The sequence below is a fragment of the Microcoleus sp. S13C4 genome (assembly GCF_036700865.1).
GTDB lineage: Bacteria > Cyanobacteriota > Cyanobacteriia > Cyanobacteriales > Microcoleaceae > Microcoleus.
The window spans coordinates 1-57,671 of the sequence record NZ_JAUBPS010000038.1 but is presented as its reverse complement, the minus strand read 5'-3'; the positions used below and the strand labels follow the sequence as shown (position 1 = coordinate 57,671).

Below are 57,671 nucleotides of genomic sequence, written 5' to 3'. Positions count from 1 at the left end.
GTCATTAGTTGAAAGGTGCCTCTGTTGTGAGATTGTTGGTTTGTATCGAAAATAATAGTAGCTGACGCACCCTACTTCATTATGGTAGGGTGCGTCCGGTTTTACATTCTCAATTTACACGAAAAGTCTAGTTCTAATGCACCATTGATCGGAAGCTGCTGTAAGCTAGATTTCTCGATCGCCCTATGAAAAATTAGAACATAGCCCTATGAAAACAAAACGCATCCTTAACTTCATTGTAGTAGCCGTCGTAGCAATGACACTACTAATTACTTGGAACTTGTTTAAAAGCATTCCTCCAGTCATAGCACAGCAGCAAACCTCCTTAACAGTATCCGCCGCTATCAGCCTCTCACAAGCTTTACAAGAACTCAAAACAGTTTATCAGACCAGCAATCCCAAAGTTAAGATTACTTATAATTTCGGTGCTTCCGGCGCTCTGGCACAGCAAATTCAGCAAGGAGCGCCAGTAGATGTATTTCTCAGCGCCGCTACAAAACAAATGAACGATTTGCAGCAATCTAACCTGTTAATTAACGACACGCGCCGCAATTTGCTAACAAATCGTCTGGTTTTGATTACTCCTAAAAATGGCGTTGCTTCGAGCGATTTTAAAGAGTTGACAGATGCCAGAATAAAGAAAATTGCGATCGGAGAACCGAAAAGCGTACCTGTGGGTCAATATGCTCAGGAAATGCTAAATAAACTTGGATTGTGGCAGCAACTCCAGCCAAAGTTAGTGCTAGGAAATAACGTCCGCCAAGTGCTGACATTTGTCGAAAGCGGTAACGTTGATGCTGGTATAGTTTACACGACTGATGCCAAAGCATCGGACAAAGTAACTGTGCGACTAACGGCTGCTGAAAATTTGCACTCGCCCATTGTTTATCCGCTGGCAGTTATTAGAAACAGCCGCAATCCGGCTGTTGCGAAAGCGTTTGTTGACTTTTTGGCGGGCGATCGGGCTAAAATAGTATTTCAGAAATATGGATTTGGCATAGTTCGATAACTAACTAATTATGGATTTTTTACCGCTGATTAACGCGGATTTCTTTATAAATGGAATTTGATATTTCTCCGCTTTGGATATCTCTAAAATCCTCCGCTATTGCGACATTTATCACCTTTTTTCTGGGAATAGCCGCCGCCCGGTGGATGCTTTCAACTCGCATCAGAGGTAAAGCTTTGATTGAAGGGGTTTTAATTTCTCCCTTAGTTTTGCCGCCGACAGTAGTGGGATTTTTGCTGCTGCTGCTGTTTGGGAGAAATGGGGCGATCGGGCAATTTTTGCTACAATTCGACTTAACTATAATTTTCACTTGGCAAGCCGCCGCCATTACTGCCACAGTTGTATCATTTCCCCTCATGTATAAAACTGCTTTGGCAGCTTTTGAGCAAATTGATGCCAATCTTCTCAATGCAGCCCGCACTTTGGGAGCATCGGAGTGGCAAGTTTTTTGGCGGATTATGTTGCCGCTAGCATGGCCGGGAATTTTAGCAGGAACTATTCTTGCCTTTGCTCGCGCTTTGGGTGAATTCGGCGCGACGTTGATGTTAGCGGGGAATATTCCCGGACAAACTCAAACTATCCCGATGGCAATTTATTTTGCTGTGGAAGCAGGGGATATGAGGCAAGCTGCTATTTGGGTTTTGATTATTCTGAGTATTTCTTTGAGCGTGCTAACTGCTGTTAATTTTTGGACTGATTTACAAAGGAAATCGCCCAAACCGAATTCGAGCCAAAGACTGCAATCAAATCTTCCTAAATTCGCGTCTAGTTTTACCACCCAATCTCAAAAACAACAACCGAAAAGCGGACTTTATTTAAGCATTTTTAAACCTCTCTCTAGTTTGGCCTTGGATGTCGGTTTCGATATTGGCCCGGAAGTGCTGGGAATTTTGGGCGCGTCGGGTTCCGGCAAAAGCATGACTCTGCGCTGTATCGCTGGTTTAGAAACTCCAAGGAGCGGTCAAATTTCAGTCAATGGTAGGGTTTTATTTGACTCAGCACAGGGCATTAATGTAGCTTCTAAAGACCGCCGCATCGGTTTTTTGTTTCAAAACTATGCTTTATTTCCTCACTTGACTGTGGCTCAAAATATTGCCTTTGGCTTGCAGCATTTATCTGAAAGCGAGCAAAAACTTCGAGTAAAAGAACAACTAATTGCGGTGCAAATGTCGGGACTGGAAAACCGCTACCCGCACGAACTTTCGGGGGGCCAACAGCAGCGGGTGGCTTTGGCGAGGGCGATCGCCCCTTCTCCCGAGTTGCTGCTGTTAGACGAACCGTTTTCTGCTTTAGACACTCACTTACGCAGTCAACTGGAACGCGAGTTAATGCTGACTCTGGGTAATTATCGGGGAATTACTTTGTTTGTCAGCCACAATTTAGAGGAAATTTACCGGGTGTGCAAAAATCTGTTGGTATTGGCCGAGGGAAGGCCGATCGCCTTTGATACCAAAGAGAACATTTTCGATCGCCCTGGCAACTTCACTGTCGCCCAGTTGACTGGCTGTAAGAACTTCTGTGCAGCTAAACCGATCGCAGAAACTCTCGTCGAGGCGATCGACTGGGGCTGTACTCTGACTGTAGTCGAACCAATTCCCAAATCTCTAGTTTTTGTGGGAATTCGGGCTCATCAACTGACTTTTGTTAGCGGGTGCGATCGTGAAAATACTTTTGCTTGTTGGATCGCTTCGACTGTGGAAACTCCGCACCGGGTGACATTATATCTCAAATTGCACTCGCCTCCCAATGATTCCCAAGATTATCACTTGCAAGCCGAAGTTTTCAAGGAAAAGTGGAGGGCTATTAAGGACAATTCTTTTCCCTGGTATGTTCATTTGGAGCCAATTAGGTTAATATTAATGGAAGCCTGAGTTAACTAGGAATATACAGTTAACCGTCAACACTCAACAGTTAACCGTCAACACTCAACAGCTAAATACCTCTTAACTAAACATCAAATCATGACTGAAAAAGTTCAAAAAACCGACGCAGAATGGCAACAGCAACTAACGCCAGAACAGTTTAAAGTCGCCCGTAAAAAGGGAACAGAAAGAGCTTTTAGCGGCGAGTATCACGACAACAAAAAGCCCGGAATTTATAATTGCATTTGCTGCGGTACGGAGCTATTTAAATCAGAAACAAAGTTCGATTCCGGTACCGGTTGGCCGAGTTTCTACGCTCCAGTTAGCGAAGAAAATGTCAAGTGCGAGTCGGATAACACCTTGTTCATGCGCCGAACAGAGGTACTGTGCGCTGTTTGCGACGCTCATCTCGGTCACGTATTTAACGACGGGCCGAAACCTACCGGTCAGCGTTACTGCATGAATTCTGCTGCTCTTAATTTCGTCCCCAAGGATTAATTCAGTCCACAGCCAACACTCAGCAATCAACGGTTCTCAGAAAAATTGTTCTGGAACAAGCTCAAAAGCCTGTTCCAGACAATTGATGTTCAAAATGCACCCGTACTGCTATCTTATGGTGGAGGCAAAAAGAGTAAAAAAATAGTGGCGGCATGGGGATGGTATATCAGCGAGTTTTGCTGAAGCTCAGCGGTGAAGCGCTGATGGGCAGCTTGGGCTACGGCATCGATCCGGTAGTCGTTCAGTCGATCGCCCAGGAAGTGGCCAAAGTCGTGTCCCAAGGCATTCAAATCGCGATAGTTGTCGGTGGTGGCAACATTTTTCGCGGGGTGAAAGCTGCTTCGGCAGGGATGGATCGGGCAACGGCTGATTATGTGGGCATGATTGCTACGGTGATGAATGCTATCACTTTGCAGGATGCCCTTGAACAAGCAGGAGTGCCAACGAGGGTGCAATCGGCGATCGCTATGCAAGAAGTAGCTGAACCCTACATCCGGCGGCGGGCGATTCGCCACCTAGAAAAAAAACGAGTAGTGATTTTTGGTGCCGGTTCTGGCAACCCTTTTTTTACTACTGATACTACAGCCGCTTTGCGGGCGGCTGAAATTGATGCAGAGGTGATTTTTAAAGCTACTAAGGTAGATGGGGTGTACGATTCCGACCCCCACCTCAACCCCAACGCGCGCAGGTATCAAACCCTCACCTATGCCCACGTCTTGAATCAAGATTTGCGGGTGATGGACAGTACCGCGATCGCCCTTTGCAAAGAAAATAATATTCCTATTATGGTATTTGACCTCTCGGTGTCGGGCAACATCTACCGAGCTGTAATGGGAGAATCTATTGGAACTCTTGTCGGAGGTTTGTGTGAAGTTAGCTGAAGCAGAAGATCATATGCAAAAGGCAGTTGAGGCTACTCAACGGTCTTTTAATACTATTAGGACGGGACGCGCCAACGCCTCCCTCCTCGATCGAGTCATGGTAGATTATTACGGAGCTCCAACTCCGATCAAATCCCTTGCCAACATCGGCACGCCGGATGCGACTACGATCAACATTCAACCGTTCGATCGCACAGCACTCACCTCGATCGAAAAAGCGATTTCCCTGTCGGATGTAGGACTCGTTCCCAACAACGACGGTTCAGTTATTCGCTTGAACATTCCGCCCCTGACGAGCGACAGACGCCAAGAATTTGTCAAAATGGCCGCGAAGTTTGCCGAAGAAGGTAAAGTTGCAATTCGCAATATCCGCCGCGATGCCGTTGACTCGATTCGCAAGCAGGAAAAAAGCAGCGATATCTCTAAAGATGAATCCCGCGACTTGCAAGATAAAATTCAAAAGCTGACGGACAAGTACGTTGCCAAAATAGAAGAAGTTCTGGCAGCGAAAGAGAAAGATATCACGACTGTTTAGGGAATGGGAAATTGGGCAGGGGGAATAGGAATAGTTTTGAAATTGCCGAGATCCGGCAGCGAACAACGAGCAGACACTTAATGATTTGTGAGTTGTGAGTTAAAAACTCAAGATTTAACACTCATTAACTTACCAATTCCTCCTGCCCCATGACCAATCACCCATTACCAGTTACCCATTACCCAAAATGTTTGATTGCATTATTGTCGGTGCGGGTCCGGCAGGCAGCACAGCAGCTTATCACCTGGCAAAGCAGGGACGTTCTGTTTTGGTAGTAGAAAAAGCATCTTTGCCCCGCAATAAACCTTGTGGCGGCGGCGTAACTCCTGCGATCGCCCAATGGCTCGATTTTGACCTGACGCCAGCTATTTCTCTGAAAGCTAACAAAATTAGCTACACCTGGAAAATGGGAGACCCGGTGGAAGTGGAGATACGTTCGCCAATGTGGATGGTACAGCGAGATGTATTTGACGATTTTTTAATTAAACAAGCTCAAAAAACTGGTGCGGAACTTAGACACTCTACACAAGTTAAAGGAATTGAGTTTAAAAATTCTGTTTGGGAAGTTAAAACAAACTCAGAACCTGTTTCTGGCCGCTATTTGATTGCTGCTGACGGTGCCGGCGGGCCGATGACTAAGTGGCTAGGATTGAAAGAACCAAAACTTTGTTTGAGCGCAAGTTTAGAAACTCGCTCAATCAAGGGTAACGCCATCAATTTCGATTTTGGTACTATAAAAAAAGGTTTTATCTGGAGCTTTCCTAAAGCTGACGGCTACTCTTTGAGTATTGCTGCGATGCGTGGTGACAAACCAAAAGATATCAAGAAAATTTTGGCCGACTACGCAACTAAGTGCGGTGCGGATGTTAGTGTCAGCAACGTGCGGGAACACGCCATGAGTCTGTGGAATGGCGATCGTAAATTGCACTCGCAAAATGCCCTACTCGCAGGAGACGCAGCCTGTCTCGCCGACCCCCTGTCCGGTGAGGGAATTCGACCTGCAATATTTAGCGGATTTAAGGCCGCTAAGGCGATCGATCGAGCTCTTGAAGGTGCCGACGACGCCCTAGAGCAGTACACTCAATCGATCGCCCAAGAATGGGGAACTGATATGGTTTGGGCCGAGCGCTTGGCTAGGGCATTCTATCAGTTTACAGGAGTTGCTTATAGAGCGGGCGTCAAATTGCCGATGACTACTCAGTTGATGAGCAAAATTTTGTGTGGCGAACTGCGTTATGCCGATATCGCTAACCGCGCTTTTAACAAGCTGATGCCGTTTTAGAAGGAAGTCCGAGGGAATAACGCATATTGTTAAATCCCCATTGCTTATTCTTCATTTCCAATTCTTAATCGTTAATTTAAAAATAGGAATTACCCATTATTCCTCATAAAGCCAGGTGATTCCTAGATTTTTCCTTGCCCAACCCCCTGTTTTCCAATAAACTAGGTTTAAAAGCGTAACTGCTATTTTAAATAAAGTCTATGCGAGGATTTTTTAATACAAGCCCCGCGCTGCTTATACGATAAATCTCAAATACTCCTGGAGGCAAAAAGTGGTTTGACACGTTACTAAGAGCGCGGTAAGGCGCTTCAGGGGCAGCTTAAATAATTACATTCTACCTAGATCCTGTAAAATATAAAATCTCAAATCTAATGATAATTTATTTTTATAAAGTAGAGGAGCCTTACGGCTGTTTTTCTAATTTTTCACTACACGACATTAGCCTGCACGGTCAAGATTGGTTGACGGTGGAACATTACTATCAAGCCCAGAAATTTGTCAGCGCTGATGAAAGATTAGTGGCGGCGATTCGATCTGTAGCAACTCCCCAGGAAGCCGCCAAATTAGGCCGCGATCCGAACCACCGGATTCGCGCTGATTGGGAAGCCGTGAAAATTCCCATTATGCGCGAAGCAGTTTTAACTAAGTTTCTCACTCATACAGACATTCAAGCGATTCTCCTCACCACAGGGGATCGAGTGATTGTCGAGGATTCGCCAACGGATTACTACTGGGGGTGTGGCTGCGATCGCACCGGTCAAAATCATTTGGGTAAAATTCTGATGAGCGTGCGCCAAGAAATTAGTCAACGCTTTGCGCGCTGATAGAAACTCAAATTCTTTCGTTAATTATCATTATATGAAGTTATACAACAAATGTCAAGTTATCCTAACAATAAATAATTTTCATAGTAAGAGTTTAATATTGCGAGAAATTTATAAGAGCATTAAAATAATAATTATTATTTGCTTAAGTCGCTCTGTCTGTTGAAGGCAAGGATTCAATCGGCGCGATCGCAGATTTTCCTGACCCCTGTGTCCCCGAGGCGATACACCGTCGTCTCTCAAGAGTGCGCCCCCGCTAAATTGTACAGATCGGTTGAGTCAAAAAGTCAGGCTGATACATTTGAGTTTGATTGCTCCAACAGCCAATCAAAACTTCTTATTATCATTATATAATTACCAAAGGAGATGTATGCAAGTTACTGAAAATACCCAAGCATTACATTATAAACTAGAGAGAGAAGTTTTGGTACGGCGGATAACTGAACGCATCCGTCAATCTCTAGAATTAGATGATATTTTAACCAGTACGGTAGGAGAAGTGCGGTCTTTTTTGAAAACAGATCGCATTATGATTTACAGGTTTAGTGCCGACGGAAGTGGAGAAGTTGTGGCTGAGTCAATTAATAACAACTGTCTCCCTTCCTTGAAAGGACTGCACTTTCCCGCAGACGACATTCCCGCGAGCGCCCGGGAGATGTATGTCACTTTGCGCCAGCGGACAATAATAGATGTTAACTCCGGCACGATCGTCCTAAGTCCCCTCGATGCGGCAGACACTGGTCAACCTTTAGTAAAGGAAGAGATGCACTACCGAGCGCTCGATCCTTGCCACACCGCTTACCTGATGGCAATGGGAGTGCAATCTTCCTTAGTCGTGCCGATTTTGCACCGCAGGATCGCGTCGGAAAACAGCAAAACAGATATCTGCGAGGCGGCAACGTGTCTGACTCGATACGAACCAGGAAATAATCAAAAAATTCACATCGAACTGTGGGGACTTTTAGTGTCTCACCACTGTACCCCCCTCAATATTTCACCAGCAGATTTAGAAGTAGTTCAGCTCGTATCAGATCAATTGTCTAGCGCCATAGCCCACGCACTCCTCCTGCAGCAAACCCGCTCTCAAGCCGCCCGGGAAGCCACCGTGAGTCGCATAGCAGCCCTGTTGTACGGTCACGTCAACATTCAACTGCAAGAGGGCTTAGAAGCCACCGTCACCGCTTTGGGTGGCAGCGGCGGCAGACTCTATCTCAACCCGCCGAAAATCAACGGTGAGAAGTTATCTGCTCCCAAGATTGAAGGAGGATTGTCAATCGCCCCGGCTCACAGTGATGCTACCTTTGAACTGTTCACCACAGGAGAACAACCGACACTTCCGAACTGGGAAAAAATTAAGGCGATCGAAGCTCATCCCCTCTGGCAGGAATGGCTAACCAAAGGATTCAAAAATACCAAAGAAATTCCCACATTACCAATTCTTAATAATTCTCAATTCCCAGTTTGGATAATTACAGACTTATACAAAGAACCTCTATTTAGAGTTTTAGTTCCTGGTTTCCAAGCTACTAAAATTAGGGGTTTGCTCGTAATTCCCCTCCACTACCAACACCAAGTAGTCGGCTGTTTGACCATTTTCCGCAATGAAATTGATACCGAAAAAATGTGGGCTGGGCGCTTTGACAGCAGCGCTGCACAAACCCTTCCCAGACAATCTTTTGAAATCTGGCGAGAAATAAAAAAAGGTCAGTCGCCAGAGTGGAAGTGGGAGGAGATCGAGCAAGCTTTAGCTATAGGCAGCCAATTTTGTTCGGCAATTGGGCAGTACGTTCTTCATAAAGAAGTGCAAACCCTGAATGCCAACTTGGAGCGCCAAGTTCAAGAACGCACGGCCCAGTTGCAACAATCCTTGGACTTTGCCAAAGTATTGACGCGAGTTAGAGACCAGATTTGCAGCACCTTAGATTTAAAAATCATACTGCAAACTATTGTGCGAGAAGTGAGAGTTTTGTTGGATACCGATCGCACGGTAATCTACCAATTTGCAGCCGACAAACAGGGCGAGGTAGTTGTCGAAGCTGTTTGCGGCCAGTGGCCGTCCATTTTAGGTATCACAGCTCCAGAAGGATGCTTTCCCGAAGGCTCAGACTGCTTTTATCGAGCCGGACGGGTGCGAGCAATTAATGATATTTATACTGAGGAATTAACACCCTGTCACCGCGATTTTTTGGAAGAGTTGCAGGTGAGAGGAAGTTTAATTGTGCCCATGAGAGGCAAAGATTCCCAATTGTGGGGGTTGCTGATTGCCCATGAGTGTTCGGGGCCAAGAGTTTGGCAAACAGCAGAACAGGAATTGGTGCAACATTTAGCGGCTCAAGCTGCGATCGCCATTCACCAAGCAGAACTTTATCAAGAAAGTCTCAATGCAGCAACTGCCGATCGATTAAAAGCCGAACAGCTAGCTAAAACCGTCACAGAACTGCACAATACCCAAGCCCAACTGATTCAAACCGAAAAAATGTCCAGTCTCGGACAACTGCTGGCCGGAGTCGCCCACGAAATCAATAACCCCGTTAACTTTATCTACGGCAATCTGTCCCACGCCAGCGAATACACCAAAGATTTGCTCTGCTTGGTGGAACTCTACCGCCAGCACTACCCCAATCCCAACCCACAAATTAACGAGTGTTCCGAAGCAATCGACATCGAATTTCTTGCCGAAGATTTGCCAAAAATTTTGGGTTCCATGACAGTCGGAGTTGAGCGCATCCGCCAGTTAGTTGTATCTTTGCGTAATTTTTCCAGAAGCGATCAAGCCGAGAAAAAAGCCGTTAACATTCACGAGGGCATCGACAGTACCCTGTTGATTTTGCAGCACCGGATCAAAGCCAATTCTGATCACAACACCGTAGAAATCATTAAAGAATATGGCAATTTGCCCTTAGTAGAATGCTATGCCAGCTCGCTCAATCAGGTATTTATGAATCTGATCGGTAATGCCCTTGACGCTCTAGAAATGGGAAAAAAAGACGGAGTTATGAATCTTCCCTTTAAGGCGGCAAGTGCAGAGGCGACACATTTAAGCTCCCAAAAACTGGCTATCGAGTCAGGAGATATAAATGCCACCACCGAGTGTTTGATTCCTGATTTCCCATCCCCTTGCATTCGGATTCGCACCCAATTAATCGATGAAAAAACGGTAGGAATTAGCATTGCAGACAATGGTCACGGCATCCCCAAAGAGTTAATTTCTCACATATTTAATCCGTTTTTTACTACTAAACCCGTCGGTCGGGGCACGGGTTTAGGACTGTCTATCAGTTACCAAATTGTAGTTGAGAAACACCAAGGCGTACTTAAGTGTGTTTCTGTACCCGGTCATGGTACAGAGTTCTGGATCGAGATTCCCCTGAATTAGGCAACCGTCAAGGCAAGATTAGCTTCACCAGCACAGAACCTATCGATCCCAGAAGACTCATAAAGTCGCCGCGGCTGGAAGTGCGGGGCTCCGTAGGCTTTTGACGTGCAACAATGGCTTCGGCTAACTGCTTTGACAACTCCTGACCTTGGGGGTTTCCTTGAGCGACAAATAGTTGGTTTGCTCTGGCCGCGTCTTGAGCCGCACCGCTGAAGTCTCCCAAGTCAGCGCGAGACATACTGCGGGCAAAATAAACGGCTGCTAAATCGGATTTCAGATTCAGGGCTTGATTGTAATAATCAATGGCGTTTCTGTAGTTTCCTGCTTGAGCTTCCAGCACTCCCAACCGGTAGAAGTCTTCAGCGGTGCCGATATTGGTTGGCATTCCTCTAACTCCGAGCAGTTGCGCGTTAGTTAAATTGGCGTTGAGCAAATTGGCGTCGCTGAGATAGGCACTTCTCAAGTCAGCACCGCTGAGGTTGGCACCCGTGAGGTTGGCCCCTGTCAGGTTGACGCCAAACAGGCTAGTGCCGCTGAGGTTGGCACCGCTGAGGTCAGCCCCGGTGAGGTTGGCTCGACTGAGGTTAGCCAACCTCAAGTCAGCACCTTTGAGATTGGCTCCGGTTAAGTTGGCTAAAACCAAGCCCGCACTGCTGAGGTCGCAGTTGGGACACTCTCGGGTGGCTAGTAATTGTTGCGTGTGTTGGATGTTCTCGGCGGGTGCAGGAGCGATCGGGGCGATCGCGCTCAGCAGCGTTACAGCAGCGAGGATTCTGAGTTTCATTTTAACCGTCCAAAATCCAAAATATTAAATCTAAAATAGCTTTTATCCAAGCAATTGAAAATCACCATAACACAAGTTCACCCAACAAATCTTTTGACTTGTCGTATGTAGGAGTTCTGCGCGCCATCAGCACCCTAAATTGAAGTTATCCGCCTTACCTGAGTGTCAAATAAACACTTAGCTGCCAATAAATTAGGGTAATGAAAACCTCATTACCCTTTAGCCGCTGTTCTCGGCAACCATAAAAATTAACAAATAAATTAGTCGTGAATCGTGCCGTCGGGCATCGTTGTACCCTTAAGATATACTCCGCTCAGGTTAACTTTTGTAAGGTTTGCTCCCAACAGGTTTGCTCCGCTTAAGTCTGACGCACTTAAAATCGCGTCAGTCAAGTCTGCCCTAATTAGACTCGCCCCCATTAAGTCTGCTCCGCTAAGGTCTACTTTGCTCAAGTTTGCGCCAATTAAATCGCATTCTGTGAGCACCGCCCTACGCAAGTTTACTCCGTAAAGATTTACTCCGTGCAAGTCTGCACGGCTGAGTGTTGCCCGAGATAAGTTGGCTCCAATTAAAGTTGCTTGGATCAGAGAAGCTCCGCTCAAGTCTGCTTTGCTGAGGTTCGCTCCCATCAACTCAGCTCGATGCAGGTTAGCTTCAACTAAAAGTGCTGCTGTAAGGTCGGCTCCACCTAAATCTGCTTTGCTCAAATTAATCTTGCACAAATTGGCTTTGCCAAAGTTGACTCTGTTGAGTTTCGCTTTGCTGAGATTGGCTCCAATCAGGTCGGCTTCATACAGATTGGCTCCAATCAATTCTGCTTCGTAGAGGTAGACCTCGTGCAGGTAGACCCCGCTAAAATTTCTTTCTCCTATTGCGTATAGCTTGAGCAGTTCGTCAACGTTCATTGTGGCTTCTCTACACCTTTTAAATGAAGAATACTGTCAGCACGCTGGTTGCACCGGATGTTCTGCAATTTTAGATTCTGAAATATTCACACCCAGCCTCAAACTTCCCTCAATCGGCAAGGTTTGAGTAGAAATTAGATGGTTTGGTGAGGGTGAAGGACAAAGCTGCATTCTATTTTCACTTTGGTGAAAAATTAATATTTTAAAATTTTAACAACAAGTTGGATCGCACTTCCTAACTAAATCCCAAAGATGCTACGTGGAAACTCCGATCAATCGAACCCATAACTTTTTGTGGCTAGTTGAGCTTACTGAGTACATATGTGATTTAGATCACTAAGAAGTGCTAGTATTATCACATAGAAACAACCTTTTCGATCACAGCAGGCGGGGCAAGATAGCCGATAGTGTTACTGTAATGCTGAGAAATTGACAATCCCACCCTCGCCGTGTTTTACTCAACTGGCGATCGAGTACGTAGTTTCACAGATACTTGCCCGCTTGCTGTGAAAGTCGGTTGCAACATCACTCGGCGCTACCCGCTCTGACCCATGAGAGTGCTGATATCTAAGGATTTCTCGCATAGCGAAAGCCAAAAATGCACTCGTGGGACTAGGGGAATGTCTGTATAAAAATGCGATCGCTGGTGTACAGACATTAGCCTGTTGGCTAGCTCCTAATGACTAAAAACCGCCTATAGGTTCGCCAAAAATACCAATAAATACCAGGAAAACCATGATAGATGTTTAACAATAAGAGAATAAATGGTATTCCTTAAGAGTAACCTATTGCCGCTAATGTTACAGTCGCTCGGTTAACGGCTATCAGTATTAGCAATGAGGCTTGTCTAGCAAATACAAAACAGGTCTAGAAGCCGGGTTTTTTACAAAAAAAAATCGTTGCAACCTTTGCTCCAGGTTAAAAGAATCCGGTTTCTAAGCATCAGAGTGCGTCCAGGCATGAAAAAGTTTAATGAGAGCCTTTTGGTATTGCTTCATGGCAAACAAAAGGCGAGTATTTAGGATACGAGCAGATTTTGCTCCCTTGTCAAACAAAGCTATTGTAGAACGTGAATCGTGAGGTAATTGATATGGCTGGAGTATGTAAACTTAGCATCACAGAGACAATTGAAGAACTAAAAAACCTGTTAACTGAACAAAAAACAGCAAGCGGCTTTCAAAAAATTCAAGCACTTTACCTGTTCAAAATTTGTCACGTTAAGACAGTTAAAGAATTGGCAATGACGATCGGGGTAAATCGAATTACAGTGCAGCGGTGGCTCAGAAAGTACCGCTCTGACGGACTCGAAGGACTCCTCGAAACAAAGCACAGCGGCGGCCGTAAGCCGGCCATTCCTCCTCTGGCCCGCGCTAGTTTGGCAATGCGCCTCAGTGACCCCCAGGAAGGCTTTAAAAGCTATGGAGAAATTCAAGAGTGGTTGCAGCAGGAATACAGCATTGAAGCTTCCTATAAAGCGGTTTACGCCACAGTCAGATACCACCTAAAAGCCAAGTTGACGAAAGTCTAGACAGTTCATACTACGTCGGATTAATCACTTGTCATCTAATTGTTTGCAGTCAGCCTTTGAAGATTTTTAGGACTTGCGTCGTCACGACAAACCTAACGAATTCTTTTTCAACAAAACTCGCTATTATAAACTGCGAAGCATATAAATTATGTGTTGTAACGATTGGGGTGAGGGGGAGAAGATTTGATGCTTTTCCGGCGTTTTTGAAAGCTGCTTAAAAAATTGGTCATAAATCATAGCTTGCAAGTTTTGTCTAATTTGCAGGTTTTGTTATATGGAGGTAAAAATTGGCAGGGGCTAAGGCAAAAACCGATCCAAAGCCGCTTTCAACTCTTCTATTTCCGTATCGATATTACCTTCTTTAGCGGCTCGGGCAATGCACTCCGTTAAGTGTTCGTCAAGAATGATTCTCGCTACGCGATCGAGCGCGCCTCGAACCGCCGCAACTTGCACCAGAACTTCGGGACAGGGACGATTTTCTTGGACCATTGTTTTAATGCCGCGGACGTGTCCCTCAATCCGAGACAAGCGATTGACCAGCCGCCGCATCGATTCTTCATCGTGATGGTGAGGGTGGGCTGATTTATCGTCGTGATGGTGGTGGGAATTTGAGGGCAAGGATTTGTCAGTAGAAGTATCAGATAGAATCATTGGGGTTACGAGAGAAAATTTAAAAGTTAGAATTCAGAATATGTTGAGTTTGTGCGGGCTCGTGACTCATGTATTGTAACTGTCAAAATATATTTAGGATCTTCATAGTGCCAGATTATTGAGTCCGCACGATCGCACACGTTTACCAGACTAACCCAGACTAACAAAGATTGACGCTATGCGACTATTTAAGTTTTTTCGCCCCGCACCTCGAACGGGTGCTCGTTGGTTCGCCCTAATTTTAGGAATGACGATCGCCCTGAGTGCTTTAGCAATCAATCCTGCACCCGCTGCTGCAGCTGATGGCACCAATCCGCCCAACTTACAGTTCCAGAGTTTCCCAGCCACCGCCGCGAATCCGCAACAGTTAGCGCTGCGGAGTCCGGAACTCCCGGGGGATACTGGCAGTTTTGTGACGGCGGCAGTCGATCGAGTCGGGCCAGCAGTTGTCCGTATTGATACTGAGCGCACTGTCAGCCGCAACATCGATCCGTTAATGGAAGACCCCTTCTTCCGCAGATTTTTGGGAGAAGATTTGCGTAGCATGACCCCCAGACAAGAACGGTTGCGCGGTCAAGGTTCCGGCTTCATTATTGACAAAAGCGGGATTGTTTTAACCAATGCTCACGTAGTTGACAAAGCCGATCGAGTGACTGTCACCTTAAACGACGGCAGGACATTTCCAGGAGAAGTCCAAGGTACTGACGAAGTAACAGATTTGGCTGTTGTCAAAATTAATACCAAGCAATTAAACCTGCCGACGGCAACCTTGGGAGATTCCGACGCGGTGAAAGTGGGAGATTGGGCGATCGCCGTGGGCAACCCCCTGGGATTTGACAACACCGTCACCTTGGGCATTATCAGCACCCTCAAACGCTCCAGTGCAGCCGTCGGCATTCCCGACAAGCGGCTCGATTTCATTCAAACCGACGCCGCCATCAATCCCGGCAATTCCGGCGGCCCGCTGTTAAACAGCAGAGGAGAAGTGATTGGCATCAACACGGCGATTCGAGCGGATGCAATGGGTATTGGCTTTGCGATTCCGATCGACAAAGCCAAGGCAATCTACGCGCAGTTAGCCAAGGGAGAACAAGTCAGCCATCCGTTTTTGGGGATTCAGATGATTGCTTTGACTCCTGAAATGGCCAGAGAGAATAATTCTGACCCCAATGCTCCTTTAATTGTGCCGGAAGTGAAAGGGGTGTTAGTGATGCGAGTTGTGCCAAATACGCCTGCTGAGACAGCAGGCGTTCGCAAGGGGGATGTGATCGTTCAAATTGACGGTGAGGCAGTGACTGAACCCGAACAGTTGCAAAATTTGGTGGAAAACAGCAAAATCGGTCAAACTCTGCAACTGAAGGTGCGCCGCGGTGCCCAGATTAAAGAACTTGCGGTTCAAACTGCTCAACTGAGGGATTTTTAACTAGAAAAGGAAGGGGGGAAATTTGTTAAAAACCCCTCTTCAACTCGATCGCGTGCTGGGCAGAAAAATTGTTCACAAATGAAATAGGATTGCTATCATAGATGATTTAAATTCACTCAACTATGACCGAGTATTGCGTCTACTTTTAACTTCAATCCTGATGCAAAAGGCTCTCGCCCTTGAGTCTATGCGATCGTACTATAACCGCTTCAGCTCAAATCCGCGCTTCATCGGAATTACAAAGTTGAGTCAAGTGGCGACCCTATCTCTCTTCGAGATATTAGGGCAATTTTCTGTTTATCAACTCACTTTAAGCTGTCAAATGTCAAGAGTCACAACTCTTGCTCCACTTAAATCCTGATGGCTTTCTAACTATTTAGTTTACCAACAAAAACGCCCAATCATTGCGATAACCCTGGCAACTATGCTGAGTTATAGTATCATTTGTAACCGTTTCGTAATTCATCATGAATTAAAGTAAGTCGGTTCAAATAAACATTACATGATATGCAGAATTTTGCACTCATCACATCTCTCTTAGTATATATTCTAGGCTAAACCAGCCCCCTACAAAAGCTTACAAAATATTATTGTTTTTTTGTGATTACCTACTTATATTAGCCATAATTAATAGACATAAAATAAAAATATCTGGGAGAATTTAGTATGACCTCTGTGGAATTTGAAAAAACAGGCATGACTGAAGAAGAGGAGGCAAAGTTATGGGAAGTGTTCAAAGTATTGGACGCGGACGGGAGCGGTGCTATTTCATCAGAAGAACTCGGTCAAGTGATGCGATCGCTAGGCCAGAGTCCTAATGAAACCGAGCTGCGCGACATGATCGAAGAAGTGGACGTAGACTTGTCGGGCAGTATCGATTTTGAGGAATTCAAAATCCTGATGGTGTCCCAGCAAGGCGATCGCCAGAGTCGTCTCAAAATGTCATTTAGTGTATTTGATGAAAACGGTAGCGGTCAAATCACTAAAAACGAGATGCAGGATGTGATGAGCCCGTTTGGGCTGACAGAACCAGAGCTCGATGAGATCATCGAAGAGGCAGACCATGACGGCAATGCCTTAATTGACTTTGAGGAATTCTGCACACTAATACCCGATGAGCCAGAGATCGCAAGAGGAGATCAAGACTTGCCGGTTCCGGTTGTCAGTGCACAGACAACCGAGATTTCAGATAGTACAGTGGCTGCGCTCGAAAGTATAGCCACTGCTGTCAACGAGGCAGCTTCTGCCACTATTGAACCTAATCTACAAGATCTACAAGAACCACCCACCGATTGCAATCGAGAAATAGCGCGGCTAAAAGAACTACTCGCCCAACACCCACAAGCCCAGAAGAAGCGCGGTACGTCCCGCTTGGAGATGCAGATTGGTTTGTTTCGTCTGATCCAGGGAGCAGCCTACCGCAGCTTCCGCGAGAGTTTCTGCGCCAACCACGAGACTCACCTGTGCGTGAGAGACTTGCCATACAGAATTGCTGATTTTGTGCGATTTGTCAGGAGTACGATCGCCCTTTATAAAGGATTGGGTGTAGTAGAGTCGGCGTGCAACCCTCTACTGGATGCTGTAGTTAAATCGCTCGAAGATGAATATGCCCGACTAGAGCATCGCATCAAGAACTGGAAAACCATAGAAAAAACTCCAGAAATGTTGGCCCAAGAACAAGCGATGTTGCAGGCGCGGGATAAGTCTGCCACCGCCAAGGAGAAGTTTGGCGCGGCAGTCGAGTTGGCAATGACCATCAAAAAGGATAGTCTCAACTTGCGTGACATTGCCGAGGGTGTGCTTGCCATCAACGAACTCAACCGACTGCGAAACCTGGAGCTGAGTGAGAGCATGGCAGCGCCACCAGCCAAATCCGAGGGAGATCCCAAGGAGTACCTGAAGAAGTGGAACCGCGTCATCCTCTCGGAGGCATTAGAGGAAATAGATGGTGCGATGATGCCAGTAGCATATTGGTATGAAGACTTTATGCCGAAGTTGCTGGCTGCCTTCAGCGTCATTACCGCAGCAGACATTCCCTTCAACACGGTACCTGACGAAGCAGCTTTAAACGAGTGGTACGAAGCGACTAAAACGTCAGGGGAATTTGGGCGCTATGGGGCGGATGTTGCAGAAAACTTTCCCCAATGCGCTCCAAAACAGAAGCTGATGCTTCAACAGGCATGGCGCTTGACGCACCACTACCTCAATGGGATACAGAAACGGCGCGAACGCTTAGAGTCTGGGCGCGAGTCTGGCGAACTCTCGCAATATGTGGCGTTTATCGATGTTTATATCGATCGCACTGAAGTAAAGAATTCACAAATGCGGGTCAGCTTCCCTTACTATATTGGCCCTGCGGTGTGGCGTTTCTTGCACACTACGGCTGAGATAGTCTCTACCAAGACCCCAGAACAGCAAAAAACTCTGGTGGCTATCTTCAAGCACTTCTTCAACCTGTTTGCCAGTATGTATCCCTGCCCCTACTGCCGCCACCACCTCAACGCCTACGTCGTGCAGAATAAGGAGGTGGAAATTTACCCTGTGGAGTACCTCGTGCTGGGGCGCGACCCGCGTCTGAATAGCTTTGAGGTATCAATGGAGGCAAAGCTGTCCACTGTAGTAGATGGCCCGTCCCTGCGCTTATTCTTCTGGAAGTTGCACAACACTGTCTCCTCATCAATTGCGCGATCCGAGGAGTGGTATCAAAAGGATGAGGAAGCATTCTACACCACCCGTTATTGGCCCAGCATGGAGTCTGAGCTAGCACAAGCCAAAGCCCTCAAACAAATCAGCATTGCCACCGATCGGATGTACCGCCTCTACGGTATCCTCAAGCCCGCAGCACGACTGACTGGGGTGAGAGCAATATTGCATAAGTTGTTGGATAAGAGGGATGAGGAAGGCATCAAGGAGGTATGCTTAGTTGCTCAAGATTACATCCAGGAGTTGGACGAGGCGATCGTCACGGGGCAATTCCTACAAGAGATATACTACTTTGATCCTGACCTTGTGGATGAAGCTCCAGTCTTTACTCCTGAAGAAGAGGAGTTTGCTCGAAGCGGTTTGTTCGTTGAGGCTACTTGAATATCAGCCAGTAAAAAGTTAAGCTTTTAAAGCTTAACTTTTTAGCGATTATAAAAAACTAGACAAATTAGCGTGATTAACATTCTGAGTGGATTTATACCAGAAGGAAGCAGGAAAAAGTCGATGTAAAAATGCAATTCCAGGCAATTGTTTGAGCGATCTAGAACGTCCTTACTGTCTTGGTGGCGGTTGCTAGGGAGGTGACAATGCTAATAAGTTTTTAGAGTTGGCTGTTAGTGGTAATGCCAATGTAATTGTTACGGGTGATTTGGATTTATGGGTATTAAATCCTTTTCAAGCAGTAGAAATTCTTCCTCCTATAGTTAAGATCGGTGACATAAAAGATGACTAATAAACGAGAGCTTTCAGAACAGGATATTTGTACACAGTATATTTTACCGGCTTTAGTTCTAGCGGGGTGGGATATTAGCAAGCAAGTCCGAGAACAGGTTTATTTTACTGATGGTCGAATTTATGTTAAAGGGAATCTAACCCAAAGAGGTAAGGCTAAAAAGGCTGATTACATTCTTTATTATAAACCGAATATACCGATTGCTGTTATTGAAGCCAAAAAAAATATTTATCCTCTTGGTGCTGGTATGCAGCAGGCTTTAAACTATGCAGATATTTTAGATTTACCTGTCGCTTTCAGTTCTAATGGGGATGGTTTTTTAGAGCATGATAAATCGGGCTTTTCTAGTTTAATTGAGCGAGAATTAAGCCTTGATAATTTTCCGAGTCCTGATGAGATTTGGCAAAAATACAAGAAATTTAAGCAGATTGAAACGTCTGAAGCGGAAGAAATAGCCAGCTTTGATTACTTTTTTGATTCTCAAGGTCGCCAGCCGCGCTATTATCAGCAGATCGCGATTAATCGGACTGTAGAAGCGATCGCCAAAGGTCAGAATCGTTTACTATTGGTGATGGCAACGGGTTCGGGTAAGACTTACACCGCTTTCCAGATTATTTATCGGCTCTGGAAAAATGGCATCAAAAAACGAATTTTATTTTTAGCTGATCGCACCTCTTTAATTAGTCAAACCAAACGCGGTGATTTTAAGCATTTTAAAAATAAAATGACAGTGATTAAAAAGAAAGTAATTGACACCGCGTTTGAAATCTATTTATCCTTGTATCAGGGTTTGGTTAATTATGATGATGAAGATGCTGATGCTTATCGAGAATTTAGCCGAGATTTTTTTGATTTAGTCATCGTTGATGAATGTCATCGAGGGAGCGCAGCCGAGGATAGTAAATGGCGAGAGATTTTAGAGTATTTTAGTTCGGCAACTCAAATCGGATTAACGGCAACTCCAAAGGAAACTAAGGAAGTTTCTAATATTGAATATTTTGCAGATCCGATTTATACTTATTCTCTCAAACAAGGAATTGATGATGGTTTTCTCGCACCCTATAAGGTGATTAGAGTTGGTTTAAATGTCGATTTAGAAGGATATCGCCCCGAAGCGGGTCAGCTAGATAAATCAGGGGATTTAGTCGAGGATCGAATTTATAATCTCAAGGATTTTGACCGGAATTTAGTTATTGATGAACGGACACAAGCTGTGGCAAAAAGAGTGATGGATTTTTTGCGACAAACAGATGTTTACTCAAAGACAATTATTTTTTGTGTTGATGTAGAACACGCGGAGAGAATGCGACAAGCGATCACCAATGAAGCAGGAGATTTGGTCAGGGAAAATTATAAATATGTGATGCGAATTACTGGAGAAGATAAGGAGGGTAAACTGGAATTAGATAACTTTATTAATCCAGAAGAACGTTATCCGGTGATTGCGACAACTTCTAAGTTAATGACGACGGGGGTTGATGCTCAAACCTGTAAATTGATTGTACTGGATTCTAATATTCGTTCTATGACTGAATTTAAACAAATTATTGGACGTGGAACAAGAATTAATGAACAATTTGATAAACGATTTTTCACGATTATGGATTTTAGAAATGTGACGGATCTGTTTTCGGATCGAGCATTTGATGGTGATCCGGTGATGATTAAGGAAATACGGGATGATGAGGAATTTACACCAGAGAATATTATCGGTGATCTGAAAGGTGAAATTATTGATCAGGAGACGGGCGAAATAGTTAGTTTTGATCAAAATAATGATCTTCCTGAAAATCTAAAACCAATAATTATTTCTGGTGGTGAAATTACTACAGAAAAACAGGGAAAAGTTTATATTGCTGGCGTAGATGTAACAATCTTAAATGAGCGGATTCAATATCTCAATGATAATGGGGATTTGGTGACAACGAGTTTAAAAGATTATACTAAACAGAACTTGCTGCGAGAATTTAGCAGTTTAGATGAATTTTTAGCTTGTTGGAATGAGGCGGATAAAAAAAGTGCTTTGATTGCAGAACTGCGAGAACATGATATTATTGTTGAGGATTTACAGAGGGATCTTAAAAAAGATTTGGATTTATTCGATTTGATTTGTCATATTGCTTGGGATCGTCCCCCTTTAACTCGCAGGGAACGGGCAGAAAATGTCAGAAAACGAGATTATTTTACTCAGTATGGCCCACAGGCGCAGGCCGTGTTAGATGCCCTTTTAGAAAAATATGCTACCGATGGGATCGAGAATATAGAGGAGCTTTCTGTGCTAAAATTAGAACCGCTTAAGCAATTTGGATCTCCAGGGGAGATCGTTAAACGATTTGGGGGTAAACCTCAATATGTTTCAGCTTTGCGGGAATTGATGTCTGAATTGTATCAAGTAGCAGCATGAAAAATCTGGGCGGTAATATTAAAAGTCTGCGTAATTTTATGCGGAGAGATCCGGGGGTGTCTGGCGATGGACAACGGATCGAACAGTTGGGCTGGTTACTATTTCTCAAAATTCTTGATGCTAGTGATTCAGAGTTAGAATTGCTTAGGGATGATTTTGTTTCCCCGATTCCTGAAAGGTTGCGCTGGTGTAATTGGGCGGCGGATAAGGAAGGAATGACGGGGGATGAATTACGGAATTTTATCGATCAAAAATTGTTTCCGACTTTGAGATCCCTTGATATTAGCACCGGGAATAAACGGGCGATGATTGTCCGAGAGATTTTTGAAGGTACGAATAATTACATGAAAAATGGGACTATTATTCGTCAGGTGTTGAATAGTCTCAATGAAATTGATTTTGAAAGTTCGGAAGATCGGCATTTATTCGGTGATATTTACGAAACTATTTTACGTGAACTTCAGACTGCGGGGGCTTATGGAGAGTTTTACACGCCTCGCGCTTTAACTGAATTTATGACAGAAATGGTTAATCCCCAGTTAGGAGAATTTGTACTCGATCCTGCTTGTGGTACGGGTGGTTTTTTGACCTGTGCGATTAATCATTTACGTCAGCAAGGTTTGGATGATGTACGGGATTTAGTAACCTTAGAAAAAACGATTAAGGGGATGGAATTTAAGCCTTTACCCTTTATGTTAGCGGTGACAAATTTATTCCTGCATGATATTGAAATTCCAAATCTTGAATATACTGATAGTTTAAATCGCGAATATACTTCTATTGGTGATAAAGATCGGGTTGATGTCATATTAGCAAATCCACCTTTTGGGGCTTCGGTGACTGATGGGGTACAGGATAATTTTCCCATGAGTTATCGTACTACAGAAAGCGCAGATTTATTTTTATTGTTGATGGTGCGGTATTTACATAATGGCGGACGGGCTGCTATTGTTTTACCCGATGGAGCGTTAACGGGGGATGGGGTAAAGGCGCGGATTCGTCAGCATTTATTAGAGTCTTGTAATATCCATACTATTGTCCGTTTACCTAATTCGGTGTTTCAACCTTATGCGTCTGTGGCGACCAATTTGTTATTTTTTACCAAGGGTAAACCTACTCAGGAAATCTGGTATTGGGAACATCGATTACCCGAAGGTGTGAAGGCGTATTCTAAGACGAAACCGATTAATAAAAATGAGTTTCAGTCTTTAAAACAATGGTGGAATAAACGGGAGGAAAATGAGCAAGCATGGCGGGTAAGTTTTGATAATTTAGAGAAAAATGGTTTTAATATAGATGTAAAAAATCCCCATGTTTTGGAAGTTGAAAGGGGTTATAGTTCGGTTGAGTTGTTGGCGATGTTGCATGATTCTTTTAAAGAAAGCGAGCAACTGTTGGAAGTATTAAAACAAGGTTTAAAAAATGGGTAAAATTTCTTATAGTGACCATGTAAAAAAGAGTGATATTTCTGTTATTATAGCTGAGATAATTTTTCAGAGTCTCAAGAAAACACATAATTTTTTACCATTATCTGAAGTTGTGAATACTTCAAGCGGTGGAACCCCTAGCAGAACTAATCAAAGTTATTATAATGGTGAAATTCCCTGGCTAAAGTCTGGAGAAATGAATGATGATATTATTACAAAATCAGAGGAATTTATCACAGAATCAGGATTAAAAAATTCTTCTGCCAAAATGTTCCCAAAAGGTACTTTATTAGTTGCAATGTATGGAGCAACTGCTGGTAAAACAGGAATTTTAGATATTGATGCTTCTACAAATCAAGCTGTATGTGCAGTTATACCAAAAGATAAAAATATAAATAGAGATTTTTTATTTTGGTTTTTTAGAGCAAATCGTTTTTATTATATTGATATTAGTCGTGGTGGCGCACAACCAAATATAAGTCAATCAGTTATTGGAAATACTGAATTTCCGATTGTGGAAGAAGAATTACAAAAAAATATTGCTCTTTTTTTATCGAATCTTGAGCAAACAAAAGAAGCTAATTATTCTTTAATTCCTTCATATTTATGTAAACCAGTAAAATTAACTTTTGATTATTTATCTTGTTTGCAAAAATTAAAAAATGAAAATGAAAAGCAATCAGATATAATTTCTCAACTAAAACAGGCGATTTTACAAGAGGCTATTTCTGGTCAACTAACAGCAGAATGGCGTAAACAAAACCCAATTAAAAAAGGTAATCCAGACACCGAGGCAGCCGCACTCCTCACCCAAATAAAAGCGGAAAAACAACAATTAATAGCTGATGGAAAACTCAAAAAAGAAAAACCTCTCCCCCCAATTTCACCCGATGAAATTCCGTTTTCTTTACCTGATGGTTGGGTGTGGTGTCGTTTGGGAGATATTTGTGATGCACAAGATCCTAACCCTTCTCATAGAATGCCAAAATATTCACAAGAAGGTGTCCCTTTCATTTCTCCTATGAATGTTAGCAAAGATGGAAATATTGATTTTTTGAAAGGAAAGTACGTATTAGAAGAAACCTTAATTATTCAAAAAAATATATTTTCAATACAGGAACATTCTTTTGCATTTTCTAGGATTGGAACGATTGGAAAAACATTCAAGTTACCTCTGCCTCAAAACTATTGTTTATCACATTCTCTTTCTGTTATAACGCCTGTCTTAAAAGAGGAGAATGAGTTTTTTATGAAACTACTTTCTTCTAATACCATTCTGAGTCAAGCAAGCAAAGGTGTTACTCATAATACAGTACCAGATTTAGGTATGAAAACTATTCGAGCATTTCTTTGTCCCCTTCCTCCCCTTGCAGAACAAAAAGCAATAGTAGAAAAAGTTGATTATTTAATGAAAATAATAGACCAACTAGAAGCACAAATCCAACACCGAAAACAACTAGCGGAAGACCTAATGCAAACAGTGTTAAGAGAAGCATTTGAATAGCCTCCCAACTGTTACCGCAAAAATACATCTTCAATCATCGTATTCTCAAACAAAATTGACGCTATGATCTTGTGCTTGGATGCGATCGCGCTGGCAAAAGTAATCACTAACCATGCTACCAAAAGTTAATTTAACACGCGATCGCCCTAGAATCCTACACAAAATTAGCCGGATCTTGATCTCGCCGATGCTTCAGCAGAATCGGAGAACCTTGGCCATCACCCACCAAAGCCGCCGTTTCCTCCAACGCTTCCCTCAATCGCTTGGCCGCGTAGATGGACATATCGCGGGGCACATTCACCCGATCGCGCAAATACCGCAAAGCCGCATCAGAACCACTCGGCGGCGTACAAACTTCGCCAGTCATCATCAAAGTTAAAGCACAACGCAAAGCCTCATCGAATAAATTGTCATCAGCAGGATTGACTCGAACGATGTTGCGCTGGTGCTTAATGACGCGATGAAGGGCTTCAGCGCGGGAGGTTTCCGGTTCTGGATACATCACATCCGGGAGTCCAGCCCAAGGCCCATTATCCACGCGGGCTTTATTGAGTAGCATCTGAGGTTCGCCGTTTTCATAACACCCGCCCATCTGAGGCGGTAAATCGTGGACGTGGGTGTGAAAATCGCTTTGAGTGCCGCGATAGGTGGGGCGGCTTTCCATCGCCGCAAACCAGTCAGCAAAGCGCGGGTTTTCTTCCCGCATCGAGTAGCCTTTGTAGTAGTAAAGACTGGCATTCATGCGTTCGACGTAGGGCGTAAAGATCACATCCGCAGTGCCAAATTCATCGAGGAAATAAGGCCCCGGAGTGCTAGCCAGGGCTGCTTCTACTTGGGTGACGACGCTGATAAATTGGTTGCGGTTGTGTTGTTCTACTTTGGCTGAACTTGCTGGGTAGCACAGCCAAGAGCACCAGGCCCTAAACAGCAGTCGCTCTAGCCGCCGCAGGGGAAGCACAGCAGGGTTTTCCATGCCCAAACCCAAGGGGCCATAGACTCGTTCGAGGGCGATTAAGATGTCATCGCTTTCGGTGATGATGCGGCCGTCTAGTTCGATCGCCGGTAGCATTCCCGATGGCACTTTGCGCTTGTACCAGCTTTCTTTTTCCCCATAGCAGAACATTGTAACTTTGTCAATACGGTAGGGGATTTGTTTTTCTTCTAGCCACAGCCAGATTTTTTGACAGTAGGGACACCAAGCATGGTTGTCACGGTACAGGGTGACTCGCACATCGGATTCGGTTTGTCCGAACAGTCGCAACCGGGATTGAGCGTTCGTTGGCCCGTTGACGCGATCAACTTCAAAGTCTGTGAGGGCTTCTAATTCTGTCCAGCTTAGGGGGGTCATGCGATTTTAGATTTTAGATTTTAGATTGGAGAATTGAAGACAGCAACTGCTTTCTGGCAATAATAGAACTTACGCACCAACTCTATCTGTAGGGTGCGCTGTGCGCGCACCTTACCCCTACCCATAACGTATTCAACTATTTTTTGGTCTTAAGCTGTTGCGGCATTTAAATTGTATGTCAAAAAACAATCAAAGTCTTGTGGGGAGTAGGGTTGGGCGTCCCGCCCGCCTCGAATATGCAATTTAAATGCGCGACAGCTTAGTCCTGAATAAGATAGTTGGTTATCAGTTAAAAAAGGCTTTGAGGACTGAAGTCCTCACTACAAACTTAACTACAATTAAGGCGACATTTGGGGAGGGGATGGCGCGTCTTGAATTTTAGCCAGTGCTGCTTTCATTTCGGGAGTGGCTAGCAACTTTTGGGTATCTGCAATTAAACGATCGCCCCAGAGATTTTCTTTGAGATATTCTACGGTAGCATAGCGTTTGTCAAGTTTCAGAGCTGCTTCTCCCATCGCGAAGCCTTTTTGTTTGTCACCTTTGGTGTAAAATGCTACTGCTAGAGCTAGCATTGATTCTGCTGCTTTGTTGTCGATCACGATCGCTTCTTGCCAGCGTTTGATGGCGCTATCAACATCTCCCATTTCGTATTTGGCTAATCCGATATTGTTAATAGCCGGCCACAGGTTTTTTTCTAAAGCAAAGGCTTTTTCGTATTGGGCGATCGCCTGATCAAACCGCTTCAGCTTATAAAAAGCATTGCCTAAATCAAATAATGCACCTGGAGTGTCTGGTTTCAACTTTAACCCTGCTTGCAAATATTCGATTGCTTTCTCGTAGTTCGCTTTCCGGAAGTGAGCTTCTCCCAAGACAAATTTAATTGAGGGATTTTCTGGCGACAGAGATTGAGCTTGCCCCAAAGCTTCAATGCCTTTGTCAAACTGCTCGACTTGCAGGTACAAGCTACCTAACAAAGTCCAAGTTTGAGCATTCTTGGGGGCTAACTGTGTGGCGAGTTCTGCTCTAGGTACGGCGAGTTGGTACTGCTGCAGTCTGGCTAGCTGGACGGCTTCTTCTGCAAGGCTCAAGGCCGTTTGTTCGAGTTGGGCAGAGTTGATTTGCAGGGTGTAAGGCAGGAGTGCCTGACAGGCAGCAGGCTTGGGCATTGCCCCCAAACCGAGTGCGAGTAGCAGAGATATTAAAGGAATGCGATTAGGCACTGTACAGCCCCAGAAAAAAATATAAGGGTTTCTCGATCGCCTATAATAACTCATATTTTTGAGTTTTGATATTGCTTCTTGACTCAGCACACTTCGGGGTTTTCATTTAAATACTTCTCAAATTATGTTTACACTCAGGATAACCGTTTTTCTTCACTGTTTTATAGACGACTGATCACCTCATTACAAATAGGCAAAATTATGAGTTATTATACACTGGAATGAGTTAACAAATAACTCTTCGCGGTTGACAGTTAAAGAGTTGCCAAATTCTGTTTTACCTCATAAACAATAGTTTTTTTACGGCTTGAAAAACGAGTTAATTCCTCAATAAAAACCGGGTAAATTATTTATTTCAGGAACTTGAGTGAGTTAATAAAGTCTGTTGAATTTTGTCTAATAATTGTGCTGCCGATAAGGAAGAAGGCAAAATTTTGGCAGATACTTCGTGCAGTAGAAAGTCGATCGCCTCGGATTCCGAATTTACAGCCGACCGATAATCCCAGACTAAAATTGGCAGTTTTACTGCCATTTGCCGCAAGTTCGACAGCGCCTGTAGCATCGCAGTAGATTCTGAGGGGGCATCTCGCAAGCACAGCAAAACTAAGTCAACGCTTTGATATTGCAACTGCTGCAAAACTTCTGTCCAGGAAGGAGCGATCGACCCTCGAAATCCTGCGGTGTGGATGTACTGAATCAAAGCTTGAAAGTTGGGAGTAGAAAACTTGGAATTGGGAATCTCGGCATTTGTCGATCGATCGCGATTTTCCAATTCTCCCGTCGGGTTCCCCCCAGCAGTGCGGTGTAAATCGGGTAAAGTCGAAATGTCGGCAAATAAAATGCTGGGCTTCCAACTCATGCCAGCAGCGACTTGAATCACTTGCCACAACGCACTGCCCACCAACCCGGTACCTGAAGTTTCACTGTCGTCGGGACTGCGAGTAGCCAAACAGGGAAATACCGACAATCCTTTGACTTGATTTGCCAGTTGGGTAGTTGCGGGGTCTAAAGTCACCAAGGGGAGAGAACCCAAATTTCGAGATCGACTTAACTGTTCGATAAAAGCTAATGGGTTTTGCAGTTGACTTGTACCGTCCAAGACGATCGCGTCGGGCCGCCAAATTCGTGCCACAAGTTCTGCTTGGCCGAGGTCGTCTGCTTCTAAAACGCGGCAGTAGTTGGGGTTGAGCAGTAAAGCGGAACCTTGAGAGGAACTGTTTTGCGGGCTGAGCCACAACACGGTTAAAGAACTCCTCACTTTGGCGCTACTAGCATTACTTTTGCCGATCAAGTCGGTCAGCAGCCGCCGCAAAGCGGGTTCTTCCACAGGCAAGCTCAAAAAGCCTTCGGCTCGGTTGACACTGGCCCGTTCTTTTTCGCCTCTGGTTGCTGTGACAATCGCCGGAATCGATCGGGTATCCGGGTCACTCTTGAGCAGCGTCAGCACGTCCCAACCGGACAGCAGCGGCAGCAGCGGGTTGAGGAAAATCGCTTCGGGACTGAACCTGCGAGCTTTTTCCAGCGCTTCAGTGCCGGAACGGGCGACTATTACTTGGTAGCCCAAACCTGAGATGACGTTGGTTAAATCTTCGATATATTTGGGAACTGCTTCGACTATTAATACTAAACGAGAGCGAGAATTGGCGGTCAGAGTCGGATATTGAGGTTTTAATAATTCTTCCTCAGTCACTCCCGGTGCCGGGACTTCTTCACTGTTGTTTCCCGGAGGAGTTGGTGGCAGCAGCAGGGTGAATTGAGAGCCTTGGTTTTCTGAGGAAATAAACGAAACGTCCCCGCCGTGGAGCCGAGCTAGGCGTTGAGTCAGTACCAGTCCCAGTCCGGTTCCTTGAAAACGCCTGGTGAGAGGACTTTCTAGCTGTTGGAATTTCTGAAAGATTAGGTGCTGTTTGTCGGCGGGGATGCCGATGCCAGTGTCCCACACTGTGAATGCGATCCAGCCTTCCCAAACATTTACTTTCAATCCGATTTTGCCGCCAATTTCGGTGAATTTTAGGGCGTTGGAAAGCAGGTTGACGAGCATTTGCCGCAGCCGCAGTTCGTCGGCAATTAAGTGGCTCAGTCCCGGTTCTATTTCGAGTGTAAATTCTATTTGGGCGGAGGGTTCAGCGCTTGCTGTGCCATCAGTTGGGCTCGGGGCGGGAGGGTTTTTTTCTTCTTGCTGTTGCAGTTGTTTTGCTTGTTCAAAGGCTCTTTGGCAGGTTGATACTATTTCGACTGCTTCGGGAATTAGTTCTAGCTGCCCGGTTTCCATCCGGGTCAAGTCTAATATATCGTTAACTATTGTCATCAAATGCCGCCCGCTTTTATGGATTAGTTTGGCGTAGCGTGTTTGGCGGTCGTTGAGTTCTCCGATCAATTTATCTTTGAGGAGGCTGGACAAACCGAGCACGGCGGTGAGCGGGGTTTTTAGTTCGTGGCTGATGCAGGATAAAAATTCGTCTTTTAGTCGGTTGAGGTGGATTAAATCTGCGTTTTTCGCTGCTAGTTCTTTGGCGACTAAATGTTCTTCGGTGACATCTTGTCCCATTACTAAAATTAGCTGGTCTGAGAGCGGTTGTTTGACAAATTGCCAGATCCGTTCTTGGCCTTTTTGTACGGGGCAGTCGCAAATATAGGTATCTGGTTTGCCGGCGGTGGGGCACCAAGCTGGAGCGGTTAAGGTTGAGGGGGACGCGGCAGCGTACAAGGGCAGCGGGCAACTGGTGGCTGCTGTTGAATCACGCGCGGCGAAGCTATCCCGCAGGGAATCGCCCGATCTACTTGCTCCTACTAAGCTCCTGCATTCTTTGGTGATGGCCTCTAACTGCACGCTCTGGTATTCGCTGGTTAAATGGCTTGGTTTGCGGGGCGAGTGTTTACCCAAATTTGCTGCTGGTTCTGGAACTGGTTCTGGGCCTGCTCCCAGCAAAATCCGCCACGCTGCGTTTTGGCTGACTATTTGTGCGGTAGGGGTTTGCAATCTCAGGGGCAGGGGCAGTTTTTCCAGTAGTTGGACTAGGGAGTTCAGGTTTTCTGAGGGTTTCAATCCTGCTTCTAGAAAGCGTAGTTGAGCGTCTAGGGCCGTAGCGATGGCTTCGGAAACCGGCCTTAATTCGATTTCTTTGACGGCTGTTGCCTGCTCTGTGAGGCTGCAGAGCGAGCTGCTGTTGAGTGCGGCGAATTGCAGCAGGCTCAGGCTGTCTAGCATTCCTAAAAATTGACCGCTGGCATCTGTCAGGGCGATCGGGTTGTTTGATGAAATGCCCGCAGTTTGGCGGTGTGGCAGGGCTGGGATGTTCTGTTCCTCTGTTTGCAGGTATTGCCAGAATTCATTGACGCTCATAGCGGCGGGTAATACCCTGACTGGTTCGATCGCGATCTGGCTTTCTGACAAAGGTTGCTGCCCGTCGTTTGTGCGATCGGCTCCATAAGCCCACAGGCTGCGGAGATACACTAATCCCAGCGGCTGTAGCTGTTCGTTGACTACTGCGACTCGATCGCAGTTGCAGGATCTGAAAATTGACTGCAGGGATTCTAGCGCTGCCGTTTGGAGGCACAGCGGCACTGGCTCGATAAAATTTTTGATACTGGGGCTGGTGAGTGGCATAACAAACCTGAGAGTCTGCTCGCGAGAGCAGTAATATTTTTGATGCTCAATGTAGCTGCGAATTTCTGTATCTTATTTGTTTTATATCAGTTCGCTATCAGGCTCGGTATCTGCACCGAGACCGGGGAGTTCGATGCCTACGCCTGATTTGAGGCGACTAGCAATTATTTTAAGGCTTAAGCTTAATTGCAGAAATCACGCTCAGGGTGCTTGACACAAAAACAAAAAAGTACATTTTCATTCTTCAGGTGCTAGAAGCTCATCACTTATTTTGCGGTTAAGATTGTTTAAAATAAATATTGAGATGATTGTTAAAATGTTAAGTTTTTTATAAAGGAGATATCAACTCTGAGCGATCCAGCACTTTCGGGCAACTTAGGTGGTGCACCTACAGCTTTGCTTTCCCAACTGTCTATCGGTATTTTTGTCCGCTCCGAGGAAATCGTAGCCTCTGCGATCGAGCTTTTGAGGGGCGAACGCTATGCTTTAACGCACATTAAGTCGGCAGTGGAGTTTTTGGGGTTCCTTAAGCACAATTATCACCTTGATTGTTTAGTTTTGGAGGTGGATGGGGATCTGCGATCGCTTCTGGCCAAGCTGCAAGAACGATCGCTCTTTTTGCCTGCTGTGATTTTTTCGCCCCAGCCCGGGGTAGATGGAAAGCCGGAAGCACCATATTCAGATGGTTTTGAGGCTGCCACCAGTACCGCCAACAGGAGTTTAGACGAAAGTTGTGCTTTTTTTTATCACCCTGCTGAGGTGCAACTGGCAATCGCTCGATCGAGCGAAATAGTTGCCGGTATCGATCAGGCGATCGCACAATTTCTGAAACTATCAACTCCGGTTCCTGTCAATTACCAATCCGCAAGGAGCGATGCGACAGCTCAATTGACTGCTCAAAGTTTGCTCAGCCGACAGCAGCGGCGGCTGGCGGAAAAATTACGGGAGCGATTAGGATACTTAGGTGTGTATTATAAAAGAAATTCCCAGATTTTTTTGAAAAATCTGTCGGGACCTGAGAAGCAAAAGTTTTTGGAGCAACTCAAGTCGAGTTATCGCGACATCGTTTTGAATTATTTTTCTCAAGATACTGCGGTCAACAATCAAATAGATGAATTTGTAAACTTAGCTTTTTTTGCTGATGTTCCCGTGACTCAAATTGTAGAAATTCACATGGAATTGATGGACGAGTTTGCTAAACAGCTAAAAATAGAAGGGCGCAGCGAGGAAATATTGCTTGATTACCGTTTGACCCTGATTGACGCGATCGCTCATATGTGCGAGATGTATCGGCGATCGATTCCGAAAGAGGCATCTCAGGTTATAAGGTAGAAGGCAAGGGGCAAAATTCAAGTAAGAAGAACGTAGAAGATAGAATTTAACAAAGAAGAAAGGACAAGACAAACGGCCGCGCGATCATCGAAAGGCTGAAATTATTATAAAATAACAAAGAACAGGGGATTTAAGACAAATAAGAACTACAACTAACATCTGACAACTAATACTCACCATTTTAAAAAGTTCATGAGTCCTCTGAAGAAAACCTATGTTCTCAAGCTGTACGTTGCGGGGAATACTCCCAACTCAGTGCGAGCTTTGAAAACCCTAAAGGACATCCTCGAACAAGAATTTCAAGGAGTCTACGCACTGAAAGTCATAGATGTTCTCAAAAACCCTCAGCTAGCAGAAGAGGACAAAATATTGGCAACCCCGACGCTGGCCAAAATCCTGCCGCCGCCGGTGCGAAAAATTATTGGCGATTTGTCCGATCGTGAGAAAGTTCTGATAGGATTAGATTTGCTCTATGAAGAACTTCGCGAAGAAGACCTGAATTCATAAGATAATCAGGTGAGAGTCAGTCAATTTTAGATTTGAGACTTGGGTTTGGCGTGAAACGTTCGGCGATCGCTCAGTCGAACGATTTTAGATTTGAGATTTACTCCACAGATGAATCTGGGAGGTTGAACAAAAGTCTAAAATTTTTATCTTTCCACGACAGGAGTACGTGGCACGGTATCGGTTTTTGGGCGGGGTCATTAGTCAGCAGTCATTAGTTATTGAACAAGAGCCAATACTAAAAGCTGGGTACAAAGACTCATGACCGGCGGTTAATGAGTGACAACTAAAGAATACTGAGAGTTGACAAAAATCGACATGAATGAAATTAGTCAAACGGTTAAACGAGAAGGATTGGTAACGGCAGGAGTTGAAAAAATTCGCACGATGATTGAGGGTTTCGATGACATCAGTCACGGCGGAATGCCACTCGGCCGAACCACCCTAGTCAGCGGCACGTCAGGAACTGGAAAAACTTTATTTGCCGTACAATTTCTATATAATGGAATTACCCATTTTGACGAACCTGGAGTTTTCGTAACTTTTGAAGAATCTCCGACAGATATTATTAAAAATGCTTGCAGTTTCGGTTGGAATCTGGCACAGTTAATCGAGGAAGGCAAGCTATTTATTTTGGACGCTTCCCCCGACCCGGAAGGTCAAGATATCGTAGGAAATTTTGATTTATCAGCCTTGATAGAGCGAATTCAGTACGCCATTCGCAAATACAAAGCCAAGCGGGTTTCTATAGATTCAGTGACTGCCGTATTTCAGCAGTACGACGCTGCATCGGTGGTGCGCCGAGAAATTTTTCGCTTAGTTGCCCGCCTCAAACAAGTAGGAGCAACTACAGTTATGACTACGGAACGGGTGGAAGAATACGGCCCGGTGGCGCGGTTTGGGGTAGAAGAGTTTGTGTCGGATAATGTAGTGATTGTTCGCAACGTTTTGGAAGGGGAACGGCGCCGCCGCACAATGGAAATTTTGAAGTTGCGCGGTACAACTCACATGAAGGGCGAATATCCTTTTACTATGACTAATGACGGAATTAATATTTTCCCATTGGGGGCGATGCGATTAACTCAAAAGTCTTCAAACGTGCGGGTTTCTTCGGGCGATAAAACTCTCGACGAAATGTGCGGTGGCGGTTTCTTCAAAGACTCGATTATTTTGGCTACGGGTGCAACGGGAACCGGTAAAACCCTGTTGGTGAGCAAGTTCTTGCAGAATGCTTGTATGAACGGCAATCGGGCGCTGCTTTTTGCCTATGAAGAGTCGCGGGCTCAGTTGTTCCGCAATGCTTATTCTTGGGGCATTGATTTTGAGGAAATGGAACAGAAAGGAATGCTGAAGCTGCTGTGCACTTACCCGGAATCTGCCGGTTTGGAAGACCACTTGCAGACTATTAAATCAGAAATTGCGGAGTTCAAACCTTCTCGAATTGCTATAGACTCGCTGTCGGCCTTAGCTAGGGGTGTCAGCAATAATGCTTTCAGGCAATTTGTGATCGGAGTGACAGGTTTTGCGAAGCAGGAAGAAATAACCGGATTTTTTACGAATACAAGCGACCAGTTCATGGGTTCTAATTCGATTACGGACTCCCATATTTCTACTATTACTGACACGATTATTATGCTGCAGTATGTAGAGATTCGAGGAGAAATGTCACGGGCAATTAATGTGTTTAAGATGCGCGGTTCCTGGCACGACAAAGGAATTCGGGAATACACAATTACTGAAAGAGGCCCACAAATTAAAGATTCGTTCCGTGGTTACGAACGGATTATCAGTGGTTCTCCGACTCGGATTACGATTAATGAGAAGAGTGAGCTATCGCGGATTCTCCAGGGTGTGCAAGGTCAAGACGATGAGGATATTTGAGACTTAGCAGTGATTTGTCGTTAAAAGTAGGTTGGGTTGAGCTAGGAAACCCAACTTTTTTAATTTGAGGAGTTTGTGAATATTTATAGCAACCGCGACAAGGTTTGGGATGTTCTTAATTGCGGAAATATGAGTTTTTATTGCCTTCTGCATCAGCGCATTCTGCTATAGCAATCCCACAAAATAGGTTTTGGTAAAAATCTCTGGGTAAGCTGTTGTCCCTCTAAACTATATATTTCAATGACATCTCAAAAACTAGAAAATCCTCTCTATATCCGATTCTCGAACATAACAGAAAATCTTTCTAGCCTAGCAGCTTATTCCCGCGTCGTGCCTATCTCTACTACCCTAGATTAGCGGAACCATGGGAAACTTATCTACAAAAATATTAAAACTAATTTTATTATCAAAAATCATCATTTACCCCTCATCACCAGTATGGGAATCTCCCTAGATCCACAAGATGAAATGAATTTCGATAGCTGGCTCAAGAATGCAGATATTTCCCTATATTACGTTAAGGAATCGGGCCCAATACCTATAGTTTTGACACAGCCACAATACCTTGGGCCAAATCCAATACCCTGGCACCGCCAATCTCTTGAATTGTGCTTGGAAAGCCAATACTTGCTGTATGATAAACCTCAGCTCGATTCGCAAAAAGGTAGCCTTGCTGGTGTTAAAGTTATAGTAGGAGGGTATTCTCCTGAACTAGGTTGGATTCATCGCCATCGATGTATTCCCATTGCCGAAAAAACTGGATTGATTTGGCCATGGGGCAAATTGATTTTAGAGCAAGGTTGTGGGCAATATCAGCAGTGGCTAGCAGCAGGACTAATTCTCCCTAATATCGCGGTGAATCCGTCGGTTCGTCAACTTAGCCAATTGACTTTAATCGCTCTTAGCGATCGCATTTTTGAGCGCACCGAGATGAAGCTAAAATATCTATACCTACAGATTACGGAAACTGTCATGATGCTTAATGTTGACATTACCTACAATATTTTGAGCCAAGGCTCGAAGCGTGGTATTGGGATTTTTGTCGAGGATTTGGGCACTGGCTATGCTGCTTTTGACAACCGGAAAAATTTTCCGGTGAAGTCGCTCAAAATTAAGCGCTAATTTGTCCGCGATTTAGCCAGCGCTCCCCGGATGGCTCGCGGAATTGCCCAACCCATAGTTGTAGTCCCACATGGCTTAAATCCGATCGCAATTGCCGAAATAATTGAAACCCCAGCGCAATGGCAATAGTTACAAGCATCGGCTGTCAAATCGGGCATGGTTATATGTTTAGCCAGCCTGTCAGTGCTGAGGTTGCCACTCAATTAATCCGACATCCTGAATTGTTGTCTACCACTATTTGGGATGAGCAATCCTCATAAAAGCGCTCAAAAGTCTTATAATTAATTTAATGCTCGTGTCGCTCAAATGACTGAAAAATTTTTCTTACGGAATAATATAAAAGTGTTTGGACAAGGCACCCAGACGATGATGTTTGCTCATGGATTTGGGTGCGATCAAAATATGTGGCGTTTCGTAACACCGGCCTTTGAGAAGGACTACAAAATCATCCTATTTGATTATGTAGGTTCGGGACAGTCTGATATTAGTGCCTACAGTTATGAAAGGTACAGCGACCTCAAAGGCTATGTTCAGGATGTCCTCGATATCTGTGAAGAATTAGCGTTGACGGATGTGATTTTTGTGGGTCATTCAGTCAGCAGTATGATCGGCCTTCTGTCCTCTATTCAAGCTCCTAATTACTTTAATCGCCTGATTTTCGTAGGGCCTTCCCCCTGCTATATCAATGATTTACCAAATTATTACGGAGGGTTTGAGCGCCAAGATATTGAGGATCTCCTCGATATCATGGAGAAAAATTACATTGGTTGGGCAAGCTTTATGGCGCCAATGGTGATGCAGAATCACGAGAGTCCTGAGTTAAGTGATGAGCTTGAGGCAAGTTTTTGTTCCACTGATCCGGTGGTTGCAAGTCGCTTTGCAGAGGTGACTTTTTACTCTGACAATCGCAGTGATTTACCGAAGGCCTCCGTACCTTCACTGATATTGCAATGTAGTGATGACATAGTAGCTCCCACGGAGGTAGGGCATTATCTCCACCGCCACCTACCTAAAAGTACGCTACGGCTGATGAAAGCTACGGGACATTGCCCGCACCTGAGTCATCCACAAGAGACGATCGAGATGATTAAGGAGTATTTGAGTGCACCTCATACTACCTGATTTGTATGGCAAACATGACCTACCAGATAGACGAGCTACTCAACACGTCACCCTGTGGATTCCTCTCGTTTGCTGACGATGGTACGCTCCTCATGGCCAACGCCACATTACTGGAATTACTCGGATACGAAACCGATGAACTCCGGGAACGGAAAATGGACTTCCTTCTGCCAATGGCCAGCCGGATTTTTTTTCAAACCCATTTCTTCCCCCTGTTGAAGCTCGACGGTAAAGTAGAGGAAATTTACTTCTCATTAAGGTCGAAGCAGGGTAGTGATATACCTATGCTGATCAACGCTGTGCGTCGGAATCAGGGAGGAAGCTTCGTCAACGATTGCATCTTGCTCTGTATCCGCCAGCGTATCCTGTACGAAGGTGAAATTATTAAAGCAAAAAAAGCAGCAGAGGCAGCTATTCTCGCCCAAAAGCAAGCGGAAATAGCTCTGCGGAAACAGTACGACAAGGCGATATTACTTCAAGAAATTACTCAACACATCCGTCAATCTCTTGATTTGTCTACAATTTTTGAGATTGCTTCGCAGGAGATCCGCCTGTTTCTTGATGCCGAGCGCGTCGGCATATTTAAGTTCTATCCTGACAGTAATTTTGGATATGGCGAGTTTGTTTCAGAATCGGTAGGCGAAGGATGTAAGTTGGTAAGCAGAAATCAATTTAACGACCAGTGTGGTGAACAAGATGCTGATTCATATCAAGAAGGGAGAATGCAGGTAGTAGAAGAGATCAATAAGATTGACCTTCAACACTGTTACCGCGCTCTTTGGAAACAATTTCCGGTTCGGGCTAATTTAGTTGCCCCGTTGCTCAATGGACAAGATTTGTGGGGGTTGTTATGTATACATCAATGTTCGGCTCCTCGGCAATGGGAAGAATTTGAAGTTGACCTTGTTAAACAGATTGCTAATCAGTTAGCGATCGCCATTAAACAAGCGGATATTTTTCAGAAGTTGCAGAAGGAATTGGCAGAAAGGCAGCAGGCCCAAACCCGCATGAGAGAAATTAATCAACAACTGGCACTCTCTAATGAAGAGCTAGCCCGCGCAACTCACCTCTTAGAACAAGTGGTAAATATTGATGGGTTGACTCAAATTGCTAATCGCCGCTGTTTTAATGACCGCTTAGAGCATGAATGGCAGCGGCTATACCGGGAACAAAAACCTATTTCTCTTTTGTTGTTTGATGTGGATTATTTCAAACGTTATAATGATTGCTACGGTCATCAAATGGGGGATGATTGTCTGTTCAAACTTGCTCAGACTGTTCAAGAGGTGGTGTACCGTCCGGCGGATTTGGTGGCGCGTTACGGCGGAGAAGAATTTGCTATCATTTTGCCTAATACTGATCTTGAAGGAGCGAGTTCGGTGGCCCAACGGATTCACGCTGCTATTAAAGCTTTACATATTCCTCACAAAACCTCTGATGTGAGCGATGTAGTTACTATTAGTATGGGTATCGGTAACTTGATTCCGATTTCGGAACTATCATCGGCTGACTTGATTGCGATCGCCGATCGTTCACTCTACCGTGCCAAGGAACAGGGGCGTAATAAATCCGCGATCTGCGACTACAGTGGCGATTCGATTTTTGACACTGACGCTTAAATCAAAATAATTGAGACCGAGGATAAAAATTTGTCCCCGGTCTCTCAAAACCAGTCATTTTATAAATTTAAATGAGCACGGAGGGATTTGAACCCCCGACCCTCAGGACCGGAACCTGATGCTCTATCCACTGAGCTACGTGCCCTCGACTTTTTTGAGTATAACACGTCTTGCGGAAAATGGCGAGTGCCGATCGCAAATTTCCTGACCAGTCTCCAAACCGTATGGGTCAAGCGGGTTAAACTCGCCCGCGCGATCAAATATCAGGCTGTTCTCGAAGCCAGAGACTGCAACTTTTACCTAAATGGTAACAATAATACGACAATGGGTAAAATAATAGACTTTAATCGAACAAAGATTAGGTTCATTTTCGATCGGGTCGAGCATCTACCACACCTAAAATAGCCCGCATCAATTCTCCCTACCTAAGCGGCAGTAAATAAATGGTGCTGCTATTAAGACCGATGGTACAAATACGGTTCTAGACTAAGTTCACCAAACCTCTCAATCTTATGGTTTATAAAATTTTAGACAAATTACCGCTGCGAACTGTTCTCATAGTTCCATTTGTAGTGCAAATCGTCGGAACCGTGGGACTCGTAGGATATCTGTCTTTTAGAAACGGACAAAAAGCAGTTAATAACCTTGCCAGTCAGTTAATGAGCGAGGTTAGTTTGCGTGTCGAGCAAAACTTGCAAGTTTACCTAACAACTCCCCACCAAATCAATCAAACCAAGCTAGATGCTGTCAACCTCGGGTTGTTAAAGATGAAAAACTTATCAGCTTGGGACAAATATCTTTGGCGCCAAGTACAATTATATCCATATATCAATTTTACCTCGGTTGGCAACGATAAGGGAGATTATAGAGCTGGTGAACAACTGTCTAACGGCTCCCGAATGATTAATGTGATAGAAACATCTACTGGGTTAAATTTTTATTCTTACAATACAAACGAGCGAGGCGATCGCACTAAAGTTACCACCATTGCCAAAAACTATGATAATCGGCAACATCCTGCGTACACAAAAGCCGTAAAAGTCGGCAAGCCTACTTGGAGTTCGGTTTTTGTTTCCTTACTAGAACCGACATTACTCATCAGCGCTATCCAACCCGTATACAGCGACAAAAATCAGCTAGAAGGAGTATTATTTGCTGCTTTGCGTCTCGACCATCTTGGGAGATTTCTCAACAGTCTTAAAGTTGGCAAATCCGGTCAAACATTTATTATCGATCGCCAGGGTACTTTGTTAGCAACTTCTACCACCGAAAAACCTTTCCGCACCAAAGATCATAAAAAACAATTGTTTAAAGTGGAAGAAAGCAGCAACCCTTTCACTCGCTCTACAGCTAAATATTTAACTGCCCAGTATCACAAATTCGACCTAATTAAAAAATCGGAGTTATTGAGCTTTGAAATAAATCACAAGCGACAATTTTTAAAAGTCTTGCCGTTCCAAGACGGCAAAGGTTTAGACTGGCTGATTGTCGTAGTTGTTCCCGAAGCAGATTTCACCGCCGAAATCGATGCCAATACCCGCACAGCGGTTTTGCTTTGTTTGGCAGCTTTAGGAGTAGCTGTGGCGATCGGCATTCTGACTTCTGAGTGGGTGACAAATCCTATTTTACGCTTGAATACAGCAGCAAAAAATATTGCTAAAGGTGAATGGGATAAAACAGTAGAAAGCGAACGCTCCGACGAATTGGGGGAATTAGCCAAGTCATTTAACAGCATGGCTCAACAACTGCAACAATCTTTTGAAACTTTAGAAAACAGAGTACAAGAGCGGACGGCAGAATTGGCTGTAGCTAAAGACAAAGCGGAAGTAGCAAATCAAGCTAAAAGCACCTTTCTGGCTAACATGAGCCACGAATTGCGATCGCCTCTCAATGCAATTCTGGGCTTTTCCCAACTGATGACTCGCAGCCAAACTCTATCCCCAGAACATCAAGAAAACATTAGCATAATTAGCAGCAGCGGAGAGCACCTGCTCACCCTGATTAATAACGTCCTCGATTTATCTAAAATTGAATCCGGGCGTACCACCCTCAATCCCAAAAAATTTGATCTCTATCGCCTGCTAAACGACTTGGAAGATATGTTTCAACTCAAAGCAGATGACAAGCACTTGCAGTTAGTTTTTTACCGCAGTCACGAGGTGCCACAATATGTAGAAGGCGACGAGTTAAAGTTGCGACAAATTTTAATTAATCTGCTCAATAACTCTCTTAAATTTACCCAGGATGGGGGTGTAACCGTCAGAGTTAGCCAGCAGTCATTAGTTAGAAATCAGCAGGGAGGAGAGGGAACAAGCGATCGCTCGGAAATATCAATAAATACCGAAAAATCAGCAAGTAATGGTGTTAAAGTATCTCTAATCAGTCAGTCTAAAAAACCGATTTCTGCAACTCCAAATGACGATTTAGCTTATACCTCTTCCTTTTTCCTCCATTTTGAAGTCGAGGATACTGGACCCGGGATTGCTACCAATGAATTAGACGATCTTTTTGAACCTTTCGTGCAAACCAAGACAGGAAAAGATTCGCAAGAAGGTACCGGCTTGGGATTGCCAATTAGTCGCAAATTTGTGGAATTAATGGGCGGCGAAATGAGCGTCTGTTCGGCTCTTGGTAAGGGAACTAATTTTAAGTTTTACATTCAAGTTATTGCGGTGGATGCGGCTGATATTGAAAGCCCAGAACCGAGCCGGAATGTTATTGCCCTGGTTCCCAACCAACACACCTATCGAATTTTGATAGTAGACGATAAACCGCTCAATCGCCAACTGTTGATTAAGATCCTGTCTCCTCTAGGTTTTGAACTAAAAGAAGCTACTAACGGTCAAGAAGCTATTGAGATTTGGGAGAGTTGGGAACCGCATCTAATTTGGATGGACATGAGAATGCCTGTGATGGACGGCTACGAAGCTACACAATACATTAAAGGTACTATTAAAGGTCAAGCTACTGCCATTATTGCGCTGACTGCCAGCGTTTTGGAGGAAGAACGGGCAGTTATTTTGTCGGCGGGTTGCGATGCTTTTATGCGGAAACCTTTCCGAGAAGCCGATATTTTTGATGCTATGCACAAACATATCGGAGTGCGCTATATTTATGAAGATCCGGGTCAAACTAATTTATCGGCAATCAAAGAGGGCGATCGGGCAATGACTGCGACTGATTTCGTAAAATTGCCTGATTCACTGGTAGCTGATTTAAAGCTGGCGATAATGAATGCAGATATGGATTTAATTGATACCTTGATAGAGCAAATTCGATTAAAGGATGCAATAACGGCAGGTGCGATCGCAAATTGTATAGAAAATTTTGAGTACGACAAAGTTTTAAAGTTAATATCTCAAGCAATATCACATGAATAACGACATTCTTAGCACCGATCGCGGTAATATTTTAGTAGTGGACGACACCCCAGCTAATTTGCGGCTGCTAGCCGGAATTTTGAACAGCAAGGGCTATAAAGTGCGCCCGGTACCTAGCGGCGTGTTAGCGCTTTCGGCGGCAAAAGGTATGCCTCCCGATTTGATTTTGCTGGATATTATGATGCCCGAAATGAATGGATATGAAGTGTGCGAAAAAATCAAAGCTGATGAACGGACTTGCGACATCCCGGTGATTTTTATTAGCGCGATTAATGACGTACTTGATAAGGTCAAAGCCTTTGCTGTGGGCGGGGTAGATTATATTACCAAGCCCTTTCAGGTGGAAGAGGTTCTAGTGAGGGTAGAAACCCATTTAGCAATATGCCAGTTGCGAAAAAAACTCCAACAGAAAAACAATGAACTTACAGTTACTTTAGACCAACTGCAATCTACTCAGAATCAATTAGTGCAATCGGAAAAAATGGCGGCATTAGGGCAACTGATTGCGGGCATTGCTCACGAAATTAATACGCCGTTGGGGGCGATTCGGTCGTCTATTGGAAATATTACCAGCTTTTTGGATAACAATCTCGAAAGTTTGCCAGTTTTTTTTAAAGAACTGTCAGCCGAACGCCAGCACGATTTCTTGCGTTTGATGTACAGTTCTAGTCAACAAAATTACTCTTTATCTACTCGAGAAAAAAGGGTATTGAAAAAAGGCGTGAAGCAGGAACTAGAGTCGGAAGGCATTGAGAATTCTGACAGCCTTGCTAGCATTTTAGTCAATATCGGATTGCAAGGAAATCTGCAAGAATTCTTGTCGTTGCTCAAAGATCCTGACAGCGAAAATATTATAAAAACAGCCTACGACTTTGCTAGCATTCACAGAAGCGCCCGAACCATCGCTACCGCTACTGAACGCGCTGCAAAAGTCGTCTTTGCTTTGAAAAATTATGCGCGTTACGATGTAAATGGGGTAAAAATACAGGTAAATATTACGGATGGAATTGAAACGGTATTAACCCTTTATCAAAACCAAATCAAGCAGGGTGTGGAAATTGTCAGAAACTATCAATATCAATTGCCGGCGGTACTGTGTTATCCCGACGAACTCAATCAAGTTTGGACAAATTTAATTCACAATTCCTTACAAGCGATGGACAATCAAGGAACTTTAACAATTGACGCGGTACAACAAGATACCAACGTTTTGGTAAAAATTATTGACAGCGGTAAGGGGATTCAATCAGAGATTATTGGGAAAATTTTTGAGCCTTTTTTTACTACCAAGCCTGCGGGAGAAGGCAGCGGGTTGGGACTGGATATTGTCAAAAAAATAATTGAAAAACATCAGGGTAAAATTGATGTAGAGTCGATGCCCGGTAAAACAGCATTTACCGTGTCTTTGCCGATTAATTTAACTGAGTAGGTAAAGCGCCGGAGACTAAAGTCTGGGGCTAAAATTTGCAGTCTACCCGCGCGGAATGTAGAATTTGGAAAACGGTGTGCTTACCCATCGGACTTCACCCTGCCAAACTAAAGAAGGAAACTAGCGATGTCTAAATCAGCAATTTTGTGTGTGGACGATGAAGTAGGGGTGTTGGAAAGTCTGGAAATTGAACTGCAACAGGCTTTTAACGGTAAATATCTTTGGGAATTTGCTGAAAGTGCTGCCGAAGCCCTAGAGATTATTGAAGAGCTATGTGAAGCTGAGGTTAAGATTCTAGTGATTGTCTCGGATTGGTTGATGCCCGGAATGAAAGGAGATGAATTGTTGATTAAAATTCATCAAAAATATCCGCAAATTGTGACCGTGATGCTGACGGGACAAGCAGACAAAGAAGCCATAGAACGAACAAAAATTAAAGCAAATCTTCATGCTTTCATAGAAAAACCTTGGCAAAATCAAGAACTAATTGAAGCGATTAAGTCTGGTCTAGCAAGTTTATGAAAAAACCAGTCATTATTTGTGTCGATGATGAGCAGACTATACTCGATAGTCTAGAAATAGACCTGCTAAAAGCCTGTGAAGATAAATATTTAATTGAAACGGCCCAAAGTGGCGAAGAAGCTTTAGAGTTGCTGTCAGAACTTTTAGCAGAACAGTATGAAGTTCCTGTGGTTATTTCCGATCATATCATGCCTAATATGAAAGGAGATGAGCTATTAAGGAACGTTCATGCTATCTCGCCGAACACTCTCAAGATTATGCTGACGGGGCAGGCCGATTTGGAGGCGGTAGCCAATGCTATTAACTATGCTAAATTGTACCGATATATACCTAAACCTTGGCAATGTGATGACTTAAAATTAACGGTCACTGAGGCAATTTATAGATATTTTCAAGATAAAGAGTTAGCGAAAAAACAAATAGAACTTCAGGAAATGAATCAGGAGTTGGTCAAATTAAACCGCAAGCAGGCTATGCTGATTGCCAAACTCCATGAAAACGAAAGTCGCTTGACGCAATATCTAGAAGCTATGCCATTGGGCGTGTGTGTAATTGATGCAAACGGGCAATCTTTCTACGCCAACCAGAAAGCGCGGGATGTATTTGGCAAAGGCACTGTGCCGCATATTAATTCCGAGCAAAAACCAGCAATTTATCAATTCTATAAAGCCGGGACTAATCAGAGATGCCCCGTGGAAGAATTGCCAATTATGCGAGCGCTTCGGGGTGAAAATGTGCGGACTGAGGGTGTAGAAATTCGTACAGCTAATAAGATTATTCCTGTAGAAAGTTGGGCCACTCCAATTTATGATTCTACAGGCGACATTTCCTATGCAATTATTGCTTTTAGTGACATAACTGAACGCAAGGAAGCTGAAGCGGCGCTAATTCAAGCTGAAGAGAAGTATCGCGGGATATTTGAAAATGCTCTAGAAGGTATTTTTCAGACGACGCCGGACGGACATTTTATCAGTGCCAATCCTGCTCTGGCGGAAATTTACGGCTACGATTCCGCGTCAGAATTGATAGAAAGTATTAATAATATTCAGCAGCAATTGTACGTGGAACCGAACCGCCGTCAAGAGTTTCTGGCGCTGATGAAACAGCACGGTACTCTGTGTGAGTTTGAGTCTCAGGTTTACTGTCGAGATGGCAGTTTTATCTGGATTTCTGAGTATGCGCGCACAGTTTATGATGCTAACGGTGAAGTGCTTTACTATCAGGGTTTTGCTAAGGATATTAGTTTGCAAAGACAGGTAGAAGTGGAACGAATCAGGTTTACTAATGATTTAGAAAAAGCTTTAGCAGCCGAAGAAAAGTTAAATGAGGCACTGTCAGAAAACGAAAGCCGATTGACTCAATTCCTAGAAGCGATGCCAGTGGGAATATTTGTTGTCGATGGTAAGGGTAAACCTTTTTACATGAATTCTTGGGGCGAAAGGATACTAGCCCAAGGTTTAATTTTTGATGGGGGTACTGACCAATTTCCTGAAGCTTATCATTTTTACGACGCTGGAACTAATCAATTGTATCCGAGGGATAGCCAACCGATTGTGCGGGCGTTGCGGGGAGAATTTGTGCGTATGGACGATCTAGAAGTTCATGGGTCTGATCGGATTGTGCCGATCGAGGTTTGGGCGACTCCCATCTACGACGAACGGAAAAACATAGTTTACGCGATCGCCGCTTTTCAAGACATCACAGAACGTCAAGAGGTAGAAACCGAGCGCCGCCAATTCACAGACGAGTTACAAAAAGCTTTAGCAGCGGAAGAAAAATTAACAGATGCTTACGGGCGATTTGTGCCGCACGAATTTCTCCACTTTCTGGGATATGAAAGTATTCTGGAAGTTAAATTAGGCGATCAGGTACAGAAAGAAATGTCGGTGCTGTTTTCAGATATCCGTGATTTCACTTCTCTTTCGGAAAGGATGAATCCCGAAGAGAATTTTCAATTTCTTAATGGTTATTTGTCGCGGATGGAACCGGCAATTACTGACAATTTGGGTTTTATTGATAAATACATTGGCGATGCGATTATGGCGCTGTTTGATGGCAGTGCGGACGATGCTGTGAAAGCTGGAATTGCAATGCTAGAAGAGCTTAACGAGTATAATATTAGTCGTAATCAGGTCGATTGCCCGCCGCTGCAAATTGGGATTGGCATCAATACGGGTTCTTTGATGTTAGGCACGGTGGGTGGTCAAAGTCGGATGGACAGCACGGTGATTAGCGATGCGGTAAACTTAGCATCGCGTGTGGAAAATTTGACAAAAGAGTATGGAGTGTCGATGTTAATTACTCACAATACTTTTATACAGTTAAATGATATTTATGATTTGAGGTTGATCGATCGCGTAGCAGTTAAAGGCAAATCGCGAATGGTAACAGTTTATGAAGTATTTGCGGCCGATCCGCCAGAGTTACGACAGAAAAAGTTAGAGACAAAGACAATGTTTGAGCAAGCTTTGGTACTCTACAATAGTGACAAGTGTGGCGAAGCTATAAGATTGTTTTCGGCTTGCTTGGAAATCAACCCTAATGATAAGGTAGCTCAAATTTATATGCAGCGGTGTCTAAAAGGAGTGATCGCTCCTGCATAATACCATTATAGAGTTTAGATTTGACAAGTGGGAATGACTTATGCCATAAGGGTTGGGAGTTTGCTTACAGTGGTATTCTTTTTTGAAACTGGTATAATCATTGTTTAGACAGGCAGGGAAACGCAAACTATGGTTTCTTTCTGCGGGAAACTTTCTATTTTAAATTCTCCTCCGTGCAATTCTACAAGGCGTTGAACGATAGCTAAGCCCAATCCCAAACCTGCTTGTTGGTAAAGTTTGCGATCGAACTGCCTGTAAGCTTCTAGCTGTGCAATCTGATCGGTAGTCATGCCGCGACCTTGGTCTTTGATAGACAGAATAAAAGTCTGATTTTCGACGAAAGTGCTTAATAAAACTGGCGTTCCTTCTAAAGAAAATTTGAAGGCATTGTCCAATAGTTCTTCAACAATTTTTGCGAGTCTGACAGAATCAATAGCTACCGAAGAATCTTGCAAGTTTAATTGTAAATCGTCGGTTCTATTCGCGTGTTTTGCTTGCTGCCGCGCTTTTTGGCTCAGCAAAGATTTTACACAGCTAAATTCGCTGTTACGCATCTCCTTTAGCAGTTCGGGATTTGTGGCTGCTATCTCCAGTTCTGCATAGAGCAAAAAGTTCTGAATCAGTCGATACAAGCGATGACCGGAAGTTTGAATTTGACCGATCATCTCTAAGATATCTGATTCCTCTAAGACCTGATATTCTGACAAAATCAGTTCAGAAAAACCCATAATTGCATTCAAAGGAGTCCGCAATTCGTGAGGCAGCGACATACTAATATTAGTGCGTAATTCGTCTAGCGTCTTTTGAGAGTGCCGACTAATTGTTTTTTGTTTTTCAAGTCTAATAGCAATGGCTTTTAGCAGTTCTTGGGGCGTACACGGCTTAGTAATGTAATCGTCCGCTCCCAGTTCCATGCCCGTGCGAACGTCAACTTTATCGGCTTTAGCAGTGAGGAAAATAAACGGAATTGTGGCAGTCACGGGTTCCGATCGCAAAGCTTTGAGGACGCCGTGACCGTCTACTTCCGGCATCATCATGTCGCACAAAATTAAATCAGGGATTTGTTCGATCGCCAATTTGATGCCGACTTGGCCATTAATCGCTCCTATTCCTTCAAAATTCTCGGCTTCCAGCAACTCTAAAATATTCTCTCTAATCGCTTCTTCGTCTTCTATTACCAAAATCTTAGCCACGGTGATAGCTCCTTTTAGTTAGTAGTTTGTTAGAAAATTCTGGGCGCAGACACTTGATAAGTTTGTTTGTTAGGCGCTTAATTAATTGTTAAGTAGCGGATAAGTATAGTTGATAATTCAGTTGTTATTGACTGGGAGGGGAGATTAAAGGCAAGGTAATAGTGAAAGTTGTGCCTTTTCCTTCTTGACTGTCGATGGCGAGTTGGCCGCCGTGAAGTTCCACAGCCCTTTTCACAATTGCTAAACCAAGACCGGTTCCCGAAATAGTGCCGACATTTGTAGCTCGGTAAAAAGTTTCTAATATCCGCTCTCGATCGGCTTGGGGAATGCCGATGCCCCGGTCTTGAACTTGGAAAACAGCGTCTTTGTTTTGACAGTTGAGCCGCAAGGAAACTGTAGTGCCGGCGGGGGAATATTTGATGGCATTTGAGAGGACGTTTCCTAAGATTTGCCGCAGCAGTTTTTCATCCATTTGAGCGTCGCAGTTACCGCCTTCATATTGAAAGGCGATCGGGTGTTGGTTGCTGTCGTTGACCTGCTGCTCTTCTACCAGGTGACGGCAAAATTTTTCGAGGTTTAAGGAAATCGGTTGAAACTGCAAGGTATTTGCTTCGATTTTGCCAATTACCAGGATATCTTCTAATAACTCTGTCATGCGTTTAATGGCTAATTGAATCCGCATAAAATGAGTAGATTTTTTATCTTGGGGCCACTGAGAACTATAATCTTGCAGCAATCCAGCCGAAAATTGGATGGTTGTCAAAGGTGTGCGGAACTCGTGGGAAACCATTGTGACAAATTTAGCTCGGAGTTCTGAAAGTTCCTTTTCTCGTGCGAGGGCTTTGAGAATTTCCGCTTCTGCTCGTTTACGATCGCTAATGTCACGGGCTTCGGCAATCAGCAGCAAAACTTGTCCTGTTTCATTTTTAACAGGTTTCAGTGAGAAATCAACTGTCACAATTTGGCCGCTTTTGCCTAACAAATCGATTTCGCTGCGGAAAAACTCGCCACGACTTGCTTTGCCGATCGCGGATTGTAATTGTTCGGAAACCTGTAGCGACTGGGCCCAAATCGCCATTTCCCAAATCGGGCGGCCCACAATATCCTCCGATCGCAATCCGGCAAAATCGAGGGCTGTCTCGTTGACTTCCAGCACAATTCCTTGGGGAGTCAGCAGCTTGGTTAGCTGAAACGATGAGTCAAAAATCGCCCGAAAGCGGCGCTCGCTTTCCCGCAGCATTTGAAATGTTTGAGATCGTTCGATCGCGTAGCGGATCGTCCGCACTAATAATTGAGTAGTAATTTGACCTTTAACAATGTAATCTTGAGCTCCCAAGCGAACTGATTCAAGTGCGATCCCCTCATCATCCAAGCCCGTCATTACCACCATTGCCGTATCCGGGGCAACTTCTCGCAGGCGAGTTAGGGTTTCCAAACCGCGGCTGTCGGGCAAAGAAAGGTCGAGCAAAACTACATCAAAGGGTTGTTTACACAATTGTGCGATCGCCTCATGCAAGAACTCAACAGACACCAGTTCCCACTGGACTCCCACAGATACTTCTAACAGTTCTGCAAGCAAATCAGCATCAGCCGGATTGTCTTCTACTAACAGAATTTTAATCCACATAGCTTAGACGTTTTTGACTGTAAAAATTTTACTCTACCAATCTTAGGTTAAACTTTTTTGCTTTCCCTTGCCATTTTCAACTTGAAAATTATTATTTGGGAACTGTTACCACCACCAGCCACCAATCCTCAATCCATTTCACCAGCTTAGCGACTTGACTAAAATCGATAAGCCTAGTGATGTAGCACCCGGCTGACAGGGCATAAAACTTGATCATCTCTTCATTGGCTGCTGAGGTTCTCATAATTACCACCCGAATCATTTTTAACTAGAGTGCGGATTTAATTTATATCAAAATTTTTCAACCCTTGTTTTAGACCAAATTAAGCACAGTTAAATCGAAACAAAAAAAACAGAAACAAGCCTTTTTTCTCGAATCAATTTGCTGATACCCTCTCTTCTACTTTTGTACAAATTGTTTAAAATTGACTTGTCGCCAGCTTTTCTAAATCCCAGTTCGCATCCCTGAGCAAATCATCCACAGCAGAATTTCCATAGGTTAAAAAAATTTAGAGCACTCATAAGCAAAGCATCTGTTCGTTTAATTTAGAGGAAGTTTGACGACTGCCAGCCAGAATTCCTCAATTAACCTGACTACCTTAGTAAATTCTACGAAGTCTACTGGTTTTGTTATGTAACAGTTGGCGTGAAGCGAGTATGACTTAAAAATATCTTCGGGAGCTGCTGAAGTGCTGAGAATCACTACAGGAATTAATTTTAACTTTGGGTCATTTTTAATTTCTTCTAGCACTTCAATACCGCTTTTTTTCGGCAGATGCAAATCGAGCAAAATCAAATCGGGACGAGGTACCCTCAAATAGGGTTCTTTTCGGCGCAAAAACTTGATTGCTTCGACTCCATCCTCCACAAAATGCAAGTTATTCAATATTTTACCCTGATTGAGGACTTCTATTGCCAAATCGGCATCGCTGGGAGAATCCTCAATCAGCAGAATCTCTATAGGTCTAACAGTGCTTCGATCGCTCATAATCGGCGTATCCTTTAAAGTATAAAAACAAAATTGAACTTTGAGGCTTCAGATACTAATTATAGGAATATACCAATCATAAGGGATTTTATAGCTCGGTAAAATCTGAAAGTCTTTCTATACAAGAAGTCTAGGAAGATAAGAGGGCGTTGTGTTGTGAGATTCAGATCGGATTGCTATAGTGAAGTAAAAAGTCGCTCCTTTTTCCTCTTGAGATTCCACCCAAATGCGCCCGCCGTGGCGTTCCACAATGCGCTTGCACATCGCTAAACCTATACCAGTACCGGAATATTGGCGGCGGGAGTGCAGGCGCGAAAAAATGATAAAAATGCGATCGGCATACTGCGGATCGATGCCAATGCCGTTATCGCGGACACTGAACACCCATTCGCTCTCTTGCCTGCGGGCAGCGATATGAATCAACGGGATATCTTGGCGACAAAATTTGATGCTGTTGGCGAGCAAATTTTGGAATAATTGCACCAGTTGAAATTCATCCGCCATCACGGTTGGCATCGCGTCGCAGGTGATTACAGCTTTTGTTTCGGCGATCGCAATTTGCAAATTGCACAAACTTTGTTGTACAGCAGCGTTGCAGTCCGCCGGCTCAAACTCGTGACCCCTCGTTCCCAGGCGCGAATACGCCAACAAATCGTTAATTAACTGTTGCATTCTGGTGGCGCCATCAACAATATAATTAATATACTTATCTGCGCGATCGTCCAAATTTCCTTGATAGCGCTGAGCGAGCAATTGAGTGTAACTGGTAACGGCTCGAAGCGGTTCTTGCAAATCGTGGGAAGCCACATAAGCAAATTGTTCTAATTCCTCGTTGGAACGCTTCAAATCTTCTGTAAGTTGCAGCATTTGCTGCTCTGCTTCTTTGCGACTTGTAATGTTGTAAACCAAGGCGCAACAAGACAGCAGATTACCCTGGGAGTCCATGACTGGACTGGTAGACATATCCGTCCAAATCTCTTTGCCATCCTTGCTTTTAAATTTAAATTCGTGTTGTTCAGGAATACCTTGCTTGCGCCGCTCGACATTATCAAGAGCTTGTTGTTTTTCCCGTTCGTCCATGAAATCAAAAAGCGATCGCCCGAACATTTCTAATTCATTATAGCCCAGCATTCGCGCCATTGCGTGGTTCACGTAAGTGGTGAGACCATTACTATCAATTACCCAAATACCTTCTTCTGCTAATTCAACTATTTGTCTGTACTTGAATTCACTTTCCTGCAAAGCTGTTTCAGTTAGTTTGCGCTCGGTGATATCTTTCATAAAACAGTGGTTGCCGTTAAATATTCCGTGTTCGTCACAAGCTTTTACCATTGTTACTTGCTTGTAAAAAAACGAGCCATTTTTGCGAACTCCTCTAGCTTCTACTTCTACTTTGCCAGAAATGACCATTTCCTGATAAGCTGAGATCATCATCTCAATATCGCCCGGATGTACGGTGCTCTGCCATTCCATGCCAAGCATTTGTTGCGGTTCGTAACCGCATTTATGAGCGTAAGCTCGGTTAACATTCACGTAGCGCCCCTCAATATCCAGCCGCGAAATGCCTTCCACCGCATTTTGCAAGGCATTGGTGAGGTCCCGCAGCTCTTTTTCAGCTTGTTTGCGATCGCTAATATCCTGGCCGATACCCAGAAAACCGTTAATATTTCCGTTACAATCAAATAAGGCAGTCACCGACAGCAGTACCGGAAACCGCGAACCATCTTTGCGAATGTAAGTCCATTCATTTTCGTCAGCGATTTCCCGGCACGGCAAGGCAAAAAATACTTCAATTCCAGCCTCTATTTTCACTCCCAATTCATGAGAAAGAACTTCAGCTCTTTTAGCTATCTCCAGAGGATCGTGAATTATTGCTAGGGTGACTTGCCCCACCACTTCTTCTCGCGAATAACCTAAAAGTTTCTCTGCCGCACGATTAAATGTTTTAATTGTACCGTCGGGTTGTGTAGAAATAATTGTGTAGTTAGCGCTATTAAGAATGGCATTTTGCAATTGCGTCAATTCCAATAAAGTGATCGCAATTTTTTCGCGGTAGGCTATTTCTTTTTGCAATTTGTGGTTAGAAATTTCTATTTGAGCAGTGCGCTCAGCAACTCGATGCTCCAGAGTTTCATTGAGCCGCCGATTCTCATTTTCTACCTGCTTGCGTTCTGTAATATCAGTAATAGTACACACATAACTTTCAACCTCCCCATTTTTTCCGATTTGACCGACAGATTGACCGAATACCCAACTGATTTGAGTGGGATTAATGCCTTGAAAGCGGTACTCAGATTTAAACGGTAATTTCTGCTGCACGGCGCTATACCATTCACTAAAAACACGCTCGCGGTCGTCTGGATGAATGCCTTGCAACCACCCTTTGCCCATAGCTTCATGGCAGGTAATTCCCGAAATTTGACACCAGCGCTCGTTGACATACAAGCAGTGTCCTACAGCATCTGCATAAAATATTCCCACCGGTGAAGCTTCAGTTAAAGTTTGATAGCGAGCTTCGGTTTCTCGGCGTTCAAGGATTTCTTTTTGCAGTATTAGATCTATCATCCCTAATTGAGTTGGGCTGAGGAGAGTTAATGCTTGAGGAAGTAAAGGAATTAATGCAAAAGCGGTGTAAGCAGAAATCGCAGCGGTCATAATTTTCAGACTGCCAGAAACCCAATAAACAGGATGCCAAAGCGTCCAAACTTCCATTATATGAGTAGTTCCGCAGGAGATAATAAAGGCTGCAAATAGCCAAAAGATATTGCGAAAGGGCAAGTCTTTTCGCTGACAGATAAAATAAATTAGCGAGAGGGGTATTGAATAGTAAGCCAGGGCAATGATAGAGTCTGACACTATGTGGAGTGCTACTAGCTCTCGCTGCCAAAGGTAACAGTAGCCCTGAGGAAGATAATGCCCGGTGAATAACAGCTTATTTAAAAAGTTCCAAATCATAAACGGAATGGGAAATGGGGAAGGAGTAATTTAACGCCATAACTTATAACTTATCTTAACTCTCTGAAATATACTGTTCTGGAGGCACGGGGGGCTAAAAACCCGCTTTCATCATAAATTCCTCATTGCCAAACCGAATATTGTTGTAGAAACTGGTTTTTCTTCCGTAAGTCTTAATATAGCAATTCTCAATGATTCGAGCTATAGCGAACTCTAGGTTGGGTAGAACTCAAATCTTGCACCATTGTCAGCAACAGGCTTTCAGGCCTGTTCCACAAAAGATAAATTTTCTTGTGGAACAGGTCGGAAAGCCTGTTCATAAAAGGCTAATTGAGAATGGTGCAATATCTCACGTAGAACGAAGTGAAACCCAATATTCCGATTTTAGATTTTAGATTTTAGCTTTTCCTTCCTTCTTCCTTCTTCCTTCTTCCTTCTTCCTTCTTCCTTCTTCCTTCTTCCTTCTGCTATAAAAAATGGGGCGAGCCAGAAGCCCGCCCCATCAAAAATTATGCTGCTGCTATTAACCCAACAGCGCCTGAGCCTTAGCTACCACATTATCAACAGTGTAGCCAAACTTTTCTAAAGCCACGGGGCCCGGTGCAGAAGCGCCGAATCTGTCAATACTGAGGCTATCGCCTTCAGAACCCAAATAACGTCCCCAGCCGAAGCTAGAACCTGCTTCAACGGCCAACCGTTTAGTAACAGCTTTCGGCAGTACAGATTCGCGGTAAGCGGCATCTTGTAAGTCGAACAATTCCCAGCAAGGCATCGAAACTACCCGCACTTTATTGCCTGCGGCGCGCAATTTTTCAGCGGCATCAACGCAGAGGTATGTTTCGCCACCGGTGCCGATTAAAATGATGTCGGGAGTGCCGCCGTCGTCGGACAAAATGTAAGCGCCTTTGGCGGTTCCTTCGATGGAGCTTCCAGCCAAGTTAGGCAAGTTTTGGCGCGACAAAGCCATTAAAGTGGGGCGGGTGCGGCTTTCAACTGCCACTTTGTAAGCGCCGGATGTTTCGTTGCCATCCGCAGGGCGCATTACCAACAAATCGGGAATTACCCGCAGAGAAGCGATGGTTTCTACCGGTTGGTGAGTCGGGCCGTCTTCGCCCAAGGCTACGGAGTCGTGAGTCATTACATAAATCACGCCAGCTTCCGAGAGTGCAGAGAGGCGAATTGCTCCCCGCATATAGTCAGCAAATACCAAGAAAGTAGCGCAGTAAGGAATCAAACCGCCGTGCAGAAGCATACCGTTGGCGATCGCACCCATGCCGTGTTCCCGCACACCAAACCGCAGGTTACGTCCTTCGTACTGACCTTGTTGGAAGTCTTTTTCACCCTTGAGCAAAGTCATGTTAGAAGATGCTAAGTCAGCGGAACCGCCGATCAGTTCAGGTAACACACTTGCCAAAGCATTCAAACATTTTCCAGAATGATTCCGAGTCGAATCGGCCTTATCTTCTGCCTTGTATGTAGGCAAAACTTTATCCCAACCTTCAGGAAGTTTGCCGGCAACTGTGCGCTCATATTCTGCAGCTTCTGCAGGATATGCTGCTTTATAAGCATCAAAAGCTTTCTGCCATTCTTGCTCAGATTGAGCGCCTCGTTCGACTGCTTTGCGGAAGTGTGACAAAGCATCATCAGGAATCTCAAACGGTGCGTGTTCCCACTTCAAGAAATCACGAGTTGCTTGCACTTCATCGCTACCCAAAGCAGCGCCGTGAGCACTGTAGGAATTGCGCTTGTTTGGAGAACCGTAACCAATAATGGTACGGACTTTAATCATGGACGGTTTGTCCGTGACTTTTTTGGCTTCTTCAATAGCTTTGTGAACTGCTTCTAGGTTAGTATCTTCGTCTAGAGCGGTATTGTCTACTGTAATAACGTGCCAATTGTAAGCTTCAAAACGCTTGCCGACATCTTCAGTAAAGGCCAAGCTTGTGTCGCCTTCAATAGAAATGTGATTGTCATCGTACAAGGCAATTAATTTGCCGAGTCCCAGGTGTCCGGCCAAAGAACAAGCTTCGCCAGAAACGCCTTCCATGTGGCAGCCGTCACCCATGATGACATAGGTGTAGTGGTCAACAATTTTGTGGTCGGGCTTGTTAAACTTAGCAGCGAGGTGAGCTTCTGCCATTGCCAAACCGACGGCATTAGCAATTCCTTGTCCGAGGGGGCCGGTGGTAACTTCTACGCCTTCGGTGACGAAGTTTTCAGGGTGTCCGGGGGTTTTGGATTCCCACTGACGAAATTGCTTGATGTCGTCGAGGGTGACGCTATCGTAGCCAGTCAAATACATGAGGGCGTACTGTAGCATACAGCCGTGTCCGGCGGAGAGGACGAAGCGATCGCGATTAAACCACTTGGGGTTTTTGGGGTTGAACCGCATGAACCGATCCCACAGCACGAAGGCCATAGGGGCAGCGCCCATCGGCAGTCCTGGATGGCCTGATTTTGCTTTTTCTACCGCATCGATGGCCAAAAAGCGGATAGAGTTGATGCAGAGTTCTTCGAGTGATTGGGTTGCAACAGCCATAATTCTGGTTTTTATATGTACTAAGAGAGAGTGTGTGTGGTCGATTCTGACAGAGGTGCGATGAGCCGAGTTCGATCGACGACTATCGTCTCTACTGTTCAGTTTCGATGGAACTGCCGTGAGGCTGCACTACATATCATCTCACCTGTTGCGATCGACAGACAACTTAATTTTTTAATGTTTCGACCGCTTTGTGCAGTCGATAACAATTGTTGTCTGCTGACTGTTGACTGTTGACTGTTGGGGAGATGGAGTAGGAGGGATGGAGAGGATAGAAGACTTCCGTCAGGATTAAAACCTTACTGACCTTCCGCATCTGTCGATCGCCAGTGTATCTGGATTATCTGACAAATTGGTCTATGTTGACCAGTTATGATAGAGTTTGGTGTTTCTGACATTTTGCAGCTTTGTCACGAACAGGCAAGATGCCTGTTCCACAAAGAGTGAATTTTCTTGTGGGCGTTGCTTTGAGCAACGCCCGATCGCACGATCGCCAGAATAGTGCAAGATGTCAGATATTTGTAATTTTAATCAGGCAATAACTAATGACTCTGAGTGAAGCCGAAGTCCGCAGTCAAAAAGTAGACGAACTGCGATCGCAAGGCATAGAACCGTATCCCAGTGAATCCTACGCGCGATCGCACACAGCCCAACAAGTTCGCGAAATATTTAGTCAGCCGGGAAAAGAACTCGCAAACGGAGAAAGTGACCCCGAAGAAATTCCCCTGCGATTAGCCGGCCGCATCACTTCCAAGCGAGACAGCGGCAAAATTGGTTTCATCGATTTAAAAGACGCCACAGACAAGATTCAACTCAAAATCGAGAAAGCAATCGTCACCGGCGAAGTCGGTTTGAGCTTTGAACAAATTAAAAAATTGCTCGATATCGGCGATTTTGTCGGCGTCGAAGGTATCGGCTGCCGCACCCCCAGGGGAGAACTTTCTATTTTAGTGAGGGAATTAAAGCTTTTATCAAAAGCTACAATTCAATTTCCCGATGCTTATTACGGAATAAACGACCCCGAAGTTTGCCGCCGTCACCGCGAAATGGATTTGGCAAGCAACCAAGATGCGCTCAACCGTTTTATGCTTCGCAGCCGCATCGTTCAAAGCATCCGTTCCTATCTCTGGCAAGCCAATTTTTACGAAATAGAAACGCCAACACTGCAAGCTATTTACGGCGGTGCTGCTGCTAAGCCCTTCATCACTCACCACAATGCTTTAGAGGTAGATTTGTATTTGCGAGTGGCTCCAGAACTGTTCTTAAAAAGAGCAATTTGCGGCGGTTTCGAGCGAGTATTTGAACTAGGGAAAGCATTTAGAAATGAGGGAATTGACAGCACCCACAATCCTGAGTTTACCTCTTTAGAAGTTTACCAAGCTTATGCTGATGTTTTCGACATTTTAGGAGTTGTCGAAGACGTGATGTGTTTCGCAGCGGCGGCGGTATTTGGAGATGTCAAAGAAATTGAAAATCAGGGGGAAACGATTAGTTTAGAACGCAAGTTCGACTACAGCGAAAAATATCCCGGTTTCAACGGCAAACACTGGCAAGTGAAAACGATGGTAGAAGCTGTCAGAGACGAGTTTGGGCTGGATTTTGACAGTTTGGACTTAGAAAGTGCGATCGCCTCTGCAAGCAAGTTAGAATTGCACCTGTCTAAGTTAGAACAACAGAGTTTAGGCTACGTGCTGTATGCAGTTTTTGACAAATTAGTTGTTCCCAAACTAATTCAACCTACATTCATCATCGACTATCCTGTCGAAGTCAGTCCATTAGCAAAAGGACATCGCAGCAAGCCGGGATTTGTAGAACGTTTCGAGCTGTTTATCAACGGTACAGAATACTCAAACGGATTCTCAGAATTGAACGATCCGAAAGAGCAAAGAAAGCGGTTTGAGGAACAGTTAGCGCAGAAAAATGCGGGCGATGACGAAGCGCATCCAATGGATGAAGACTTTATTCAAGCACTATCTTTGGGAATGCCTAACTGTGCGGGGATGGGCATCGGCGTTGACAGATTGGTGATGCTTTTAACTAATACTCAAAGCATCCGCGATGCGGTGATGTTCCCGACAATGCGGCCTGTTAAAGATTGATTGCAATACGGTTCAGTTAAGCTCGATCCCCCCTAGCCCCCCTTAAAAAGGGGGGGACAATAACTTACTTAAAGTCCCCCTTCTTAAGGGGGATTTAGGGGGATCTCCGAGGAATAAATAGCCTTAACTGAACCGTATTGAGATTGATTGGAGTAGGTTTTTTTCAGATGTCTAATACTGTAGTTTAGACTAAAAAATGATTGCAGCCAAAAGTAGCTGCCTTTGAATATCCGGCAAGCTGTTACTCAAAAA

Annotated in this window: 38 protein-coding genes and 1 tRNA gene; 26 read left to right on the top strand and 13 right to left on the bottom strand. The window is 44.4% G+C overall.

All coding sequences use genetic code 11. From position 1 onward, the window contains the following. The first annotated feature begins 208 nt into the window (after window positions 1-208). The 8 genes from modA (at window position 209) to QT996_RS17050 (ending at window position 10,267) form a co-directional block, all read left to right on the top strand. Window positions 209-1,009, top strand: coding sequence for a molybdate ABC transporter substrate-binding protein (gene modA / locus QT996_RS17085; RefSeq protein WP_333047894.1), 801 nt, complete (start codon window positions 209-211; stop codon window positions 1,007-1,009). Between the two features lie 50 nt (window positions 1,010-1,059). Next, on the top strand, window positions 1,060-2,880 hold the full coding sequence (gene modB / locus QT996_RS17080; protein WP_333047893.1) for a molybdate ABC transporter permease subunit: 1,821 nt from the start codon (window positions 1,060-1,062) through the stop codon (window positions 2,878-2,880). Window positions 2,881-2,970: 90 nt separating this feature from the next. Beyond that, window positions 2,971-3,369 carry a peptide-methionine (R)-S-oxide reductase MsrB gene (gene msrB / locus QT996_RS17075; RefSeq protein ID WP_333047892.1) on the top strand — a complete coding sequence of 133 codons (399 nt, stop codon included), beginning with the start codon at window positions 2,971-2,973 and terminating at the stop codon, window positions 3,367-3,369. A 152-nt stretch (window positions 3,370-3,521) separates the two neighbouring features. Then, complete coding sequence (gene pyrH / locus QT996_RS17070; RefSeq protein WP_333047891.1) at window positions 3,522-4,250, top strand: UMP kinase; 729 nt, start codon at window positions 3,522-3,524, stop codon at window positions 4,248-4,250. Then, window positions 4,237-4,785, top strand: a complete 549-nt coding sequence (gene frr / locus QT996_RS17065; protein WP_333047890.1) for a ribosome recycling factor — start codon at window positions 4,237-4,239, stop codon at window positions 4,783-4,785. Before pyrH ends, frr begins: the two co-directional genes overlap by 14 nt. A 187-nt stretch (window positions 4,786-4,972) precedes the next feature. Next, complete coding sequence (locus QT996_RS17060; protein WP_333047889.1) at window positions 4,973-6,067, top strand: geranylgeranyl reductase family protein; 1,095 nt, start codon at window positions 4,973-4,975, stop codon at window positions 6,065-6,067. 371 nt (window positions 6,068-6,438) lie between these two features. After that, entirely contained in the window at window positions 6,439-6,891 is a 453-nt protein-coding gene (locus QT996_RS17055; protein ID WP_333047888.1) for an NADAR domain-containing protein, read from the top strand. A gap of 370 nt (window positions 6,892-7,261) precedes the next feature. Further along, entirely contained in the window at window positions 7,262-10,267 is a 3,006-nt protein-coding gene (locus QT996_RS17050) for a GAF domain-containing protein (protein ID WP_333047887.1), read from the top strand. Between the two features lie 7 nt (window positions 10,268-10,274). Here the strand turns inward: QT996_RS17050 and QT996_RS17045 are convergent, their stop codons facing one another. Both QT996_RS17045 and QT996_RS17040 read right to left on the bottom strand, forming a co-directional pair. Further along, window positions 10,275-11,051 (bottom strand): pentapeptide repeat-containing protein, encoded by a 777-nt coding sequence (locus tag QT996_RS17045; RefSeq protein WP_333047886.1) that lies wholly within the window; start codon window positions 11,049-11,051, stop codon window positions 10,275-10,277. A gap of 260 nt (window positions 11,052-11,311) precedes the next feature. Next, complete coding sequence (locus tag QT996_RS17040; RefSeq protein ID WP_333047885.1) at window positions 11,312-11,956, bottom strand: pentapeptide repeat-containing protein; 645 nt, start codon at window positions 11,954-11,956, stop codon at window positions 11,312-11,314. A gap of 1,090 nt (window positions 11,957-13,046) precedes the next feature. Between QT996_RS17040 and QT996_RS17035 the strand changes: the two genes are divergently transcribed. After that, on the top strand, window positions 13,047-13,484 hold the full coding sequence (locus QT996_RS17035) for a helix-turn-helix domain-containing protein (protein ID WP_006632106.1): 438 nt from the start codon (window positions 13,047-13,049) through the stop codon (window positions 13,482-13,484). Window positions 13,485-13,781: 297 nt separating this feature from the next. Here QT996_RS17035 and QT996_RS17030 read toward each other — a convergent pair whose 3' ends face one another. Continuing rightward, entirely contained in the window at window positions 13,782-14,135 is a 354-nt protein-coding gene (locus QT996_RS17030; RefSeq protein ID WP_242723064.1) for a metal-sensing transcriptional repressor, read from the bottom strand. Window positions 14,136-14,313: 178 nt separating this feature from the next. Between QT996_RS17030 and QT996_RS17025 the strand changes: the two genes are divergently transcribed. The 5 genes from QT996_RS17025 (at window position 14,314) to QT996_RS17005 (ending at window position 24,329) form a co-directional block, all read left to right on the top strand. Further along, on the top strand, window positions 14,314-15,558 hold the full coding sequence (locus QT996_RS17025) for an HhoA/HhoB/HtrA family serine endopeptidase (RefSeq protein ID WP_333047884.1): 1,245 nt from the start codon (window positions 14,314-14,316) through the stop codon (window positions 15,556-15,558). A 666-nt stretch (window positions 15,559-16,224) separates the two neighbouring features. Further along, window positions 16,225-18,642 carry an EF-hand domain-containing protein gene (locus QT996_RS17020; RefSeq protein ID WP_333047883.1) on the top strand — a complete coding sequence of 806 codons (2,418 nt, stop codon included), beginning with the start codon at window positions 16,225-16,227 and terminating at the stop codon, window positions 18,640-18,642. A 344-nt stretch (window positions 18,643-18,986) separates the two neighbouring features. Next, window positions 18,987-21,398, top strand: a complete 2,412-nt coding sequence (hsdR, locus tag QT996_RS17015; protein WP_333047882.1) for an EcoAI/FtnUII family type I restriction enzme subunit R — start codon at window positions 18,987-18,989, stop codon at window positions 21,396-21,398. Continuing rightward, complete coding sequence (locus QT996_RS17010) at window positions 21,395-22,828, top strand: class I SAM-dependent DNA methyltransferase (RefSeq protein WP_333047881.1); 1,434 nt, start codon at window positions 21,395-21,397, stop codon at window positions 22,826-22,828. Before hsdR ends, QT996_RS17010 begins: the two co-directional genes overlap by 4 nt. Beyond that, entirely contained in the window at window positions 22,821-24,329 is a 1,509-nt protein-coding gene (locus QT996_RS17005) for a restriction endonuclease subunit S (RefSeq protein ID WP_333047880.1), read from the top strand. Before QT996_RS17010 ends, QT996_RS17005 begins: the two co-directional genes overlap by 8 nt. A gap of 154 nt (window positions 24,330-24,483) precedes the next feature. On the opposite strand, the gene QT996_RS17000 is transcribed toward QT996_RS17005, so the two are convergent. The 3 genes from QT996_RS17000 to QT996_RS16990 all read right to left on the bottom strand — a co-directional run bounded on the left by QT996_RS17000 (window position 24,484) and on the right by QT996_RS16990 (window position 30,504). Beyond that, on the bottom strand, window positions 24,484-25,677 hold the full coding sequence (locus tag QT996_RS17000) for a glutathione S-transferase family protein (protein ID WP_333047879.1): 1,194 nt from the start codon (window positions 25,675-25,677) through the stop codon (window positions 24,484-24,486). A 338-nt stretch (window positions 25,678-26,015) separates the two neighbouring features. Beyond that, the gene (locus QT996_RS16995) at window positions 26,016-26,897 is read right to left on the bottom strand and encodes a tetratricopeptide repeat protein (protein WP_445243865.1); all 882 of its coding nucleotides are present in this window, start codon (window positions 26,895-26,897) and stop codon (window positions 26,016-26,018) included. Between the two features lie 355 nt (window positions 26,898-27,252). Continuing rightward, entirely contained in the window at window positions 27,253-30,504 is a 3,252-nt protein-coding gene (locus tag QT996_RS16990) for an ATP-binding protein (protein WP_333047877.1), read from the bottom strand. Between the two features lie 396 nt (window positions 30,505-30,900). Between QT996_RS16990 and QT996_RS16985 the strand changes: the two genes are divergently transcribed. The 7 genes from QT996_RS16985 (at window position 30,901) to QT996_RS16955 (ending at window position 38,084) form a co-directional block, all read left to right on the top strand. Beyond that, the gene (locus QT996_RS16985) at window positions 30,901-31,836 is read left to right on the top strand and encodes a circadian clock protein KaiA (RefSeq protein WP_333047876.1); all 936 of its coding nucleotides are present in this window, start codon (window positions 30,901-30,903) and stop codon (window positions 31,834-31,836) included. A 192-nt stretch (window positions 31,837-32,028) separates the two neighbouring features. After that, complete coding sequence (gene kaiB / locus QT996_RS16980) at window positions 32,029-32,343, top strand: circadian clock protein KaiB (RefSeq protein ID WP_006632119.1); 315 nt, start codon at window positions 32,029-32,031, stop codon at window positions 32,341-32,343. 315 nt (window positions 32,344-32,658) lie between these two features. Then, window positions 32,659-34,221, top strand: coding sequence for a circadian clock protein KaiC (gene kaiC, locus QT996_RS16975; protein ID WP_333047875.1), 1,563 nt, complete (start codon window positions 32,659-32,661; stop codon window positions 34,219-34,221). 468 nt (window positions 34,222-34,689) lie between these two features. Then, complete coding sequence (locus QT996_RS16970; protein WP_333047874.1) at window positions 34,690-35,343, top strand: EAL domain-containing protein; 654 nt, start codon at window positions 34,690-34,692, stop codon at window positions 35,341-35,343. A 119-nt stretch (window positions 35,344-35,462) separates the two neighbouring features. Continuing rightward, on the top strand, window positions 35,463-35,603 hold the full coding sequence (locus QT996_RS16965) for a hypothetical protein (RefSeq protein ID WP_333047873.1): 141 nt from the start codon (window positions 35,463-35,465) through the stop codon (window positions 35,601-35,603). A gap of 46 nt (window positions 35,604-35,649) precedes the next feature. Continuing rightward, complete coding sequence (locus tag QT996_RS16960) at window positions 35,650-36,465, top strand: alpha/beta hydrolase (RefSeq protein WP_333047872.1); 816 nt, start codon at window positions 35,650-35,652, stop codon at window positions 36,463-36,465. A 14-nt stretch (window positions 36,466-36,479) separates the two neighbouring features. Beyond that, entirely contained in the window at window positions 36,480-38,084 is a 1,605-nt protein-coding gene (locus QT996_RS16955; RefSeq protein ID WP_333047871.1) for a diguanylate cyclase domain-containing protein, read from the top strand. A 72-nt stretch (window positions 38,085-38,156) separates the two neighbouring features. Here QT996_RS16955 and QT996_RS16950 read toward each other — a convergent pair. Beyond that, window positions 38,157-38,229, bottom strand: a tRNA-Arg gene (locus tag QT996_RS16950). 367 nt (window positions 38,230-38,596) lie between these two features. Here QT996_RS16950 and QT996_RS16945 point away from each other — a divergent pair. The 4 genes from QT996_RS16945 (at window position 38,597) to QT996_RS16930 (ending at window position 46,018) form a co-directional block, all read left to right on the top strand. Continuing rightward, window positions 38,597-41,464: an ATP-binding protein gene (locus tag QT996_RS16945; RefSeq protein WP_333047870.1), complete on the top strand. Its 2,868-nt coding sequence runs from the start codon at window positions 38,597-38,599 to the stop codon at window positions 41,462-41,464. After that, window positions 41,457-42,893, top strand: a complete 1,437-nt coding sequence (locus QT996_RS16940; protein ID WP_333047869.1) for a response regulator — start codon at window positions 41,457-41,459, stop codon at window positions 42,891-42,893. The genes QT996_RS16945 and QT996_RS16940 overlap by 8 nt, the downstream gene beginning before the upstream one ends. A gap of 126 nt (window positions 42,894-43,019) precedes the next feature. Beyond that, entirely contained in the window at window positions 43,020-43,415 is a 396-nt protein-coding gene (locus tag QT996_RS16935) for a response regulator (RefSeq protein ID WP_333047868.1), read from the top strand. Then, window positions 43,412-46,018: a PAS domain S-box protein gene (locus QT996_RS16930; protein WP_333047867.1), complete on the top strand. Its 2,607-nt coding sequence runs from the start codon at window positions 43,412-43,414 to the stop codon at window positions 46,016-46,018. The genes QT996_RS16935 and QT996_RS16930 overlap by 4 nt, the downstream gene beginning before the upstream one ends. 104 nt (window positions 46,019-46,122) lie before the next feature. On the opposite strand, the gene QT996_RS16925 is transcribed toward QT996_RS16930, so the two are convergent. The 6 genes from QT996_RS16925 to tkt form a co-directional block, all read right to left on the bottom strand. Further along, window positions 46,123-47,211, bottom strand: coding sequence for a response regulator (locus QT996_RS16925; protein WP_333047866.1), 1,089 nt, complete (start codon window positions 47,209-47,211; stop codon window positions 46,123-46,125). A 124-nt stretch (window positions 47,212-47,335) separates the two neighbouring features. Beyond that, window positions 47,336-48,838, bottom strand: coding sequence for an ATP-binding protein (locus tag QT996_RS16920; RefSeq protein WP_333047865.1), 1,503 nt, complete (start codon window positions 48,836-48,838; stop codon window positions 47,336-47,338). 91 nt (window positions 48,839-48,929) lie between these two features. Beyond that, a complete protein-coding gene (locus QT996_RS16915; protein WP_333047864.1) occupies window positions 48,930-49,082 on the bottom strand; it encodes a hypothetical protein in 153 nt (50 codons plus the stop codon). 297 nt (window positions 49,083-49,379) lie between these two features. Further along, window positions 49,380-49,826 (bottom strand): response regulator, encoded by a 447-nt coding sequence (locus QT996_RS16910; protein ID WP_333047863.1) that lies wholly within the window; start codon window positions 49,824-49,826, stop codon window positions 49,380-49,382. Between the two features lie 117 nt (window positions 49,827-49,943). Next, the gene (locus QT996_RS16905; protein ID WP_445304574.1) at window positions 49,944-52,781 is read right to left on the bottom strand and encodes a PAS domain-containing sensor histidine kinase; all 2,838 of its coding nucleotides are present in this window, start codon (window positions 52,779-52,781) and stop codon (window positions 49,944-49,946) included. Between the two features lie 523 nt (window positions 52,782-53,304). Then, a complete protein-coding gene (gene tkt / locus QT996_RS16900; protein WP_333047861.1) occupies window positions 53,305-55,320 on the bottom strand; it encodes a transketolase in 2,016 nt (671 codons plus the stop codon). Window positions 55,321-55,865: 545 nt separating this feature from the next. Between tkt and lysS the strand changes: the two genes are divergently transcribed. Further along, on the top strand, window positions 55,866-57,419 hold the full coding sequence (gene lysS, locus QT996_RS16895; RefSeq protein ID WP_333047860.1) for a lysine--tRNA ligase: 1,554 nt from the start codon (window positions 55,866-55,868) through the stop codon (window positions 57,417-57,419). Window positions 57,420-57,671: the final 252 nt, after the last annotated feature.

Coding starts and splice junctions, on each gene's coding strand:
- QT996_RS17060 (WP_333047889.1), top strand. CDS start 4,973: ATGTTTGATTGCATTATTGTCGGTGCGGGTCCGGCAGGCAGCACAGCA.
- QT996_RS17000 (WP_333047879.1), bottom strand. CDS start 25,677: ATGACCCCCCTAAGCTGGACAGAATTAGAAGCCCTCACAGACTTTGAA.
- QT996_RS17005 (WP_333047880.1), top strand. CDS start 22,821: ATGGGTAAAATTTCTTATAGTGACCATGTAAAAAAGAGTGATATTTCT.
- QT996_RS16930 (WP_333047867.1), top strand. CDS start 43,412: ATGAAAAAACCAGTCATTATTTGTGTCGATGATGAGCAGACTATACTC.
- tkt (WP_333047861.1), bottom strand. CDS start 55,320: ATGGCTGTTGCAACCCAATCACTCGAAGAACTCTGCATCAACTCTATC.
- QT996_RS16915 (WP_333047864.1), bottom strand. CDS start 49,082: ATGAGAACCTCAGCAGCCAATGAAGAGATGATCAAGTTTTATGCCCTG.
- QT996_RS16965 (WP_333047873.1), top strand. CDS start 35,463: ATGGCAATAGTTACAAGCATCGGCTGTCAAATCGGGCATGGTTATATG.
- QT996_RS16945 (WP_333047870.1), top strand. CDS start 38,597: ATGGTTTATAAAATTTTAGACAAATTACCGCTGCGAACTGTTCTCATA.
- kaiB (WP_006632119.1), top strand. CDS start 32,029: ATGAGTCCTCTGAAGAAAACCTATGTTCTCAAGCTGTACGTTGCGGGG.
- QT996_RS17035 (WP_006632106.1), top strand. CDS start 13,047: ATGGCTGGAGTATGTAAACTTAGCATCACAGAGACAATTGAAGAACTA.
- QT996_RS17020 (WP_333047883.1), top strand. CDS start 16,225: ATGACCTCTGTGGAATTTGAAAAAACAGGCATGACTGAAGAAGAGGAG.
- msrB (WP_333047892.1), top strand. CDS start 2,971: ATGACTGAAAAAGTTCAAAAAACCGACGCAGAATGGCAACAGCAACTA.
- QT996_RS16920 (WP_333047865.1), bottom strand. CDS start 48,838: ATGTGGATTAAAATTCTGTTAGTAGAAGACAATCCGGCTGATGCTGAT.
- QT996_RS16955 (WP_333047871.1), top strand. CDS start 36,480: ATGACCTACCAGATAGACGAGCTACTCAACACGTCACCCTGTGGATTC.
- QT996_RS16935 (WP_333047868.1), top strand. CDS start 43,020: ATGTCTAAATCAGCAATTTTGTGTGTGGACGATGAAGTAGGGGTGTTG.
- lysS (WP_333047860.1), top strand. CDS start 55,866: ATGACTCTGAGTGAAGCCGAAGTCCGCAGTCAAAAAGTAGACGAACTG.
- modA (WP_333047894.1), top strand. CDS start 209: ATGAAAACAAAACGCATCCTTAACTTCATTGTAGTAGCCGTCGTAGCA.
- QT996_RS17050 (WP_333047887.1), top strand. CDS start 7,262: ATGCAAGTTACTGAAAATACCCAAGCATTACATTATAAACTAGAGAGA.
- QT996_RS17030 (WP_242723064.1), bottom strand. CDS start 14,135: ATGATTCTATCTGATACTTCTACTGACAAATCCTTGCCCTCAAATTCC.
- QT996_RS16940 (WP_333047869.1), top strand. CDS start 41,457: ATGAATAACGACATTCTTAGCACCGATCGCGGTAATATTTTAGTAGTG.
- QT996_RS16910 (WP_333047863.1), bottom strand. CDS start 49,826: ATGAGCGATCGAAGCACTGTTAGACCTATAGAGATTCTGCTGATTGAG.
- QT996_RS16970 (WP_333047874.1), top strand. CDS start 34,690: ATGAATTTCGATAGCTGGCTCAAGAATGCAGATATTTCCCTATATTAC.
- QT996_RS17025 (WP_333047884.1), top strand. CDS start 14,314: ATGCGACTATTTAAGTTTTTTCGCCCCGCACCTCGAACGGGTGCTCGT.
- QT996_RS16905 (WP_445304574.1), bottom strand. CDS start 52,781: ATGATTTGGAACTTTTTAAATAAGCTGTTATTCACCGGGCATTATCTT.
- QT996_RS17010 (WP_333047881.1), top strand. CDS start 21,395: ATGAAAAATCTGGGCGGTAATATTAAAAGTCTGCGTAATTTTATGCGG.
- modB (WP_333047893.1), top strand. CDS start 1,060: ATGGAATTTGATATTTCTCCGCTTTGGATATCTCTAAAATCCTCCGCT.
- QT996_RS17045 (WP_333047886.1), bottom strand. CDS start 11,051: ATGAAACTCAGAATCCTCGCTGCTGTAACGCTGCTGAGCGCGATCGCC.
- kaiC (WP_333047875.1), top strand. CDS start 32,659: ATGAATGAAATTAGTCAAACGGTTAAACGAGAAGGATTGGTAACGGCA.
- QT996_RS16990 (WP_333047877.1), bottom strand. CDS start 30,504: ATGCCACTCACCAGCCCCAGTATCAAAAATTTTATCGAGCCAGTGCCG.
- pyrH (WP_333047891.1), top strand. CDS start 3,522: ATGGGGATGGTATATCAGCGAGTTTTGCTGAAGCTCAGCGGTGAAGCG.
- QT996_RS17055 (WP_333047888.1), top strand. CDS start 6,439: ATGATAATTTATTTTTATAAAGTAGAGGAGCCTTACGGCTGTTTTTCT.
- hsdR (WP_333047882.1), top strand. CDS start 18,987: ATGACTAATAAACGAGAGCTTTCAGAACAGGATATTTGTACACAGTAT.
- QT996_RS16960 (WP_333047872.1), top strand. CDS start 35,650: ATGACTGAAAAATTTTTCTTACGGAATAATATAAAAGTGTTTGGACAA.
- QT996_RS17040 (WP_333047885.1), bottom strand. CDS start 11,956: ATGAACGTTGACGAACTGCTCAAGCTATACGCAATAGGAGAAAGAAAT.